Consider the following 57671-nt stretch of genomic DNA (forward strand, 5'->3'; position numbering starts at 1 on the left):
AATTGGCCAAACGATGGCCAGCATAATAACAAATGAAAACAGCATTGAAATAACAGCACGCACAGAAAAAATAAAAATAAAATATTTCTGCCCTGTAGTCTTTATGGAAAGCAAAATAACCCCTCTGAACATTCAGTTACTTGATTCTTATGCCCTATCTTCCCTGTAAATATCCAGATTTACCTAGTGATATGCCTGGTTTAGAGATATCCATATTCTGCTCACAAAAATCGTGTGTTATATTATTAACTCAAAAATCTTTCTGACGTCGTTTTCCCTGCGCATGCTCTTTTTTTTAAAAAAGCCACCTACATTTAGGTGGCTTTTCAAATTTAATCCCGTTAGAGAACGGCTTAACCCGGTATCTGGCTCTCATGAAGCAATGATACCAACACAGGGCTTCCAGTTTAGCCGCAGTCAGGCTGTCACTTCAAGAACTCTATGGGTACACTCTTATTTTTATCCATAAAAGGGAGAAAAAAAAGAAACAGAGCGTAACAATTTGATTCAAACAAGTTCAACCCTGAATCCGCCATTGGTGTGTGGTTGCACCGCAAAGGCTCATTACTTTCCGTCAGCCCCTTAGCAATCCTTCAGCACCAGCCATGTCAGCAGATACAAACTCGACAAGTAGTGATCCTCACTGCGACCTAACAAATCCATGATATAGCCTGTATCATCCTGCGTTAAATCACGTACCGCCAGTAAGCCACCCGTCGTATTGCACGGCATCTTATTATTACTCAGCACATCAATCCACACAGGTATCTGTAAACGTTGGAGGGTATCCGTTGCAACACAGCGGGATCATACTGGATGGCGATGAACCGCTTTATTATCGAATTCGTTGACTGCCTGAACGATCACCTTTAATAGGATCGCAGTGACACAAAATCACTAACAAGCTCTGATATCAACCCACTTTACTTTGATAATATTCGGACAACGTCATACCGATGGTACGAGATTGCAGCCAACTGAACAGGCTCTCCAGATCACGATATAATTGCTCTATACTTTCATCCGTCTGGAATGTTGGACTTCCCTTTGGCATAAACTCTGAAGAATGCAGCATAAACTCGACATAGTCATTGCCGTTCACCAATGCTTTTTCTGCCACGTTAATCATCTGATCAACATTGCCCCCCGCAGGCCGTAGCCAGTGAACAGAAGGGCTGCGCTTTTTACCACGCGCACTATCGTAGACTGATTTAAGTTGATTCATAAGAGGCGAATGTTTGTACTGAATGCTCATGGGAACTTCCAGCAAAGACGAAGCCCCTGCTTTTGAAATATCCTTTTCATCAATGAAATAGGCGCGCTCGGGAAAATGCTGGTAATTTGTTCCGCCATGACCTTTCGGATCACCGGGTGAGAACTGCCAGTTAACTTTGGGTGTTACAGAACAATCAACGACGTAACCATATTCAATCAGCAGTGCCGCATAGTACTCATTAAAAGCCCAACGCCCGGCACGGTGACTCAACATCTTCGTCTGAAACGTCTCTTCCAGCAGTTGCGTCATAAACGCAACTTTGCTGTGAATTTGCTCCGCAGGATACTCAATCAGATAGGGCTTATACCGCCAATCATCTCCGGTCAGGTCAGATAATGGCGGGCTATTCCAGGCATGTAAATGCATGCCAATCTCGCCGCTCTCACGCGCTATCACATCGCGAGCAAACGCAATATAGACGGGATCGATCGCCATTTCATAGTTGGTCAACCAGGTCGGTTTGAACGCATATTTTTCACACAACTGCTGGAAACGGGGCAAAAACCGAGCATTTTCGGTCGTAATACGATCATGATTCTGCCAAAGGTTATCGCCTTCAGTATCGATGGTGATGAGAAACGCGGGCTTACCCATTTTCCTTCCTGCAGTGAAAATTATCTGCCCGTTATGTTACGTAGCGAACGCCAATTGCGCAAAGTTATTCTCTCCGTGATGAGCTTACAGCCTGCGATACTAGCCACGTCCCGATGACTGCTTTAGAATCAGCGGTTGGCTTACTCAACAGCGATCTCGTATGAAACATCAGGACCTGCCACTTCCTCCACACCAAGCTGCCCGCATTCTGGTGATCAAGTTTCGTCATCATGGCGATATGCTATTAACCACTCCGGTTATCCACTCGTTGAAAGCGGCCTGGCCCAATGCCGAGATCGATGTATTACTGTATGAAGAAACGCGTGCCATGCTGGCTTATCACCCGGATATCAACAAAATTTATGCCATTGATCGCGCGTGGAAGAAACAGGGGATTCGCTTTCAGCTGCGACAGGAATGTCACCTGATCAAAAAAATCAGGAAACAGCGTTATGATATTGTCGTAAATCTTGCCGATCAGTGGATTAGCGCGGTGATTACCCGATTGACGAAGGCTCCTGTACGGCTGGGTTTTGATTTTCCCAAACGTCGTGGTGTTCTCTGGCAGTACTGCCATACTCAGTTAGTTCCGACAAACACACATCATAATTTGCATACCGTCGAACAAAATTTGTCACTGCTGGAGCCTCTTCAACTGCCTAATATCGACAGCACTGTCGGCATGTATTATGCAGATAGCGACCGCCAGTCTGTGCTACAGCGCCTCACTGGTGTGACTAAATATATTGTCGTACAGCCTACTTCACGATGGTTTTTCAAATGCTGGAGTGAGAGCAATATGGCAGCCGTCATTCAGGCACTCCAGGATGAAGGGCATACCATTGTCCTGACCTCCGGCCCCGATCGCAAAGAACTGGCGATGGTCGACACCATCCTTGGTAACCTCTCATCACGTGGCAATGTTTTTTCCCTGGCTGGCCAGCTGACACTGAATCAGTTGGCGGCCCTGATTGACTCGGCGGAACTGTTTATCGGTGTAGACTCGGTTCCCATGCATATGGCTGCCTCATTACAAACCCCATGTATCGCTCTCTTTGGTCCATCAAAACTGACGTCCTGGCGGCCATGGCAGGTGAACGGAGAGGTGATTTGGGCTGGGGATTATGTCCTGCTGCCAGAACCGGATGCTGTCGATACCAAAACAGAAGAGCGTTATCTGGATGCTATTCCAGTGGAAACCGTGCTAAGCAGCGCAAGGAGATTACTGGCATGACACCGATTCGGCTGGCGATTGTGCGCCAGAAATATCGTCCCGATGGGGGTGCTGAACGCTTTATCTCACGTGCACTGGAAGCGCTGGATAATCAGGCGATGGATCTCAACGTCATCACGCGTCAGTGGCAAGGTCAGCACCAGAATAACTGGAAAATTCATCTGTGCGATCCGTTTAAATGGGGACGCATCAGCCGCGAGCGCGGATTTGCCGACGCGGCAAGAACCCTCTGGCAACGTGAGAAATTTGATATCGTTCAAAGTCACGAACGTATTGCGGGTTGTGATATTTATCGTGCCGGAGATGGTGTTCACCAACGATGGCTGGAACAACGTTCACTCGTTCTGCCCACCTGGCAGCAAAAACTGCTCATGAGCAATCGCTATCATCGTTATGTGATGAAGGCTGAACGAGAGATGTATCAGGCTCAAGAACTCAAAGCCGTCATCTGTAATGCTCAGATGGTGAAAGATGAAATTATCGAGCGTTTTGGCGTTGCCAGCGACAAAATCCATGTCATTTATAACGCTATCAATACGACTCAATTTACTCCCGTCGATGACGCCGAGCGTCATGAACTTCGCACCCGGCTTGCTCTACCACTCAATGCCTGCGTACTGATCTACGTCGGTTCAGGTTTCGAACGAAAAGGGCTGGCTGCAGCTATCAAAGCCATTGCAGGGACTGACCGTTATCTTGTCGTTGTCGGTCAGGATAAAGCCGAGAAGCAGTATCGCGCATTAGCCAACAAACTGGGCTGCGCTGAACGGGTTATCTTCACGGGTATGCAAACGGACACGCGGCCATGGTATCAGGCATGCGATGGCCTGCTATTGCCGACTCTGTATGACCCTTTCCCCAATGTTGTTCTTGAAGCAATGGCATGTGGTTTACCCGTGATCACAACCACCAGCTGTGGCGGTAGCGAATTTATTAAAGAAGGGGAAAATGGCTATGTCTGCGATGCACTGGATATTACCTCCCTGCGAGATGCGGTGATGGCATTGCCTGACCAGGCCATCGGCAGTGAAATGGCAAGACAGGCGCGTGAACGCGTGATGGGTTCTTCTCCCCAGCATTTATCTCAACAGCTCATCTCTCTTTATCAAAAAATATTGGATTAACCGATGCGTATCTTAATGATTATCGATGGATTACCCGGTGGTGGTGCGGAGAAAGTTGTCCTGACACTGTGCGAAGGTATGCAACAGATGGGCCATCAGATCAGCCTGTTTTCATTGCGTGATGTTTGTCATTACACACTGCCTGACGGAATCGACTACCAGGTGATAGAGAACCATAGCAGCGCCCCCTGGCATAAAATGACCGAACTCAGCCGCCGAGCTACCGCACTCGACCAGGCAGTCGCCAACAGAGAAAAACAGAACGGATTTTATGATCTCATTTTCTCTCATTTGCATAAAACCGACCGCATTGTTGCCCGTTGCAAGCGTCTGGCCGCTGAAAAACTATGGTTTTGCATCCACGGTATTCTTTCAAACTCGTATCTTGGGCACCGCAGTGGGTTAGATCATTGGCTAAAAAAGCGCAAAACAGCCAAGGTGTATCAGCAGAAAAACATCGTTGCGGTTTCAAAAGCTGTTGCAGAAGATTTGACGCAAAATCTGCTGGTTTCTCCGCGATGTTTGGCAGTGATTAATAATCCTTTTGATATCAGCACAATACTTACTCAATCCGCTCAACCTTTTTTGCGCACAGAAGAACCTTATGTGGTCCACGTCGGACGTTTCCACCCCCATAAACGTCATGATCGTTTGCTGAAGGCGTTTGCGAAATCAGGAATACCCGCAAAATTAGTCCTGGCAGGAACGGGAGATGAGCAGCAAATCACGGCAGTTAAACAGCAGGCACAGGAACTTGGCATAGCTGACCGTGTTATTTTCGCTGGTTTTCAGGCCAACCCTTACCCATTAATCAAACATGCGAAAGTATTAGTGCTCAGTTCCGACAGCGAAGGCTTCGGCAATGTGCTTGTTGAAGCGTTACTCTGTGGGACGCCGGTTGTTAGTACTCGATGCCCCGGAGGGCCCGCCGAAATACTGGAAAGAGTAGGTATGAATGATGCGCTGTCAGGGTTAACAAGTGATTCACTGGCCACTAAACTGGCACAAATCTATCACTCGCCACCGAAAATCGATCATCAGCAATTAATGGGTTACGATTTGCAGCACATTTGTCAGCAATATCTTGCACTTAAAAAACTGCCTACCTGATGACTCGCGAGTAACGGTAATACTATGTCTGCGGTGCCGCTGCCCATTACATACTCAGGCAGCACTAATCCAACCCATAACGCAAAAATCTGCTGAAATCTGTAGCATTATTTAACTAATTGAAATTAAAATAAATTGAAATTTCTCAGACAAGCGACTCTGTCTATGCCGTCATTATCCCCTCTGCTTAGTGTCATTGTTCCGTTACATAATGCGGGAGTGTTATTTGATCCATTTATGGCCTCCTTGCTCAGGCAGACCTTCCAGGATCTGGAAATCATTATTGTTGATGATGGTTCAACAGATGGTTCAGGTGAGCGAGCAGATCAATATGCCAGTCAGGCAACCAATATCCAGGTTATCCATCAGGAAAACGGCGGCGTTTCGCGTGCACGCAATGCCGGGCTGCAAAGGGCTCGGGGGAAGTATGTCGCATTCCCTGATGCTGACGATATACTCGACCCGAAACTTTACGACACCCTGGTGATGCTGGCACTCGCTGATGATCTTGATGCCGTACAATGCAACGCCCTGCGCGCCAACTCACCTACGGATGCAGGCCAAGTACTATTGCCCCTAAACCGTTTGCGCTCAACCTGCGTCATGGATGGTTGCACATGGCTAAATCGGGCATTAAAAACCCGCCGCTATTTACATGTCGTTTGGCTGGGGATCTACCGAGCCTCCTTAATCAAGGAGGCCGGACTGCAATTTGTCCCCGGACTGCATCACCAGGATATTCCCTGGACCACTGAATTTATGCTGAACGCGCGCCGCGTGCGCTACACAGAACAAACACTCTATCGGTATCTTATCCATCAACAATCCATCAGCAATCGCCGTCGAACCGGTCGGGCTGATGTGATATACCAACGCCATTATTTGAAAATTTGCCATCTGCTGGAAAAAATTAATCAGCGCTATCAGGACAAAGTCAAAATTTATCGGCCTCTACATTGGCAGATAACCCGGGAAGCGCTAAGTGTTTGTCATGCCATCCGGCGTGAACCAAACCAGGCCGCAAAACAGGCCATGATTGCCGACATCTGGCGTACACAGACTCATCTCCGCATGCTACGCAATGCACGCGGTATTAAGCAGTGGTACCAACTGCTCCTGTGGCTGACTCGCCTGCTGCTATGGCGCAAAAACCTCCGTAAAAGTTAAGCCTGCTAACGACAGCAGGCTCCCTACAATGAAGTAGTGTGAGCAGGCCTCACTTATCTGCTAACATGCCGCATTGTTTCTCTTTTTTCGGCTATCCCTGGGCATATGTCTCTGTTCAACTGAAAACAATGTGATGATTACCATTTATACCGCCTTGCTGTATCTCATTCAGCCTCTCATCTGGCTGCGCCTCTGGCTACGTGGTCGAAAGGCTCCTGCCTACCGTAAACGCTGGGCTGAACGTTATGGATTTTGCACGGGGAAAGTGAAGCCAGAGGGTATTCTGCTGCACTCCGTATCGGTCGGTGAGACACTGGCGGCGATCCCTCTGGTTCGTGCGTTGCGCCATCGCTACCCCGACCTGCCGATTGTCGTCACCACCATGACCCCGACGGGATCGGAGCGCGCCAGTTCGGCATTTGGCAAAGATGTTCATCACGTTTACCTGCCCTACGACCTACCCGGCGCAATGAATCGCTTCTTCGATACCGTTCGTCCGCGACTGGTGATCATTATGGAAACCGAACTATGGCCCAATATGATCACTCAACTGCATGCCCGTAAAATCCCTCTGGTCATCGCCAATGCGCGCCTGTCTGAACGTTCAGCAAAGGGTTATGCAAAGATCGGCAAATTCATGAAACGCCTGCTGCAACGCATCACACTGATTGCCGCGCAGAATCAGGAAGATGGCGAGCGTTTTATCGGTCTGGGCGTCAAGCGCTCACAGCTTTCAGTTACCGGTAGCCTGAAATTTGATATTTCTGTCACACCTGAGTTGGCGGCACGTGCTATCACCTTGCGCCGTCAGTGGGCACCCCGTCGTCCGGTCTGGATTGCGACCAGTACCCATGAAGGCGAAGAGAGCATCATTCTGGAAGCACACCGTAAGCTACTGGAACGTTTCCCCAGCCTGCTGCTGATTTTGGTGCCACGCCATCCGGAACGTTTCGATACCGCACGCGCACTGACCCAAAAAGCCGGGTTCAGCTATACCTTACGCAGCAGCGGTGAAATCCCCTCTGGCAGTACTCAGGTCGTCATTGGCGATACGATGGGCGAACTGATGCTGTTGTACGGTATTGCCGACCTCGCCTTTGTCGGTGGCAGTCTGGTTGAGCGTGGTGGCCACAATCCGCTGGAACCGGCTGCGCATGCCATTCCGGTGTTGATGGGGCCACATATCTTTAACTTTAAAGATATCTGTGCACGCCTGCAGCAGGCCGATGGCATGATCACCGTGACCGATGCCGACTCGCTGGATAAAGAGATTGGTACCCTGCTGACGGATGAAGATTACCGCCTTTACTACGGCCGTCATGCCGTTGATGTGCTCCACCAGAATCAGGGTGCATTACAACGTCTGCTACATTTACTTGAACCTCATCTGCCACAGCGGAATCATTAAATGCGTTCACGCCAGACACTGTCGGTAGTGATTATTGCCAAAGATGCGGCAGACCTGCTGCCAGAATGTCTTGAGTCAATCAGTTGGGCAGATGAGATCATCCTGCTCGACTCAGGTAGCAGCGATGGTACCCCGGACATTGCGAGCCGCCATGGCGCAAAGGTCTTTCACTCTGAGGAGTGGCATGGATATGGTAAACAGCGCCAGCTGGCACAGAGCTATGCCAGCCATCCGATGATTTTGATGATCGACAGCGATGAGCGCGTCACTCCTGAACTAAAACAAACCATTGAAAAGGTGCTGGAACAGCCGCCATCTTCCACAGTGTACAGCATTGCACGGCGCAACCTGTTCCTGGGGCGTTTTATGCGTCACAGTGGTTGGTATCCTGACCGAGTCACCCGCCTGTACCCCCGTCAATATCAATACAACGATAACCAGGTACATGAATCGCTGGAAACGGCGCAAACGAAAGCCACACCGTTACGCGGCGATCTGCTGCATCTGACCTGTCGGGACTTCTCTGCATTCCAGTGGAAACAATTCGCCTATGCGGAAGCCTGGGCGAAACAACGCCATCAGCAAGGCAAACGCTGCGGTATCGCGGCTATTTTTGGCCATACCATCGGCGCTTTTCTGAAGACACTGGTACTGCGTGCGGGTTTTCTTGATGGTAAACAGGGCTGGCTGCTGGCCGTGGTCAATGCACAATATACTTTCAATAAATACACGGCCCTCTGGGCTCTTAATCACGCATCCAGGAACGGCAGACTATGAGCACCAAAGCCATTTACCCCGGTACCTTTGATCCAATGACCAACGGGCACCTCGATATCGTGACCCGCGCCGCGCTGATGTTTGATCACATCATACTGGCGGTGGCGGCAAGCCCGAGTAAGAAGCCTATGTTCTCACTGGAGGAACGCGTCGCGCTGGCAAGCGAAGTGGTGGCACATCTGCCGAATGTTGAAGTGGTGGGATTCAGTGACTTGATGGCTAACTTTGCCAAAGCGCAGCAGGCCAATGTGCTGGTACGTGGCCTGCGGGCGGTGTCTGATTTTGAATACGAACTGCAACTGGCGCATATGAACCGTCACCTGATGCCCACGCTGGAAAGCGTATTTTTGATGCCTTCCGAAGCCTGGTCCTTTATCTCTTCATCCCTGATGAAAGAGGTGGCGCGCCACGGAGGGGAAGTCCAGGCGTTCCTGCCTGCCACGGTGTATGAGGCACTGAAAGCGAAACTCTGAGCAAGAGCGGCTTACTGCTGGCAGTGACGGCAGAAAAAGGTGCTGCGCTGCCCGTGCTTACTGCTCTCGATTGGCATGCCGCACTGTCGGCAAGGTTCACCCGCACGGCCATAAACCTGCAGTTCCTGCGCAAAATACCCGGGCTTACCGTCACTTTGTAGAAAGTCGCGTAAGGTAGTACCACCTTGCTCAATAGAACGCAGCAGGACCGCTTTGATGGTGGCAACCAGCAGCCCGGTGTCGGCTTCAGTTAAGTCCATTGCAGGACGATCGGGTAAGATCCCCGCCACAAACAGCGATTCACTTGCGTAGATATTTCCCACGCCCACCACCACTTTGTTATCCATCAACCAGGGTTTGACCGCTGTACGCTTACCCCGTGATTTTTCAAACAGATATGCGGCTGAAAAATCCTCGCTAAGCGGCTCTGGCCCCAGATGCGACAGCACAGAGCTGGCGGAAAGGTCAGGACACCACAACCAGGCACCAAAGCGGCGTGGATCGGTATAACGCAGAACCTTACCGTTGCTCATGACAAGATCAACATGATCGTGCTTTGCCGCAGGCAGGTCTTCCGGCAATACGCGCAGGCTGCCCGACATTCCAAGATGCACAATGATCCAGCCTGTTGGCAGTTCCAGCAGCAGATATTTAGCACGGCGCTGGACGCTCAGAACGGGCTGGTCACTCAGAGCATGGATTTCTTGCGAAACAGGCCAGCGAAGGCGTGCATTACGCACCACTGCATGCAGAATCGTTGCTCCAACAAGATGTGGCTCGATCCCGCGTCGACTGGTTTCGACCTCTGGTAACTCTGGCATTGCCTCGCCTCCGTAGCGCCTGGCCTATTTTTCACACTGCAGCGTACTATACAGAAAACCCCAGAAACAAAAAAACCCGGCCGGGGCCGGGTTTTTCATCCACTGAGATTAATTACTTAATCTTAGCTTCTTTATAGATCACGTGCTGGCGGACAACTGGATCGAATTTCTTCAGTTCCAATTTTTCCGGCTTAGTACGTTTGTTCTTCGTGGTGGTATAGAAGTGACCTGTACCAGCAGAAGAAACCAGCTTGATCTTCTCACGAATACCTTTAGCCATGTTTCAGTTCCTTACCTTAGTACTTCTCACCGCGGGCACGGAGATCGGCCAAGACCGTATCAATACCCTTTTTATCAATTACGCGCATGCCATTGGCAGATACGCGCAGTGTAACGAAGCGCTTTTCGCTCTCAATCCAAAAACGATGAGAGTGCAGGTTCGGCAGGAAACGGCGTTTCGTCGCGTTCATTGCGTGGGAACGGTTGTTACCCGTTACCGGACGCTTGCCAGTTACTTGGCAGACTCGTGACATGTCTATTCTCCAAAAATCAAATCAGCTCGAGCTTTAAAAATAAGGTTCTGGCCGCCTCGTCAGGCTTATAGCCCATCCAGGCGAGTTCTATGTGAACCCGCTGAGTAGGCTCAAACGCCAAACCCGAGATTCTCAAAGGTGGCGTAGTATACGCCCTGAAGCGCGACCGCTCAAGTCCCGAACAGATAAAGATCCCTAAGGATCGCGTACATTTGTCTTTTTTGTACAGGAAGCATCCGGTTTATGCACTGTAATTCCTGAACTAAATCGTAAAACGGTTAAATAACAGCCCACTCATTATAGCCATCCCCGCTCAGCAAAAGACACATACTCACCTCGCCCGATCACCATATGGTCAAGTACCCGGATATTCATCAGGGTACAGGCACGCACAATTTGCTGCGTTATATCACGATCGGCGCGGCTGGGTTCTGCCAGCCCGGATGGGTGATTATGCGCCAGAATGACCGCCGCTGCATTGCGTTTTAGCGCTTCGCGTATAATCTCACGGGGGTGCACTTCAACGCTGTTGAGCGTGCCACTGAACATTTCACTGGTATGAATGACCCGATGCTGATTATCAAAAAAGACCACCTGGAAAATCTCCCTTTCCCGGTGCGCCAGTGAGCTGTTAAGAAAATCCAGCATCTGTTCAGCACTGCTGACAACACGGTTTTCCAATGCCTGCTGGCAGGTAAAGCAGCGCCGGGCGAGTTCGGCCACCGCATTGAGTTGCGCATATTTTGCCATGCCGATACCGTGAATCGCCTGAAAATCTTCGGCGGGTGCCGTCATCAATTGGTGTAACGAGCCAAATACGTCAAGCAACCGCTGCGCCAGCGTCATCACGTGGACCCCACGCGTTCCGATGCGCAGGAAAATAGCCAGCAGTTCAACATCACTTAGCGTTTGTGCGCCACATTTCAACAATTTTTCACGCGGGGGTAACCCCATCCAGTTCTCATCCATCTGCCGTTTCTCCTTCCTGAAGATAAAAAAGCATGGCATTATATACAGTAGTATCCTATTGCGATGTGCTGACTTTACGCGCCAGCTCGCAAAAAATGTGTGGTGCTAACCCGCCCGCCGGAGTGTGATAAAATAATCAGATTACGGCGCGAGAGCACCGGGCAGGCTAAACAGAAGGCGAACAGCAACATGATGGGATTAACCGGAAAACGTATTGTTCTTGGCGTCAGTGGGGGTATCGCTGCCTATAAAACCCCTGAACTGGTACGCAGGTTACGCGACCGTGGCGCAGAAGTACGTGTCGTCATGACTCACGCAGCGAAAGCCTTTATCACCCCACTCAGTTTGCAGGCTGTATCTGGCTATCCGGTTTCCGACGATTTACTCGACCCGGCTGCTGAGGCCGCTATGGGTCATATTGAATTGGGGAAATGGGCAGATCTGGTCATCCTTGCCCCTGCAACTGCGGACCTGATCGCTCGTGTTGCCGCGGGTATGGCGAACGACCTGGTGACGACCCTTTGCCTCGCAACGGCAGCACCGGTGGCAATTGTCCCGGCAATGAACCAGCAGATGTACCGCGCACTGCCTACCCAGCATAATGTACAACTGCTGGCACAACGCGGAGTGCTGGTTTGGGGCCCTGACAGCGGCAGCCAGGCCTGTGGCGATATCGGCCCAGGGCGTATGCTCGACCCGCTGGCAATTGTTGACCTGGCGATAAACTGGGCTGCTCCCGTCAACGATCTGCAACATCTCAATATTATGATCACCGCCGGCCCGACCCGGGAAGCACTCGATCCGGTGCGTTTTATCAGCAATCACAGCTCAGGAAAGATGGGGTTTGCTATTGCGGCGGCGGCGGCGCAACGCGGTGCCAGCGTCACGCTGGTGGCGGGCCCGGTTACGTTGCCGACACCGGCAGGCGTTAATCGTATTGATGTCACTTCGGCGCTGGACATGCAGCAGGCAGTGATGGCGCAGGCAGCCGCTCAACAGATCTTTATTGGTTGTGCGGCAGTAGCCGACTACAGGGCGGCGGCAGTGGCGGAAGAAAAAATCAAAAAACAGGGCGAAGAAATCACCCTGCGAATGATAAAAAATCCCGATATTGTGGCAGGTGTTGCAGCGATGCCGCACGACAGACCGTATGTTGTAGGATTTGCCGCTGAAACCCAGAATGTGGAAGAATACGCACAACAAAAACGGACGCGCAAGAATCTGGACTTGATCTGCGCCAATGATGTAGCCAAAACCGGGCAGGGTTTCAACAGTGATACCAATGCTCTTCACCTTTTTTGGCAGGAGGGAGATAAAGCCTTACCGCTCTGCGATAAGACACTCCTTGGCCAACAGCTATTAGACGAGATTGTCAGCCTTTATGATGAAAAAAATCGACGTTAAGATTCTTGATGCGCGAGTCGGCACCGACTTCCCCCTGCCAACCTACGCCACGTCAGGTTCTGCCGGGCTTGATTTGCGTGCCTGCCTGGATGAAGCCTTTGTGCTTGAGCCTGGTGTAACAACGCTGGTGCCAACGGGTTTAGCGATTCATATTGCTGACCCACAGCTGGCTGCCGTGATCCTGCCGCGTTCCGGGCTGGGGCATAAGCATGGCGTCGTTCTGGGTAACCTGGTCGGTTTGATCGATTCCGATTATCAGGGTCAACTGATGGTTTCCGTCTGGAACCGTGGGCAAGACTCCTTTACTATCGAACCCGGCGAACGTATTGCGCAGATGGTTTTCGTGCCTGTCGTCCAGGCCGAGTTCAATCTGGTCAACGACTTTGACACCAGCGTGCGTGGTGAAGGTGGTTTCGGCCATTCTGGTCGCCAGTAATTCTCCACGGGCCGCACAACGATAATCTGAATTGACTCGCCGTGACCACGCGTTCACGGACGTTGTGTGGGCCTTTGCCCGTTTTATGGTGATGTTTTCAGGGGTCTTTTAAGACATGGTAGAAAAGAAGAGTGCGAAAAGGAATCGCCGCGAAGAAATTCTACAGGCGCTGGCGCAAATGCTGGAGTCTGGTGATGGCAGCCAGCGCATCACCACCGCCAAACTGGCGGCGAATGTAGGGGTTTCTGAAGCAGCGCTTTACCGGCATTTTCCCAGCAAAACCAAGATGTTTGACAGCCTGATCGAATTTATTGAAGACAGCCTGATTACGCGCATCAATCTGATTCTGAAAGATGAAAAAGAGACGCTTCCGCGCCTACGTATGATCACTCAGTTAATTCTGGGCTTTGGTGAGCGTAATCCGGGTTTAACGCGCATTCTGACCGGCCATGCGCTGATGTTCGAACAGGATCGCTTACAGGGGCGTATAAACCAGCTTTTTGAACGTATTGAGGTGCAGCTGCGCCAGGTGATGCGTGAGAAGAAAATGCGTGAAGGTGAAGGGTTTATTACCGATGAAACGCTGCTGGCCAGCCAGCTACTGGCATTTTGCGAGGGATTGCTGTCACGGTTTGTTCGTTCCGAATTCCGCTATCGCCCTACCGTCGACTTCGACGTACGCTGGCCACTACTGGCCGCACAACTCGTGTAATGTTGCGGGTCGACCAGAAAGAGGGTCGGCCCGCACAACGACATCCTGTCAGATACCAAACTCGCTGCGATAAGCACGTACAGCAATCAGATGATCGGCCATTTCTGGCTGTTCTTCCAAGTAAGCAATCAGTTCTTTTAGCGTGATGATCGAAATCACCTGACATCCATAATCACGTTCCACTTCCTGAATCGCTGAGATTTCGCCACGTCCGCGTTCCTGACGGTCGAGGGAAATCAATACGCCAGCCAGCGTCGCCTGATGCGCCGCGATAATTTCCATCGATTCGCGAATAGCCGTGCCTGCAGTGATCACATCATCCACCAGCATGATTTTACCCTGCAACGGGCTGCCCACCAGCGTGCCACCTTCGCCATGGGTTTTGGCTTCTTTGCGGTTAAAACAGTAAGGAACGTCACGGTCGTGATGATCGGCCAGAGCTACCACCGTCGTGGTCGCAATGGGGATGCCTTTATAGGCTGGGCCAAAGACCAGATCGAAATCGATACCCGAATCCACCAGTGCCTGGGCATAGAAACGGCCCAGCAGGGCAAGATCACGCCCGGTATTGAACAGACCGGCGTTAAAGAAATAAGGGCTTTTGCGCCCTGATTTCAGCGTGAACTCACCAAACTTCAGCACCTGCTTGTTGATGGCGAATTCGATAAATTGGCGCTGCCAGGCTTTCATGTCGTTTTCCTCAAATAGGGGGCATAAAAAAGGCGACTTCATCGTCGCCTGAAAAAATCAGTTGGCCAGCGCCGCTTTTTGCGCTGCAACCAGAGTATCGATACCGCCTCGTGCCAGCTCCAACAGCTTCAGCAGTTCGTCATGAGTGAACGGTTCACCTTCTGCGGTGCCCTGCACTTCAATCATGCGACCGTCTTCCGTCATCACCACATTCATGTCGGTTTCGGCGGCAGAGTCCTCAACGTACTCCAGATCGCACAGCGCTTCGCCCTTGACGATGCCAACAGAGATCGCGGCGACCATGCCTTTCATCGGGTTAGTCTTCAGCTTACCGATAGAGACGAGATGGTTCAGCGCATCAGCCAGTGCCACGCAAGCTCCGGTGATGGAGGCAGTACGGGTGCCACCGTCGGCCTGTAACACGTCACAGTCCAGGGTAATGGTGAATTCACCCAGCGCCTTCAGATCAATTGCCGCACGCAGCGAGCGGGCGATTAAACGCTGGATTTCCAGGGTACGACCGCCCTGCTTCCCTTTAGCCGCTTCACGCGCATTACGGCTGTGGGTGGCACGTGGCAGCATGCCGTATTCGGCGGTGACCCAACCCTGGCCCTGACCTTTCAGAAAACGTGGTACGCCTTCATCAATGGTGGCGGTACACAGAACTTTGGTATCACCGAATTCAACCAGCACAGAGCCTTCTGCATGTTTGGTGTAATGACGGGTCAGGGTGACGGGGCGCACCTGTTGTGCGCTACGGCCTGATGGACGCATAATTTCTCTCCGGCTAGCTAAACATAATTGGCTGCGCATTATACGGATTTCGCCATGGATTGCCTATCGCAGGCGAAACTGAACGCAATTGTTATGAAAATAACGACTATTTAAACGCTAAAACAGCCAGATAGCGCCCGGCTGGATGTAAATCAAACTGAAATATGGCTAAATGCCTCTCATCATCAATCATTCCTCATGCCGGACCTGCGTATGACCTCTGTTTTTCATTTTATTCTGGCCCTGGCCATTATCTGCTGCCTGGCGTTACTGTTCAGTAATGACCGGAAAAAAATTCGCCCACGCGTGCTGTTGCAACTGGTTGTCATTGAAGCTGCCCTCGCCTGGTTCTTCCTGCACGCTTCTGGTGGGCTGACCGTTGTTACCGTCTTTTCAGGCTTCTTTGAGGTTCTGCTGAAATACGCAGCGCAGGGAACCGATTTTGTCTTCGGCGGGATGAGTTCACAGGGGCTGGCGTTTATCTTCCTCGGCGTGCTCTGCCCAATTGTCTTTATCTCTGCCCTGATCGGGATTTTGCAGCACCTTAAAATTCTGCCGCTGTTGATCAGGGGCGTTGGCACCGTTCTCTCTAAAGTTAACGGTATGGGTAAGCTGGAGTCATTTAATGCCGTCAGCACGCTGATCCTCGGCCAGTCGGAAAACTTTATCGCCTATAAAGGTATCCTGGCAGAGATTTCACCACGTCGCCTCTACTCAATGGCAGCGGCCGCGATGTCCACCGTGTCGCTGTCGATTGTTGGCGCCTATATGTCGATGATTGAGCCACGCTATGTTGTGGCGGCGCTGATCCTCAACATGTTCAGTACCTTTATCATCCTGTCGATTATCAACCCGACACCGGTGGGCGATGAGCCGGAGATTCGTCTGGAAAAGCTGCACGAAGATCAGAGCTTCTTTGAAATGCTGGGTGAATACATTCTGGCTGGCTTTAAAGTGGCGATGATAATTCTGGCCATGCTGATTGGCTTTATCGCCTTAATTGCAGCGGTGAATGCCGTGTTCTCAGCCGTTTTCGGCATTAGCTTCCAGCAGATCCTCGGCTATGTGTTCTGGCCATTTGCGTGGCTGATTGGCATCCCGACCGCAGATGCTCTGCCGGCTGCCAGTATTATGGCGACAAAGCTGGTAACGAACGAGTTTGTGGCCATGATTGAGCTGAAGAAAATCGCCGCAGAATTGTCGCCGCGCGGACTGGGTATTCTGTCGGTGTTCCTGGTCTCCTTCGCGAACTTTGCCTCTATCGGCATCGTCGCCGGGGCGATAAAAGGGTTGAATGAGCAACAGGGGAATGTGGTTTCACGCTACGGCCTGAAGCTGATTTACGGCTCCACGCTGGTCAGCTTGCTCTCTGCAGCCTTTGCCGGGCTGGTGCTGTAATCTCTACACCCGGCGCATTCGCGCCGGGTGTTCTTGATTAAAAGACAGGTCAGAACGCCACACAGGCCGCCGCATCCACCCGCATCACTGAATCCTGGGCAAAGCGCTGTTTATAAATAGCACGCAGTGCCTCAATCCCCTGTTCACTGGCTTTATCCGGAGCATGGATCAGCAGCAGCGCCTTGCTGTTTTCCCGCGCCAGTTTTCCATCATTTCCCAGCCACTGCCCTTTTGCCGCAAAGACCGTCAACCCTGCTTTGAAGCGAGGTGTGACTTCTGAATCAACAAACGTCTGCCATTCTGCCTCGGTGATAACGGCACCCTGCGGGCGATTCAGACCGAAGTAGAGGGTAGTTTGCGTCAGGGCGTCGCCCACGGTACAGATCGGGGCGGTCATCTGGCTGGCTGGCCGTGACGGTGTCGTGCAGCCTGACAGCGCCAGTACCAGAAGGGAAAATGTGAATACGCGCGGCATCATAGTGGCTCCTGAAGTGAGTGATGTTTCTTATTTCGGCATCTTAAGCTTCTGGCAACAAAACGTCAGCCAAAACACGGCCATTTGACCGAATGCCTGTTAAGGCATCGTCAGCATCGCTATAATCGCTGCATCTTTTCCTAATAACGGTACGCAAAATGATCCGCAGCATGACAGCTTATGCCCGACGCGAAACGAAAGGCGAATGGGGCAGCGCAGCCTGGGAGCTGCGTTCCGTCAACCAGCGCTATCTTGAAACCTATATTCGTCTGCCAGAGCAGTTTCGTGGCCTGGAACCGGTAATTCGTGAACGCATTCGTAATCGTCTAACCCGTGGGAAAATCGAAGTTAACCTGCGTTTCGACGCTGACCCGCGTGCCCAAAGTTCGCTGGTACTGAATGAAAAACTGGCCATCCAGCTGGTGCAGGCTGCCAACTGGGTCAAAATGCAGAGCGACGAGGGTGAAATCAATCCGGTCGATATCCTGCGCTGGCCTGGCGTGATGTCAGCCGAAGAGCAGGATCTGGATGCGATTTCTGCCCAGTTGCTGAAGGCGCTGGATGCTGCCATCGACGAATTTATTATTGCGCGTGAAAGCGAAGGCACGGCTCTGAAAGCGCTGATTGAACAGCGTCTGGAAGGGGTGAGCGCGGAAGTGATCAAAGTCCGTACGCATATGCCAGAAGTACTCAAATGGCAACGTGAACGACTGGTTACCCGCCTGGAAGAGGCGCAGGTACAGCTGGAAAATAATCGCCTGGAGCAAGAGCTGGTGATGCTGGCGCAGCGTGTGGACGTCGCGGAAGAGCTGGACCGTCTGGAAGCCCATGTGAAAGAAACCTATAACATCCTGAAGAAGAAGGAAGCGGTCGGCCGCCGCCTCGACTTTATGATGCAGGAGTTCAACCGTGAGTCGAACACACTGGGATCAAAATCCATTAATGCTGATATCACCGCTTCTGCCATTGAGCTGAAAGTGCTGATTGAGCAGATGAGAGAACAGATTCAGAACATCGAGTAATGCGATGCTCACTGTGTAAAAAAGCCCTGTTTACAGGGCTTTTTTATGCTGTTTTCCCGCCGCCAGCAACAGCGGCTCACGATAGATCCAGTGAAAACTGAAATCCTGTTCGCTGTGCAGACTTATTTCCCCGATGATCACTATATCCATCTGGCCTTTAGACAGCGATTAAAGTTAAACATTGATTCCTTTCATAGCGATTTTACAGTGAATATTATTCAGAACCACAATATCTGACGCATCGAGTATCAGGTCAGCAGCCGCTGCGTTCTCTGCGAGATACTGTGCAGGTATCAAAATCCTCGGCCAAACAGCAATAGGAAGAACGTCTCCGACAAGGTAAACTATCCCCTTACTTTATTATGGATTTACTTAAGGATTATCATGGAAACGTTACCTCCTTGCCCAAAATGTCACTCAGAATATAGCTGGCAAGATGGCGTGATGCTCAACTGCCCGGAATGTGGCCACGTGTGGGCTGATGGCGCTGACGCCGCGACTGATGACACCCTGATTGTTAAAGATGCCAACGGCAACCTGCTGGCAGATGGCGATAGCGTCACGGTGATTAAAGACCTTAAAGTCAAAGGCAGTTCAACACCGCTGAAGATTGGCACCAAAGTAAAAAGCATTCGCCTGGTAGAAGGTGACCACAATATTGACTGCAAAATCGATGGCTTTGGCCCGATGAAATTGAAGTCTGAGTTTGTGAAAAAGAACTGATCCCAGCCAGTAGCCTCTGCGCTACTGGTTCCCTTTCCTCACCCGCCCGATTTGCCCTCAGGATTGAAACTGCTAGTATCACAAGGCACCCGCTTACGGTGTTAGGGGCGTACGGCGCTCAACGGACCGGTTCAATATTCCCCAGGAGGCAGAGTGAACAAGACGTTAGGCGTGTTTTTCCCGCTTTATACCACTACGCTGTTAATGCTGCTCGGTTCCGGGTTGCTGACGACCTATGTTTCCCTGCGTCTGACATCGGCCCATGTCTCCGGCGGTCTGATCGGGGCCATTATTGCAGCGAACTACATCGGCCTGGTGATCGGCGGCAAAGTGGGTCATTTTCTCATCGCCCGCGTCGGCCATATTCGTACCTATGTTTCCTGCGCCGGTATTATTACCGCGGCCGTGCTGTGCCACGGGCTAACCGGGTTTATCCCGGTCTGGGTCGGGCTGCGGTTGATCATCGGTCTGTGCATGATGTGCCAATATATGGTGCTGGAAAGCTGGCTTAACGACCAGTCAGAATCTGAACAGCGTGGCAAAGTCTTTGGCTGCTATATGGTGGCGACCTACCTCGGCATGTCGCTCGGGCAGGTGGTGCTGATGCTGCAAACCGATCTGGGTCTGAGCACGTTGCTGTTAATCGCCCTCTGTTTCTCACTCTGTCTGGTGCCAATTGCCTTGACCACGCGGACACACGCCCGCCAGCTTTCCCCAGCCCCGATGGAGTTGCGGTATTTTATCGGTGCTATCCCTAAAGTACTCGCAACCACCCTCGCTATTGGCATGCTGGTCGGCTCTTTTTATGGACTGGCACCGGTTTATGCCAGTCAGCAAGATCTGACAACAGGCCAAACCGGTCTGTTTATGGCCATCGCTATTTTTGCCGGGCTGGTCGCACAGTTTCCTCTCAGCTGGTTGTCTGATCGCTATAACCGCACCCTGCTGATGCGACTAAATGCCATTGTGCTGATTGTTGCAGCGCTACCCCTGGCAGTCCTGCCACACATCAGTTTCTCGCTGCTGCTGGGGCTGGGTTTTATCGTCAGTATGCTGCAGTTTTCGCTATATCCTCTGGCTGTCGCTCTGGCGAATGACCTGGTTGAGCCGGAAAGACGCGTCTCACTGGCAGCGTGCCTGCTGATGGCCTTTGGTGTCGGCGCCAGTATTGGTCCACTGGTCGTAGGCCTGCTAATGGAGCCTCTGGGGGGCAATACGCTTTATGCCTTCTTTGCGCTGTGTGGCCTGATCATTGTCGGCCTGAGCAGAACAGTGAAGGAAGACGAGGCACAATTTGTTGAGGATGCGCCCGTTCCACATATTGCGATGCCAGACAGCCTGATGAGTTCTCCGCTTTCTCCGGCACTGAATCCGGCATTTGATGAACAGATGATTGAGGAAACGATGCCCTCTTTTGATAGCGAATCGCTGACGGAAGAAGAAGCAACCTCGGCACAGGGAGCCGACCCCGATGAAGAAACCGGACTGAAAAAAGCCTGGGAAAAATTGTAAGTCGTCAGACAGGCTGCTGACGGGAAATAACGCTTCCCACATCGAGAGACCAGGCTTTGCCCTGGTCTCTCACGATTCGAGCGTGCTGTTCTCTTGCAGAACAGAAGGACTGAATGTCCGACAGATACCACTTGCCCCACATGGGTAATACTGCCCCAATGATGCCCCTCGTGATGACAGTTAATCACCTGGGGCATTTTCGTCTTGGTGTCGCTACCAAAAATAAGAACAACCGCATTAGAAATAATCGCTACAACTGAAAAAATGGAAATAACCTTCCAACTAAATACTATTTTTACCTTACGATACCAAAAAACTAGATTAACCCTTTTGCGTATGCATAGCGTATCAGCTCAATGTTAGAGGAGACACCCAGCCTACGCATCGCATTATACTTTTGAGTGGAAATTGTGCTGATGGTTCTGTTTTGGCGCACTGCAATTTCTGACAACGTGTATCCAGAAGAGAATAGTCTAATCACCTCTAACTCTTTAGGAGTAAGAGGGCTTCCTTTTTCCTTTCCTTTTACTAGATAATTCTTAACATGGCTACATGATGAAGAGAAGAAATACCCTTGCTGGGTCATGACGTGTTGGCAAGCCATTACCGTTTCCTCTACAGGGTCAGATTTACTAACGATTGACTTAACGCCATAATCGCATGCACTTCTCAGAATGGCTGTATTACTTTGTGAGGTAAGCAGGACAACCTTCACATCAGGAAACCGCCCTTTTAGAGCACGAAGCTTGGCAAACCCATCCATCGTCGAACGGTCTGAACTCAATGAAAAATCAGTAATAACTATGTCCGTTTGTTTAGAAGCCAGACCTGACAATAAGTTTTTCCCACATATTGTTTCGTTTGAAACAACGAACAAATCGCTATTTTCGAACAGCATCTTTATCGAATATATGATATGTGGGTGGTCATCAGAGATTGCTATTGTGTGCCGGTTAGACATACTCCCTCCATGTAGATTATCATCACAGCCCTGAATAAACATTCCGTTCATTAACAATTTCACAAAACATCTTAAATGCGCTCAGTACGGAATGGCAAGCAATTTGCACCAGATAAAAGCAAAGCATTGACTTACCTGTAATAAAAAAAACATAAATTAATGATGATAATTATAACCAGCTGGATATTTATAAATAAAATCTGAACACTTTAGAACAAAAAAATCATAAAATATAACTGTAAAACCAAACACAGAGAGACTTATTTATCAAACAATAATAATCAATAAAATCAGACAGACTCCATTCTGAAAACATCCATTTACACTCATTCCTATTTCATCTCCACGCATTTATTGTTTTGCTACGGCATTCATCGTTAGTGGCCCCCCGTTGAGCCGCCTCATACGACAAGGCTTCCCCTGTGAAAATTTCAGTCGCCGTTTTGACGCTAACCCCTTAGGATTGCCGCCAGGTTTTAAGGAGATGGCAATGTTACTCACGGTCCTTTATATCATCGGTATTACAGCGGAAGCCATGACAGGCGCACTGGCGGCTGGCCGTCGCAAGATGGATATGTTCGGTGTGATCATCATCGCGTCTGTCACCGCGATTGGCGGGGGTTCAGTCCGCGATATGCTGCTAGGACATTACCCACTCGGTTGGGTGAAACATCCTGAATACATCATGATTGTTGCTGCCGCCGCCGTCATCACTACGCTGGCAGCCCCCCTCATGCCCCACCTTCGTAAGGTTTTTCTTGTCCTTGATGCATTAGGCCTGGTGGTCTTTTCCATCATTGGTGCGCAGGTAGCGCTGGATATGGGGCACGCTGGAATTATTGCAGCCATCAGCGCAGTTGTGACGGGTGTGTTTGGCGGTGTTCTCCGCGATATGTTCTGCAACCAGATCCCCCTGGTTTTCCAGAAAGAGCTTTATGCTGGCATCGCCTTCGCCTCGGGCTGGGTCTACATTCTTTTGCTAAAAACCGCGCTGCCCACGGAAACTGTCATTATCATTACGCTGCTAGCCGGATTCATCGCTCGTTTGTTGGCGCTTCGTTTCAAACTGGGCTTGCCTGTATTCAATTACCCGCACGATGACCATTAATCTGATGATACAGCCAGGGCGGCCGGCTCCTCCAACCAATGGATAAGCTGCCGCACCTCCTGATGTTGCAGGAAATTGATAATCTTTTGCGCCAGCCCGTCACCAATACCGGGTAACGTCTGCCACTCCTCTACCGTGCGTGACAATAGCTGCGACCAGCTATCATCCACCAGTGCATTCATGGCCTTCTCAGGGATCGGAACACCTAATGCCCTGACCCAACGCTTGAAAGGCCGCTGTCGACTTAAGCGAAATTGCTGCCAGAAAAGATGTGATCTCGCCTCTCCGATTCCAGGAACAACCTTTAACTGTTCCTGCGACAGTGCCAGCCATGAAAACAAGTGTGTCAGATAGCCCGACTGAAGCAACTGCTGCCAGTTCTGGCGCCCTATACCCGTCAGGTTAAGCGCAGACTTACTGCTCAGCCACTCCAGCCGTGCCAGGAACTGCTGCCGACATTCTGGTGTCAGATGAAGGCAACTAAGATGACTGAAAGATGCCGCATCGGGAAACTGAGGATAATCTCGCTGCGCCACCCGCCACAGTACCTCATTCAGACGCGGGATCCCCTGGCCCGCAAGATCAATACTGACGTGGTCTCCGGCGATCACATTCCATTTCCGCCAGCGTGACACTGAGCCAACATTCACCCGACTGATGCGTTTGTCATCCAGCTGTACTGGTTGCAGAATAAGCACCACATTCGTTTTTCCCGTACGGCCAACAGAAAACGCCACGGAACGGACTTCGCTGGTCGCTTGCGGTGGGGGATATTTCCAGGCCACCGCCCAGTTCCCCTGGCCAGGGATCCAGTTCCATCCCTGTTCCGATGGGAGGCTATGTACCACAACACCATCGGTAACAAAGGACAACGGCTGATGGAACCAGCGCTCACGCCAGCTTTCGACTTCGTCTGCGCCAGTCACTCTGTGCGTCCATTCACTGACATCGGGAAAACCCGCCTGACGCAGAGCCAACAGGCGCTGTGTTAAGTTTTCCGGTCCGTCTGGCCATGCCCAGACAAACAGACCGATATGCGGCAGCACTTCGGCAGGTGTTTTCGCCATTAATGCACCGGCAACAATTGAACGGGCATTTTTTCCCCCATCAGTAGCCTGCTGGTGATCGGTCATCTTGAGATACAATTCGCCCTGAAAAATCTGCTGCCTGGACAACAACGGAATCGTAAGGGGAATATCGCTAATCAACGCAGCTTTTGTCGTCCAGTCTTCGCCTGACAGGCCGTTACCACGACTGATCATCTTTACCAGTTTTCCCTGACGATAGATCAGCGTAACAGCCACTCCATCAATCTTCGGTTGTACCCAGAGCTCTCGCCTGTTCATCATCCAGTGGGCTACATCATCCTTACGGGACAGTTTTCGGACCCCGACATGGGCGACAGGATGTGACACCTTGCCATCGGTCTTCAGCACTGGCGGGTGAGGCTCGAGAGTGGGATGAAAACAACGTTGCCACTGCTGTAACTTACTGCGCAGAGCATCATAGTGCTCATCGGTCACCACGCTTTTCCCCTGACGATGGTAGAGGTCATCCCACTGAATGAGTTGGGCTTCAAGACCCGCGATCTCCTCCTCAGCGCGTGTGGGCGCCCAAACCGGACACATTGCCGAAACCCCGAGGCTAAAAAGCCAGACCAGTAAAATGAGATAGTGCATCCCTGCTTCTCCTGCGCATTCAATGAATACCCGGCAGTAAAACGCAGCAAAGGGGAACTGGCGAGGGGGAAAGCAGAATGATGGAAGCTGGCTTCAGGGGTTTCTGCTGCAGGGCACATCACACGACAAAAAACTTGAGAAACATTGTCCATTTCGACAGAAAAAGGCGTATTACAGGGCCTAAACGCTGCATCACGCGCTGCACCTGTGTATACTGTGCAGGAAGTAGACTCCGCTTTATTGGCATATCAAGAATAATCATGGCTCAAGGTACACTTTTTATTGTTTCCGCCCCCAGCGGCGCGGGTAAATCCAGTCTGATTCAGGCGTTGTTGAAAACGCAACCGCTGTACGATACTCAGGTATCTGTTTCCCACACCACACGTGGGGTACGGCCGGGTGAAAATCACGGTGAGCACTATTACTTCGTCAATCACGACGAATTCCGCACCATGATCAGCGAAGATGCGTTCCTCGAACATGCTGAAGTGTTCGGCAATTACTATGGAACATCGCGTAAAGCGATTGAACAAGTGTTGTCGACTGGCGTTGATGTGTTTCTTGATATTGACTGGCAGGGTGCAAAACAGATTCGCGAGAAAATGCCGGCAGCCCGCAGCATTTTTGTGCTGCCACCGTCGAAAGACGAACTGGACCGCCGCCTGCGTGGCCGCGGCCAGGACAGCGAAGAAGTGATTACCAAGCGTATGGCGCAGGCTGTTGCCGAAATGAGCCATTACGCAGAGTACGATTACCTGATCGTGAATGATGATTTCGATCTGGCATTGTCCGATTTGAAAAACATTATTCGCGCAGAGCGTCTGCGTATGGCTCGTCAAAAAGCCCGTCATGATGCTTTAATCAGCAAACTATTGGCAGACTGAGGACAACTCAGTATGATGCCCAGTCATTTCGTCACCACCCGTGGAGTATCACACTTATGGCACGCGTAACCGTACAGGACGCAGTAGAAAAAATTGGTAACCGTTTTGACCTGGTTCTGGTAGCAGCACGTCGCGCACGTCAGATGCAGATTGGTGGTAAAGACCCACTGGTTCCTGAAGAGAACGACAAATCTACCGTTATCGCGCTGCGCGAAATCGAAGAAGGCCTGATCACGAATCAGATCCTCGACGTTCGCGATCGCCAGGAGCAGCAAGAGCAGGAAGCCGCTGAATTGCAGGCTGTTACCGCTATCGCTGAAGGTCGTCGTTAATTCGCTTTGAAGGCCCGCCTTGTATCTGTTTGAAAGCCTCAATCAGCTGATTGAAAAATACTTGCCTGAGGAGCAAATTAAGCGCCTCAAGCAAGCTTATCTTGTCGCACGTGATGCTCACGAGGGACAGACACGCTCCAGCGGTGAGCCTTATATCACCCACCCGGTCGCCGTAGCCTGCATCCTCGCTGAAATGAAGCTCGACCATGAAACACTGATGGCCGCACTTCTGCACGATGTTATCGAAGACACCCCCGCCACTTACCAGGATATGGAACAGCTGTTCGGTCAGACCGTTGCTGAACTGGTAGAAGGGGTTTCTAAGCTCGATAAACTGAAGTTCCGCGACAAAAAAGAAGCGCAGGCTGAAAACTTCCGCAAGATGATCATGGCGATGGTGCAAGATATCCGCGTCATTTTGATCAAGCTGGCCGACCGCACGCATAATATGCGCACCCTGGGTGCGCTGCGTCCGGATAAAAAACGCCGTATTGCGCAAGAAACACTCGAAATTTATAGCCCACTGGCACACCGCCTGGGTATACACCACCTGAAAACCGAGCTGGAAGAACTGGGCTTCGAAGCCCTGTATCCGAACCGCTATCGCGTGATTAAAGAGGTGGTGAAAGCCGCACGTGGCAACCGTAAAGAGATGATTCAGAAAATCCTCTCTGAAATTGACGGCCGCCTCGAAGAAGCGGGAATTACCCGCCGCGTCAGCGGTCGCGAAAAGCATCTCTATTCTATCTACTGCAAAATGCACCTGAAAGAGCAACGGTTCCATTCGATTATGGATATCTACGCTTTCCGGGTGATCGTGCGTGATGTGGATACCTGCTACCGCGTGCTGGGCCAGATGCACAGTTTATATAAACCGCGCCCAGGCCGGGTAAAAGACTACATCGCCATTCCTAAAGCCAACGGCTATCAATCCCTGCACACCTCAATGATCGGTCCTCACGGCGTCCCGGTTGAAGTGCAGATCCGTACTGAAGATATGGATCAGATGGCAGAGATGGGGGTCGCGGCGCACTGGGCTTATAAAGAACAGGGCGAAAGCAGCACTACCGCGCAAATCCGCGCACAGCGTTGGTTGCAGAGCCTGCTGGAACTGCAACAAAGTGCCGGTAGCTCCTTTGAATTTATCGAGAGCGTGAAATCCGATCTGTTCCCGGATGAGATTTACGTTTTCACCCCAGAAGGGCGTATTGTCGAATTGCCGGCGGGTGCCACACCGGTTGACTTTGCCTACGCCGTTCACACCGACATTGGCCATGCCTGCGTCGGTGCACGCGTAGACCGCCAGCCTTACCCCCTGTCGCAGTCGCTGACCAGCGGCCAGACCGTGGAAATCATTACTGCACCAGGCGCCCGTCCGAACGCCGCCTGGCTGAACTTTGTCGTCAGCTCCAAAGCGCGCGCCAAAATCCGTCAGTTGCTGAAAAACCTTAAGCGTGATGACTCCGTCAGCCTCGGCCGTCGTCTGCTTAATCATGCGCTGGGTGGCAGCCGTAAACTGGCAGAGATCCCTGAAGCTAACGTCCAGCATGAGCTGGAGCGCATGAAGATGGCGTCACTTGACGACCTGCTGGCTGAAATCGGTCTGGGTAACGCAATGAGTGTGGTCGTGGCGAAAAACCTGCAACAGAGCGACCAAAATGCTCCGGCCACCAGCACATCAACAACCAGCGGTACGCGTAGCAAGCTGCCGATCAAAGGGGCTGACGGTGTTTTGATCACGTTTGCCAAGTGCTGCCGTCCGATCCCCGGCGACCCGATTGTTGCTCACGTCAGTCCAGGCAAAGGTTTGGTCGTGCACCATGAATCCTGCCGTAATATCCGTGGCTATCAGAAAGAGCCCGAAAAATACATGGCGGTCGAGTGGGACAAGGTCACCGAGCAGGAGTTTGTGGCTGAAATTAAAGTGGATATGTTTAACCACCAGGGCGCACTGGCCAATCTGACTGCGGCGATCAATACCGCCGCTTCCAATATTCAGAGCCTGAACACCGAAGAGAAAGATGGTCGTGTGTACAGCGCCTTTATCCGTCTGACGGCGCGCGATCGTGTTCATCTGGCGAATATCATGCGTAAAATTCGCGTGATGCCGGATGTGATCAAGGTGCACCGCAACCGCAATTAAGGGAATGACGGAGCAAACCTCCGTCTTTTCCTGCTCCCCGATCGCCGGTCTGACGGATTGACTTATTTTTAGGGAGTCTACTTCGCATGAATGCTCAACGTTATGCCCGCATCCGCGCAATGCTTGCCGCCCGTCAGCACGATCTGACAGTGTGTATGGAGCAGGTGCATAAACCTCATAACGTTTCGGCGGTAATCCGTACTGCTGATGCCGTTGGCGTACATGAAGTCCACGCGGTGTGGCCGGGTAGCCGTATGCGCACCATGGTCTCTTCCGCTGCGGGGAGCAACAGCTGGGTGCAGGTTAAAACCCACCGCACCATCGCAGACGCCGTCACCCATCTGAAAGACCAGAACATGCAGATTCTGGCAACCAACCTTTCCGATAAAGCCGTCGATTTTCGTGAAATCGACTATACCCGCCCGACCTGCATTCTGATGGGTCAGGAAAAAACAGGCATCACTCAGGAAGCACTCGATCTCGCCGATCAGGACATCATCATTCCGATGATTGGGATGGTGCAGTCACTGAATGTGTCCGTTGCCTCTGCATTGATCCTCTATGAAGCCCAGCGCCAGCGGCAAAACGCCGGGATGTATCTGCGCGCAGAGAGCACGCTGGAATTCAGTGAACAGCAGCGGCTGCTGTTTGAAGGTGGCTATCCTGTGCTGGCCCGCGTGGCAAAGCATAAAGGGCTGCCCTATCCGGAAATCAACGATCGGGGTGAGGTCGTTGCCGACCCGGAATGGTGGGCTACCATGCAGTCCCGGGCGCGTAAATAATGCAGGGCCGCCTGCTGGATGCAGTGCCGCTTAACACGCTATCAGGCGTGGGTGCCAGCCAGACGGCGAAACTGGCCAAACTGGGCCTGCTGACCGTGCAGGACTTGCTATTACACCTGCCAATGCGCTATGAAGATCGCACCCAACTGTATGCGATTAACGACCTGCTGCCGGGGATTTATGCCACGGTCGAAGGTGAAGTCCTGCATAGCGATATCTCATTTGGCCGCCGTCGAATGCTGACCTGCCAGATCAGCGATGGCAGCGGTGTGCTTACCCTGCGCTTTTTTAACTTCAATGCAGGAATGAAAAACAGTCTCGCGACCGGGCGGCGCGTCACCGCTTACGGTGAGATCAAACGGGGTCAACGCGGCGCCGAAATCATCCATCCCGAATATAAGGTGCAGGGCGATCAGAGTATCACTGAGCTTCAGGAAACGCTGACACCGGTTTACTCCACCACCGAAGGTATACGGCAGGCAACGCTACGTAACCTGACCGATCAGGCATTAACTCTGCTGGACACCTGTGCGATTGCTGAGCTGCTGCCGCCAGAACTGAGCCGGGGGTTAATCAGCCTGCCCAATGCGTTACGTACCCTGCACCGTCCGCCGCCCGATATGGCGCTGACCGATCTCGACAGCGGTACCCATCCGGCCCAGCGACGTTTGATTATGGAAGAACTGCTGGCGCATAACCTCAGCATGCTGGCGGTGCGTGCCGGAGCGCAGCGTTATCATGCGCTGCCGATGGAAGCCCGCCACAATCTGAGTGAAAAACTGCTGGCGGCGCTGCCTTTCAAACCCACCAATGCACAGGCACGCGTGGTACGCGAGATCGAAACTGACCTTGCCCACGATTATCCAATGATGCGCCTGGTACAGGGCGATGTTGGCTCAGGTAAAACGCTGGTCGCCGCACTGGCTGCGTTGAATGTGATTGCTTACGGCAAGCAGGTGGCGCTGATGGCACCGACCGAGCTATTAGCTGAACAGCACGCGAATAATTTCCGTCAGTGGTTTGCGCCACTGGGGCTGGAAGTGGGTTGGCTGGCAGGAAAGCAGAAAGGAAAGGCGCGCATCGCACAACAGGAAGCCATTGCCAGCGGTCAGGTGTCAATGGTTGTCGGTACCCACGCCATCTTCCAGGAACAGGTACAGTTTAACGGCCTTGCGCTGGTGATTATCGATGAACAACATCGCTTTGGCGTCCACCAGCGTCTGGCGCTGTGGGAAAAAGGTGAGGAGCAGGGCTTCCATCCGCATCAGTTGATTATGACAGCCACCCCCATCCCCCGAACGCTGGCGATGACCGCCTATGCCGATCTGGATACCTCTACCATTGACGAACTGCCGCCAGGCAGAACGCCGGTGACAACGGTCGCCATCCCGGACACGCGCCGTGCCGATATCATTGCGCGGGTGAAAGGCGCCTGCGGCAGCGAAGGTCGCCAGGCCTACTGGGTCTGTACGCTGATTGAAGAATCTGAGTTGCTGGAAGCGCAGGCGGCCGAGGCCACCTGGGAAGAACTGAAGCTGGCCTTACCTGAGCTGAACATCGGGCTGGTGCATGGCCGTATGAAGTCACAGGAAAAACAGGCCGTCATGCTGGCGTTTAAACAGGGTGAGATCCACCTGCTGATTGCGACTACCGTGATTGAGGTTGGGGTGGACGTTCCCAATGCCAGCCTGATGATTATTGAAAATCCTGAACGCCTGGGTCTTGCACAGCTTCACCAGTTACGCGGGCGCGTAGGCCGTGGTGCTGTCGCCTCTCATTGTGTACTGCTGTACAAAGCCCCATTAAGCAAAACCGCTCAAAAGCGCTTACAGGTGTTACGCGACAGCAACGATGGGTTTGTCATTGCCCAGTGCGATCTCGAAATTCGCGGCCCCGGTGAGCTCCTCGGGACGCGTCAAACCGGTAACGCCGAGTTTAAAGTGGCCGACCTGCTGCGTGACCAGGCGATGATCCCCGAGGTACAGCGCGTGGCACGCCATATTCACCAGCACTATCCGGAGCAGGCGGTCGCCCTGATTGAACGCTGGCTACCGGAAACCGAACGCTATACCAACGCCTGATCATGAATGTTTTCGATTCCTGTTCGCTGCGTTGGCAAACGATTGCTTTTACGCAAAAGAAGATTAAAATCGCCACTTTATTGCCCCGGGAAGCCTGAAGATGTCCGTTGAAACCCAAGATGCTGCCGCCGACCGTAGCCCTGTTGCTACCGGCAAAAGCGAACTGATTTACCGCCTTGAAGATCGTCCGCCGTTACCGCAAACCCTGTTTGCAGCCTGTCAGCATCTGCTGGCGATGTTTGTTGCCGTGATTACGCCGGCACTGCTGATTTGCCAGGCACTAGGCCTGCCTGCACAAGATACGCAGCATATTATCAGTATGTCCCTCTTTGCTTCCGGCGTGGCATCCATCCTGCAAATAAAAACCTGGGGACCGGTGGGTTCCGGTCTGTTGTCGATTCAGGGCACCAGCTTCAACTTTGTTACACCACTGATTATGGGTGGTCTGGCATTGAAAAACGGCGGCACTGACGTCCCAACGATGATGGCCGCCCTGTTCGGCACGCTGATGCTAGCCTCCTGCACCGAGATGGCACTGTCACGCGTACTGCATCTGGCGCGTCGTGTTATTACTCCGCTGGTTTCCGGTATTGTCGTGATGATTATCGGCCTGTCGTTGATCCAGGTCGGTCTGACCTCCATCGGTGGGGGGTTTGCCGCGATGAACGATCACACCTTTGGCGCACCGAAAAATCTGCTGCTGGCAGGTGCTGTGCTGGCGGTGATTATTCTGCTGAATCGCCAGCGTAACGCTTATCTGCGCGTCGCATCACTGGTGATTGCGATGGCAGTCGGTTATCTGCTGGCCTGGGCGATGGGCATGCTGCCGGAAAACACGACCCCGGCAAATACCGCGCTGATCGCCATTCCTACTCCGTTTTATTATGGGTTGGGCATCGACTGGAACTTGCTGATCCCACTGATGCTGGTATTTATGGTGACTTCGCTGGAAACCATCGGTGATATCACCGCCACTTCTGATGTCTCCGAACAACCGGTCAGCGGCCCGCTGTATATGAAGCGTCTGAAAGGCGGCGTGTTGGCCAACGGCCTTAACTCGTTTGTTTCGGCATTGTTTAATACATTCCCCAATTCGTGCTTCGGGCAGAATAACGGCGTGATCCAGTTAACTGGCGTGGCCAGCCGCTATGTCGGCTTTGTCGTGTCGTTAATGCTGATCGTACTCGGTCTGTTCCCGGCGGTCAGTGGCTTTGTGCAGCATATTCCTGAGCCCGTCCTCGGCGGTGCCACCATCGTGATGTTCGGGACCATTGCCGCTTCAGGCGTGCGCATTGTGTCACGCGAGCCGCTGAACCGCCGTGCAATTATGATTATCGCGCTGTCGTTAGCTGTCGGTCTGGGCGTTTCTCAGCAGCCGCTGATTTTACAATTTGCCCCTGACTGGCTGAAAACGCTGCTCTCTTCCGGTATTGCCGCAGGCGGTATCACTGCCATCATTCTGAATCTGGTTTTCCCGCAGGAAAAATAAACCTTTCTCTGTCCCGGCTTCGGGCGGTTTAATTCCGCCCGAAGCCGGGACAGGTTGAGATACGGCGATAAATCAGGCATAACAATCCATTACCAGAATTCATAGGGATGGATGTGATGAAGTTCTTCGGCAAAGTATTACTCACCCTGCTGCTCCTGCTGCTGCTGGTGATAGTCACCGTCTATGTGTTGCTGCAAACCCAGTGGGGCGCAGGCTGGATTGGCCGTCAGGTCAGTGCCGACAGTGACTATCAGCTATCGCTCAGTAAGATGGAGCATGACTTTTCCGATCCCAGCCATCTGCTGTTAAACAATGTCTCCTTCGGCCGTAAAGGCCAGCCCGCAACACTGGTGGCTAAACGCGTCAATCTCGGGCTTGGGCTTATCCAGTTCAGTAACCCACTCCATTTCGCCAGCATTCGTCTTGAGCAGGGAACACTCAACCTCAGCGAAAAGAGCGCGCCGCTTTCATTACAAGCTGACCGCCTGCAACTGAGCCAGATGGCGTTAAACCGTAACCAGGGTGAATGGCCGTTACAGGCACAACGGGTTGACGGCGGTGTGATGCCGTGGAAACCGGAAGCCGGTAAGGTGCTCGGCAACGAGGCCAGCTTCCAGATGAGTGCAGGTTCGCTAACGTTGCAGGGCATTCCCGCCGCCAACGTGTTGATTCAGGGCAGTCTGAAAGGACAACAGCTTATCTTCAGTAATCTTGGCGCCGATGTGGCACTGGGATCCGTCACCGCCAGCGCGCAGCGCGATGTGAAAGGCGTCTGGCAGGTATCCAATCTACGTCTGAACAGCATCCGTCTTCAGAGTAATAAAAACCTTAGCGATTTCATGCAGCCCCTGCGCGCACTGCCGGCGGTGCATTTTGACCGTGTTGACGTGACCGATGCGCGCCTTGAAGGGCAAGACTGGGCTGTCACCGATCTCGACCTGACCCTAAAAGATCTGAGCGTCAGTCACGGCGACTGGGAAAGTGATAACGGCTCACTGTCGATGAATGCCAGCAGTTTTGTGAATGGCAGCATGCAGTTGAACGATCCGATTGCCAATATGGACTTCACCGCGCAGGGCGTGGCGCTCACGCAGTTCAGCTCTCGCTGGGTCAACGGCCTGGTGCGGGCGCAGGGAAACTGGACGCGCAGCGACAAAAAACTGACGCTGGATGAGCTGGTCATCGCCGGGCTGGAATATACCCTGCCGCTGAACTGGCGTGATCACTGGATGCAACCTCTGCCCTCCTGGCTTGCGAGCGTTGAGGTGACCAAATTCAGCGCTAACCGCAACCTGATTATCGATATCAATCCGGACTTCCCGTTCCAGATGACGTCACTGGACGGTACGGGCAACCATCTGCTGATGGCTCGTCAACATCAGTGGGGAATCTGGTCAGGCGATCTGAGCGTCAATGCCGCCGAAGCCACGTTTAACCGTGTCGACCTGCGCCATCCCTCGCTGGCGCTCAACGCCGGGGATAATAGCATCAACGTGACGGAGATGAGTGCTTTCAGCCATGAAGGTATGCTGGAGGGCCTGGCCACGGTCAGCCAGCAACCGCAACGTACGCTATCGTTGACCCTGAGTGGCCGTCAGATGCCCGTGAATGTGTTACATGACTGGGGCTGGCCACAGGTGCCACTGCAGGGTAACGGCAATCTCCAGCTGAAATTACAGGGCAGTCTGTCGGCGGCACAATCACTGAAATCGTCTGCTAATGGTGCGCTGACAGTGACGGCAGACGAGAAATCGGTGCAACAGACCATGCAGGCAGGCCAGGTCGCTGGCGCGCAGTAATTCTCGTTCGGGGCAATATCTGCCCCGTCCGGGCTTCGCAACCTCACGCGGGTAAGGTATAGTCCGCTTTTTTACGGGGGAACTATGCTGACTAACTCATCCATTCGTCTTAACAAATACATTGGCGAGAGCGGTATCTGTTCTCGCCGCGATGCCGATCGTTACATCGAACAGGGAAATGTTTTTATTAACGGCAAGCGTGCCTCGGTGGGCGATCAGGTCTTTGCCGGCGATGTGGTGAAAGTGAACGGTCAGCTTATTGAACCGCGTAACGAAGACGATCTGGTGCTGATTGCACTGAACAAGCCTGTCGGTATCGTTAGCACTACGGAAGATGGAGAGCGCGACAACATCGTTGATTTCGTTAACCACAGCAAGCGCGTCTTCCCTATTGGCCGCCTGGACAAAGACTCTCAGGGATTGATCTTACTGACCAACCACGGCGATCTGGTCAATAAGATCCTCCGGGCCGGTAACGACCACGAAAAAGAGTACATCGTGACCGTCAACAAACCGGTTACCGAAGAGTTTATTCGCGGTCTGGGCGCAGGCGTGCCGATGCTCGGTACGGTCACCAAAAAATGTAAAGTGAAGAAAGAAGCTCCGTTTGTCTTTCGCATCACACTGGTACAGGGACTAAACCGTCAGATTCGCCGTATGGCCGAGCACTTTGGCTACGAGGTTACCAAGCTGGAACGTGTTCGTATTATGAACATCAGCCTGAAAGGCGTGCCGCCGGGAGAATGGCGCGATTTGACTGACGATGAACTGATCGCGTTATTTAAGCTGATTGAGGATTCGTCCTCCGAAGATAAATCTGCGAAGAAAGCTCCGGCAAAAAAAACGACCGCGAAAAAGCCGGTATCAGGCGGGGCGAAATCCGCCGATAAAGCCCCTTCCAGTCCGGCGGGTCGCAAACGTTTTGACCAGCCAGGCCGTAAGAAAAAGGGCCGCTAAGGCCATTTTCTCATTAACCGCCGCACCCGCCCTGCTCTAACGGGCCGTCCGGGTCGGCGGGCAATACGATATATACCCCTTCAAACACCGCACCCGACTCATCGTTACCAAACAGTTCCACCTCCAGCTGCACACGCGCCTTACGGCCACGCGCCAGACGGTCAAGGTCGCCAGACAGTGATCCGAGGTCAGCGATTGCGCCCGGCTTACCGCTGATAGGCTTACTGTAACGAATATGGGCATCGGCCAGGATGATCGTCCCACCAAGGTGACGTTCACGCAACAACAGCCAGATAAGCCCCCACCCGGTGAGCGTCGCCAGTGAAAACAGGCTTCCGGCAAACAATGTGTGGTGAGGATTCTGGTTGCCGGTTTCCGGCATCGTGGTGATAAATTTCTGACCGGTATACTGCAGAATGCGCACGCCCATTTTTTCACTGAGCGGAATGTGCTGATACCAGGCCTGCTGCAACTGCCCACACCAGTCCGCACGGTGCAGAATATCATCCAGTGTCACCACGGGTTTAATCATCAGGAAATGGCGTACCGGCGTGGTTTGTGGCGCCGTGATTTCGCCCTGATTGAGGTAGCCAAGCTTAGAGAAGAAATCGACCGCATCTTCACGGGCGCTACACACCACGCGCTTGACCCCTTCCTGACGGGCAACAGACTCCAGCGTCATCGCCACCAGTGTTCCCAGGCCTTTCCCCTGGACAGACGGATGAACGGCGAGGAAGCGGATGGCGGCTTCGTTATCGGCATTGATATACAACCGGCCGATAGCCACCGGATTGCCCTGTTCGTCCACGACCATCTGATGATGCGCCAAGGCATCCCAGGCATCACGTTCTGAGCCCATCGGCTGGTGTAATGGCTTACGCAGCATCTCCCAGCGGAACTGGTAATAGGTATCTAACTCTTCTGCAGTTTCTGGCACGCGGAGGTGATACATAAAATGGTTCTCTCTTTCAGGTCCCGCCAGGCCATTCCTTTGCCGCTCGGCTAGCTGCTTCAAACCTGCAGCCAGAAGGTCACGGGGCCATCATTAATCAACGCCACTTTCATATCAGCGGCGAAACGCCCGGTTTCCGTGGCTATTCCTTTATCACGACAGCAGGCAGCGAAATACTCATACAGTTTTTCAGCATCAGCGGGCGCAGCACCACCAGAAAAACTCGGACGCATCCCTTTTTTGGTGTCAGCCGCCAGTGTGAACTGCGACACGACCAGAACACTTCCCCCCGCCTGTTGCACGTTGAGATTCATCTTGTCGTTTTCGTCGCCGAAGATACGGTAACCAAGGACTTTATCGACTAACTTTTTCGCGTGCTCAGGCGTATCGCCTTTCTCCACACCCAGTAAAATCAGTAGCCCAGGCCCGATTTCCCCGATGGTTTCCCCCGCCACTGTCACGCTGGCGGATAACGCCCGTTGAATTAAGGCAATCATGATTCTTCGTTCTCTCTTTCTTGTTCTTCTTGTTTAAGCTGGCGGTAATCCCCCAGCGTGGCGGTAATTTCTGCCCCTAATAAAACAATACACCAGGTCCAGTAAACCCATAAAAAAAGAATGGGAATAACAGCAAGCACGCCGTAAATCAGCTGGTACGAGGGAAACATCGTAACATACAGCGCAAAGCCCTTTTTACCCAGTTCGAAGAGTAACCCGGCAACAACCGCACCGATTAGCGCATCGCGCCCTGCCACCTGGGTGGTCGGGACAATGCTGTACAGCAGCCAGAACGACAGGCAGGAGAGCAGCAGCGGGAATATCCGTAACCCGACATCCACCAGCATGCTCACGCCGCTGACCGTCGCCCAGTGTAACGACAGCAGATAGGAGCTGATCGCCAGGCTGGCACCCGCCAACAGCGGCCCGAGGGTCAGAATCATCCAGTAAACGGCAAACGAGTAGACCAGTGGCCGCTTACGTTTACTGCGCCAGATGGTGTTAAGCGCCGAGTCTATCGAATACATTAACAAGAGCGCAGTGAACACCAGACCACCGACGCCAACAGCGGTCATTTTGCTGACGTTAGCCACAAACTGTTCCAGATAGTTTTGGATCGTGGCGCCAGCCGCTGGCACAAAGTTGTTAAAGACGAAGTTTTTCAGCTGAATACTGGCATCAGAAAACATCGGGAAAGCGGCAAACAGGGCAAAGACCACGGCAATCAGTGGCACCAGCGACAGTAACGAGACATAGGCCAGGTGCCCGGCCAGCATGGTCATGCCATCTTCATCAATGCGTTGCCACAGCAGCTTCACCCATGCCCAAAAGGCCCGTAGTCGGTGCCGATAATGATTGAGAAAGCGCATTTATTGGCGATCGGCAAAGAAAGCCGGTAACACGCTGGCATCGGTAATCAGCAGGCTGTGAATACCGAGCTTGCGCGCCGCTTCAATGTTATCGGGGTTATCATCAAAGAAGATCGCTTCTTCAGCGGAGAACTCTTCTTCATTGAGCAGGTGTTGATAGATCGCCGGGTCAGGTTTACGCAATCCCATTTCCTGCGACAGATAGACTTTGTCGGCGGCAGCATTCACCTCCGGATATTGTGACGGCCAGAACTGACAGTGCAGACGGTTAGTGTTTGACAGGATAACCACGCGCTCACCCTGCTGACGCAATTTATGCATGATGGCAATGACTTCCGGGCGCACGCCGACGAACACCGCCTGCCAACCGGCAGCAAACTGTTCATAGCTTAATGACAGCCCCAGCTCATCAGACATTTTTTGTGCGAACGCTTCGTCACTTATTTCACCACGCTCGTGCTGGTGAAAACTCTCCCCCATTTGAAAACGACTTTGCAGCGTCGAGAGTGGTACGCGGCTCAGATCGCTCCAGACACCGAGAACCCGGTTGAAATCAATATCAACAATGACGTTACCTAAATCAAAGATATACAGCATGGCCATCTCCTTTTGTTCCGGTGAGTTATTCACTCTAGCGGTAAATGGAGAGACTGAACAGGTGAGGATTTTGAAAACTGCGGAGAAGATTCAGAAGGAAGCTCAGGACCGGAGAAAACTCCGGCCCTGAGAAAAGCGGTATTACGCTTCTTTCGGACCGCGGCTTGCGCGCTTACGGTCGTTTTCAGTCAGGTGACGTTTACGGATACGTACAGACTGTGGAGTCACTTCGACCAGTTCGTCATCATCAATGAACTCAAGCGCCTGCTCGAGGGTCATTTTCTGAGGTGGAACCAGAGTGGTGGCTTCATCAGTACCGGAAGCACGCATGTTGGTCAGCTTCTTACCGGTCAGGCAGTTCACAGTCAGGTCGTTAGAACGTGAGTGAATACCGATGATCTGGCCTTCATACACTTCAGCACCGTGGCCGAGGAACAGCTTACCGCGATCCTGCAGGCTGAACAGGGCGAACGCGACTGCTTTACCCTGGCCGTTAGAGATCAGCACGCCGTTCTGACGCTGGCCAACTTCGCCTTGACGCACATCGTCGTAGTGGCTGAAGGTGGAGTACAGCAGACCGGTACCGGAAGTCATGGTCATGAATTCGTTACGGAAACCGATCAGACCACGGCTTGGGATCTCATAGTCGAGACGCACACGGCCTTTGCCATCCGGATCCATGTTTTTCATGTCACCTTTACGCTCACCCATCGCCTGCATCACAGAACCCTGATGCTGTTCTTCGATGTCGAGGGTCACGTTTTCGAATGGCTCCTGCTTGCGGCCTTCGAATTCACGGAAGATAACTTTTGGACGGGATACCGCCAGCTCAAAACCTTCACGACGCATGTTTTCGATCAGAACTGACAGGTGAAGTTCACCACGACCTGATACGCGGAAGGCGTCAGCATCTGGGGTTTCTTCAACACGCAGTGCCACGTTGTGCACCAGTTCTTTGTTCAGACGGTCAAGGATCTGACGTGAAGTCACATACTTACCTTCTTTACCGCAGAACGGAGAGGTGTTAACGCAGAAGAACATGGTAACCGTTGGTTCATCAACGCTCAGGGCTGGCAGCGCTTCCACATTCTGAGTATCACAGATGGTGTCAGAGATGTTCAGTTCGCCCAGACCGGTGATAGCGATGATGTCGCCGGCTTCCGCTTCAGTCGCTTCGATACGCTCCAGGCCCATATGGGTCAGAACTTTACCGACTTTAGCGTTACGGGTTTTGCCTTCGCTGTTGATCACAGTGATCTGCTGGTTAGGACGCACTTTACCGCGCTTGATACGGCCGATACCGATAACACCCAGGTAGTTGTTGTAGTCCAGCTGGGAGATTTGCATCTGCAGCGGGGCTTCCAGCTCAACCTGTGGTGGAGAGACGTGCTTAACAATCGCCTCATACAGCGGGGTCATGTCTTCCGCCATATCGTTGTGATCCAGGCCTGCAATACCGTTCAGGGCTGAAGCATAGATAATCGGGAAGTCGAGCTGCTCGTCGGTCGCATCCAGGTTAACGAACAGGTCAAACACCTGATCAACAACCCAGTCAGGACGCGCGCCAGGGCGGTCGACTTTGTTAATTACCACGATCGGCTTCAGACCATTAGCAAACGCTTTTTTGGTCACGAAACGGGTTTGCGGCATCGGGCCATCCATTGCATCCACAACCAGCAGCACCGAGTCGACCATTGACATCACACGCTCTACCTCACCGCCGAAGTCGGCGTGTCCTGGGGTATCCACGATGTTGATGCGGTAGTCATTCCATTTAATGGCGGTGTTTTTTGCGAGGATGGTAATCCCACGCTCTTTCTCCAAATCGTTGGAGTCCATTACGCGTTCGGTTGCTTCGGTACGGGCATCAAAGGTCCCGGACTGCTGCAGCAACTTATCAACCAGGGTAGTTTTACCATGGTCAACGTGGGCAATAATGGCGATGTTACGCAAATTTTCGATCACAGCTTTGCCTCAGGCATTAGAAATAGCGCGCTATTGTACACGGATTAATCGAAGGACTGAACAGGATCACATATTTCATATAAAGATAACTGTCCGGATTGCATTTACAGCCATTTTCAGTGCAAACATTGCACTTGGACGAAAATTTGCACCAAAAGAGTGCCCATTTATCATTCAATGGCACCAAAATGGTGCGCGACTTCCATCGTGGTGCAGTCCTCGTCTCACGAGAGGGCGCATCATAGCGCTTTTTTCGTTAAATAAAAAAGTTGGCATAGATTTCGCAAATACTCATTAAGCGAAAAACGCCAGTTTCCACAACGGTTGTAAGCTTGTGAGAGATCTTTATTATCGGAGTTAGCGCGGCGAATAGCAAAGCGCACCGGTGAAGTTCTCTAAACACGACGCCAATGACAAAATCCAGGAGAGTTAAGTATGTCCGCTGAACACGTTCTGTCGATGATGAACGAGCACGAAGTCAAATTTGTTGACCTGCGTTTTACCGATACCAAAGGTAAAGAGCAGCACGTGACTATCCCTGCTCATCAGGTTAACGCTGACTTCTTCGAAGAAGGCAAAATGTTTGACGGCTCCTCGATTGGTGGCTGGAAAGGTATCAACGAATCCGACATGGTTCTGATGCCAGACTCAACCACCGCAGTCATTGACCCGTTCTTTGCTGATTCTACACTGATCATCCGTTGTGACATCCTCGAGCCAGGCACCATGCAGGGCTACGACCGCGACCCGCGTTCCATCGCGAAACGCGCTGAAGATTTCCTGCGCTCTTCCGGCATTGCAGACACCGTTCTGTTTGGGCCAGAGCCAGAGTTCTTCCTGTTCGATGATATCCGTTTCGGCAGCAGCACTTCAGGTTCACACGTTGCTATCGACGACATCGAAGCTTACTGGAACTCCGGTAAAGAATATGAAGGCGGTAACAAAGGCCACCGTCCAGGTCTGAAAGGCGGCTACTTCCCAGTGCCACCCGTCGACTCAGCGCAGGATATCCGTTCTGCAATGTGTCTGACCATGGAACAGATGGGCCTGGTCGTTGAAGCTCACCACCACGAAGTGGCAACGGCGGGTCAGAACGAAGTGGCAACCCGCTTCAATACCATGACCAAAAAAGCTGACGAAATTCAGATCTACAAATATGTTGTGCACAACGTCGCTCACGCTTACGGCAAAACCGCGACCTTCATGCCAAAACCGATGTTCGGTGATAACGGTTCTGGAATGCACTGCCATATGTCTCTGTCAAAAGGCGGCACTAACCTGTTCGCGGGTGACAAATACGGCGGCCTGTCTGAAATGGCGCTGTTCTACATCGGTGGTGTAATCAAACACGCTAAAGCAATCAATGCTCTGGCGAACCCGACCACTAACTCCTATAAGCGTCTGGTCCCAGGCTACGAAGCGCCAGTTATGCTGGCTTACTCTGCCCGTAACCGTTCTGCTTCTATCCGTATCCCAGTGGTTGCCAGCCCGAAAGCACGCCGTATTGAAGCGCGCTTCCCTGACCCTGCTGCAAACCCATACCTGTGCTTCGCTGCACTGCTGATGGCTGGCCTGGACGGCATCATCAACAAGATCCACCCTGGCGATGCAATGGACAAAAACCTGTACGACCTGCCACCGGAAGAAGAAGCTGAGATTCCAAAAGTTGCAGGTTCTCTGGACGAAGCCCTGGCTGCACTGAACGAAGACCGCGAGTTCCTGACCCGTGGTGGCGTGTTCACTGACGATGCTATCGAAGCTTATATCGAACTGCGTAAAGCAGAAATGGACCGCGTTCGTATGACTCCGCATCCGGTTGAGTTCGAACTGTACTACAGCGTTTAATTTAGAAGTAAGCCCGACGAATTTCATGTTGCAGCAAGGCGGCAATCGAAGGAGGCCCGATGAGCTTAGTCCGCTAAGTGATTCGGGTGACTGAGAGAAGCCAACACAGCTGCGGCGTGAAAGACGTCTGGGATTTTGTTGCCGTGGAAACTTTCAGCCCATCTCAGGATGGGCTTTTTTCACCACGAATTCCCGGTAATGTCAGACGATTTTCGCGTTTTATGGCTATAATGCACTAAATTGGTGCATAACTACTTCAGGAGAATGCTGTATGGCAACTGGCCCGCTGCCCGATGCTGGGCAGATTCTCAATTCACTGATCAACAGTATCTTACTGGTTGATGGTGCGTTGGTGGTTCATTACGCCAACCCTGCCGCGCAGCAACTGCTGGCGCAAAGTTCCCGCAAGCTGTTTGGTACGCCACTGCCGGAACTGATGGGTTATTTTTCCCTGAATATTGAGGTCATGCTCGAAAGTCTGGATGCCGGACAAGGTTTTACCGACAGCGAAGTGACCCTGGTGGTCGACAGCCGTGCGCACATTATGTCGCTCACCGCACAACGTCTGCCCGAAGGATTGATTCTGCTGGAAATGGCGCCCATGGATAATCAGCGCCGGCTGAGTCAGGAACAGCTACAACATGCGCAGCAGGTAGCAGCACGTGATTTAGTGCGTGGACTGGCACACGAAATTAAAAACCCGCTTGGTGGGCTACGCGGTGCAGCACAACTGCTGGCCAGAGCCCTGCCCGACCCGGCGTTAACGGAATACACCAAAGTCATCATTGAACAGGCCGATCGCCTGCGCAATCTGGTCGACCGTCTGCTTGGCCCGCAACAGCCCGGTATGCATGTCACACAAAGCATCCATCAGGTGGCTGAACGTGTGGTGAATCTGGTCTCGATGGAGCTGCCCGATAATGTGGTGCTTGTCCGCGATTATGACCCGAGCCTGCCTGAACTGCCGCACGACCCGGACCAGATAGAACAAGTCCTTTTGAATGTAGTACGCAACGCCCTGCAGGCGTTGGGTGAAGAAGGCGGCACGATTACTTTACGTACCCGAACGGCGTTCCAGTTAACGCTGCACGGAACACGCTATCGCCTGGTGGCACGCATCGATATTGAAGATGACGGCCCCGGCATTCCGGCACAGCTGCAGGATACGCTGTTTTACCCGATGGTAAGCGGCCGCGAAGGCGGTACCGGGCTGGGGTTATCGATTGCCCGCAGCCTGATCGATCAGCATTCGGGAAAAATAGAGTTCCACAGCTGGCCTGGACACACTGAATTCTCGGTTTACCTGCCTATTCGCCAGTGAGGTTTCTATGCAACGAGGGATAGTTTGGATCGTCGATGACGATAGCTCCATCCGCTGGGTGCTTGAACGCGCGCTGACCGGAGCTGGTTTAAACTGCGCAACGTTTGACAGCGCAAACGAGGTACTGGAAGCCCTTGCGACCAAAACCCCAGACGTTTTACTGTCAGATATTCGTATGCCCGGTATGGACGGCCTGGCGCTGTTAAAGCAGATCAAACAGCGGCACCCTATGCTGCCGGTGATCATTATGACAGCGCACTCAGACCTGGATGCTGCCGTCAGCGCTTATCAACAGGGCGCGTTTGATTACCTGCCGAAGCCTTTCGATATTGATGAAGCCGTTGCACTGGTTGAGCGCGCCATCAGTCACTATCAAGAGCAGCAGCAGCCGCGCAATCAGCCCGTCAGCGGGCCTACCACCGATATCATCGGTGAAGCACCAGCAATGCAGGATGTTTTTCGTATTATCGGCCGCCTGTCGCGCTCGTCGATCAGTGTGCTGATTAACGGTGAATCCGGTACGGGTAAAGAGCTGGTTGCTCATGCACTGCATCGCCACAGTCCGCGTGCGAAAGCACCATTTATCGCGCTGAATATGGCGGCGATCCCTAAAGACCTGATCGAATCAGAACTTTTTGGTCATGAGAAAGGGGCGTTTACCGGTGCCAATCAAATTCGACAAGGTCGTTTTGAACAGGCCGATGGCGGTACGCTGTTCCTCGATGAAATTGGCGATATGCCACTGGATGTTCAGACCCGTCTGCTGCGAGTGCTGGCCGATGGTCAGTTCTATCGTGTCGGGGGCTATGCGCCGGTCAAGGTGGATGTGCGTATTATTGCTGCGACCCACCAGAATCTGGAGCTGCGCGTGCATGAGGGGAAATTCCGTGAGGATTTATTCCACCGCCTGAACGTGATCCGTGTGCATCTGCCTCCCCTGCGTGAGCGTCGCGAAGATATTCCGCGTCTGGCGCGTTACTTCTTACAGGTCGCCGCCAGAGAATTGGGGGTGGAAGCCAAGATCCTGCATCCTGAAACGGAAACCGCGCTCACGCGGTTGCACTGGTCTGGCAACGTTCGCCAGCTGGAGAATACCTGTCGCTGGCTGACGGTGATGGCCGCCGGGCAGGAAGTCCTGATCCAGGATCTACCGCCAGAGCTGTTTGAAACATCGACGCCAGAAAACCCGGTTCAGTCATTGCCGGACAGCTGGGCGACGTTGCTGGCACAGTGGGCGGACCGCGCACTGCGCTCCGGTCATCAAAACCTGCTGTCGGAAGCGCAACCCGAGATGGAGCGTACGCTGCTGACTACCGCCCTGCGTCATACGCAGGGTCATAAACAGGAAGCGGCTCGTCTGCTGGGCTGGGGACGCAATACGCTAACGCGTAAGCTGAAAGAGCTGGGAATGGAATAACAGACGAGGGCGGATAAAGAGCGGACCGAAAAAGAAGGTCCGCCCCTACACGTTCCAGCTGTAGGGGCCGATCATTTTTTCCGATCGGGCCTTTGGGCGACCATTTTTTTCGGTCGCCCCGACCATCAGATCACCCGTGAAAATTGTCCCCCAGATGCTTTCTGACGCAGGTAACGGTCGAAGCACATGCAGATATTCCTTATCAGTAAACGGCCCTTAGCGGTGACGACAAGGCGGCTGTCGTGGCATTCCACCAGCCCGTCCACCATCAATGGCGTCAGCAGAGCCAGATCGTCGGCAAAATACTCACGGAAGTGAATTCCCCATTGCGTACTGATGGCGTCAAATGACAGCGAGAAGTTGCAGATCAGACTTTTAATCACATCCCGCCGCAGACAATCATCTTCACTCAATTGCAAGCCGCGCCACAGGGCGGTTTTTCCTGCCCGTATTTCTGCGTAATAGTGTTTCAGCTCTTTGTGGTTTTGCGCGTAGCTGTCCCCGATCATACTAATCGCTGAAACGCCCATTCCCAGCAGGTCACTGTCACCCTGCGTCGTGTATCCCTGGAAGTTGCGGTGCAGTTTCCCCCCACGCTGAGCAATAGCCAGTTCGTCATTGTGCCGGGCAAAGTGGTCCATGCCGATAAACTGATACCCTTGCGCGGTGAGCGTCGTGATGGTTTGCCGCAAAATCTCCAGCTTTTCCAGGGCGCCGGGCAGCTCCTCATCCTTGATTTTACGCTGAGCGGGGAACAGTGCGGGCATATGAGCATAGTTAAAGACACTCAGACGATCCGGGTTCAGCTCAGCCACTTTTTGCAAAGTGAAAGCAAAACTCTCTGGGGTCTGTGCTGGCAGGCCATAAATCAGATCAATATTCGTGGAGGCAAAACCCAGCTCACGCGCCCGTGCCATCAGGGAAAAGATCATCGCTTCATCCTGTACGCGATTCACCTTCTCCTGCACCTGCTTATTAAAATCCTGCACGCCCATGCTCAGGCGGTTAAAACCTTCGGCTCGCAGATGATCAAGCACGGTGAGCTCAATTTCCCGCGGGTCGACTTCAATTGAGATCTCAGCACCCTCCGTAAAGTGAAAGTGCTGGCGCAGACAGGTCATCAGTCGGCTGATTTGCGCTTTATTGAGGAAAGTGGGAGTGCCGCCCCCCCAGTGCATCTGACTGACGGTGCGATGCTGGAACAGCGGTGCACGCAGGGCGATTTCCTGCACCAGTACATCCAGATAGTCATCCGCTTTATGCTGCTGACGCGTGACCTGCTTATTACAACCGCAGAAGTAACATAGCTTGTGGCAAAAGGGGATGTGCAGATAGAGCGACAGCGGCCGTTCAGGGTAACGCTGCGTTGCATGAAGAAAAGCCGGCTCGTCGTAATCCTGATGGAATTCCAGTGCGGTCGGATAAGAGGTATAGCGGGGACCGGCGGTATTGTACTTCTGAATGAGCGGGAGATCCCACTCTGTGGTCTGCATCTGCATGGCGGCTTCCCTTATCGTCGTCGCATTGACCGCCGCGTGACAGGAAGCTGCTGGCTGACGATCTTGCTGCGCAGCCGGGTTTTCAGCCGCGATAGCCGCTGTAGTTTAACGAATAACCACCCCAGCCAGCACAGCAGAATCAGCGCAATAATTGATCCAGGCCAAATCATCACCAAAAACCCTACAAAGAAAAGGCAGCGCTAAATTGCGCTGCCTCATGTTACGTCAGAGAGACGAGAGGATCACTGGCCGCCTTTGAGCAGGCGATACATATCTTCTTCTGCCTGCTCATCTTCTGCGTCATCGTCCAGGGCAATCCCTAACTGCTCCATCAGCACGTCGATACGATCCAGTGACTGATCCAGCCACGCCTGCTCTTCAGCTGACAGTGCATCGCCATTTTCCAGACGATCGAGCAACGCATCCAGACGCTCGTCATTTTCCAACTGCGCCAGTTCTTCTTCTGGTGACAGACGAGCCTTCTTCTCTACAACGGGTTTTGCCACTTTTGCCGGCTTCGGCTTGCTGGCAACCACATCCGGGCCCAGGGCAATCGGTTTTTTACTGCCGATACGTGGGTCTTTGGCCGGTTTGCCGTTAGCGCCTTTCTTGCTCTCGGCGACCGGGTTAGCCCGACTGCCGGAAGTATTGCCGCTGTGCTTTTTATCACGCTTGCGGTCTCGCGCTTCCTGATTAATCTCATCACGCGTTTTACGTTTCACTTTGGCTCCCGGTTTTTTATCCTGGGGCGTGCGTGCAGGTTGCTTCATGGTTTCTGCTCTCAGACGTTTATCTTCAGTATAGAATTGCCGCGAAATCTAGCAGAAAGCAGACAAAGAAAAAAGGCGGCAGGTCACCCTGTCGCCTTTTTTCGCACCTTCCGCAGAAGGACTGACAATGTCAGCATCCTTATTAGCAGCCAGCATCCCTGTTTTCCTTTGCCTTTACTCAATCCTGTGAGCGTTCCTGAATCCTTGTCGCGCACACCTGTGCACATTTCCTTCCCTGCCCGAGATCGTCCTGATGCTCCCTGAGCACTTCATCCTGAAGTGAAATATCCTGTTTCTGGATACAAATGTAGACTAACCAGTCCGGCAAACAAGGTGACATAAGTAATTTTTACTCTGTTTTTTTTGGCCATTTCACAACCCTATGAAAATTAGTAAAAAATCCATTTTTTTAATTTCAAAATACAGAGAGTGCTCGCAGGGTGAATGGTCAATGTCTCACAGCACTCGATCATGCAGTGTCTTACCGGGCGCTTTACCGCTATACAGGGTATAATCAGCACAATTGTCCTTTCTTACCTGGAGTATCTATTTTGTCTGGCTGGAATTATCACGTAACCCATTTTGTCACCAGCGCCCCCGATATCCGCCACCTGCCTGCCGATACTGGCATTGAGGTTGCTTTTGCCGGGCGTTCTAACGCGGGTAAATCCAGCGCACTGAATACGCTGACTAACCAGAAAGGCCTGGCTCGTACCAGTAAAACCCCTGGTCGTACCCAATTGATCAACCTTTTCCAGGTTGCTGAAGGCTACCGTCTGGTCGACCTGCCAGGCTACGGTTACGCGCAGGTCCCGGAAGAGATGAAGCTCAAATGGCAACGTGCGCTGGCGGAATACCTGCGCGATCGTCATTGTCTGAAGGGACTGGTAGTGCTGATGGATATTCGCCATCCGCTGAAAGATCTCGATCGTCAGATGGTGATGTGGGCCGTACAGAGCGGGATTGAAGTACTGATTTTGCTGACTAAGGCCGACAAACTGGCATCCGGGGCGCGTAAGGCCCAGCTGAACGCGGTTCGTGAAGAGGCAAAAACCTTCCTCGGCACTGTCGATGTTGAAGCGTTTTCATCACTCAAGAAAATTGGTGTGGATAAACTGAGCCAGAAGCTGGACAGCTGGTATCGTGATATTCCTCCGGCAACCGAAGACGATATTCCTGCCGAATAACCCGCCTGCCCCCTACGTTTCGCCCAATAAAAAACGCCCCAGTCATTACTGACTGGGGCGGCTAAAATATTCAGCCAAATCCGATTACGTGAAGTAAAAGGTCTGAAAGATAGAACATCTTACCTCTGTACCCTACATCTGAAACTTTACATCATTTTTTGAGCGCTCAAAAGGGTTTTTTGTAGTTAATTTTCAGAAAACGACATGCATTATCCAACTCAAGTCACATAATGCAGTCGATCATGTAGCTTAATTACTAAAAAAGTGTTGCGGCAGAGATGGTTAGATGATGTCACTGGCGAAAAGGGATAACGCGAGTAGCTGAACCGTTTAAAGCGACAATGTTAGCAGGGACAATCCTGCGAGCTGATTTCGGGAGAGTCATCAGCCCACAGGACAGAGAAAAATGAACTTAGTGAGCCTGATCCCAGTTGTCACCCACACCAATATCAACGCGCAGCGGCACATCCAGTTTCATGCTGCCTTCCATCAACTGACGGATTTTCGCTGATGCGCTATCGACTGCATCGGCACGCACTTCAAACACCAGTTCATCGTGTACCTGCATGATCATTTTCACGTCACCGTTTGTCTGAGGCTTCAGCCATTCATCCACGGCAATCATTGCCCGTTTGATGATATCCGCTGCGGTCCCCTGCATTGGTGCATTAATCGCAGCACGCTCTGCCGCTTTACGACGCATCGCATTGCTCGCTTTAATCTCTGGGAGATAGAGTCGGCGGCCATCCAGCGTCGAGACATAGCCTTTCTCTGCCGCCAGTTCGCGGGTACTCTCCATATACTGCAGTACACCCGGGTAACGTTCAAAGTAGAGGTCCATGTACTTCTTCGCTTCACCGGCACCAATATTGAGCTGACGTGACAGACCAAAAGCACTCATGCCGTAAATAAGGCCAAAGTTGATCGCTTTAGCGCTACGGCGCTGCTCGCCGCTGACTTTATCCAGCGCAACGCCGAAGACTTCAGAGGCTGTCGCACGGTGAATATCCTGCTCGCTGGCAAAGGCGGTCAGCAGCCCTTTATCCTGTGACAGATGCGCCATGATGCGTAGCTCAATCTGTGAGTAGTCAGCCGCGACAATGCGACAGCCTTTCGGCGCGATAAATGCCTGACGAATACGTCGCCCTTCATCATTACGCACCGGGATGTTTTGTAGGTTCGGATCGCTGGAAGAGAGACGCCCGGTAGCCGTGACTGTCTGGTGATAAGAAGTATGTACTCGTCCGCTGTGTGGATTGATCATCAACGGAAGCTTATCGGTATAGGTGGATTTCAGCTTAGAGAGACCACGATGTTCCAGAATCACCTTCGGCAGCGGATAGTCCAGCGCCAGCTCAGCTAAGACTTCTTCGCTGGTCGACGGTGCACCACCCGGCGTTTTCTTGGTGGGCTTGATGCCCTGCTTTTCAAACAGGATGGTTTGTAATTGCTTCGGCGAAGAGAGATTGAACGGTTCACCTGCCAGCTCGTGTGCCTTCAGCTCCAGCTCTGCCAGGCGGCTGCCCAGCTCCTGCGAGTGCACCGCCAGAATATTCTGGTCAATAAGCACACCGTTGCGCTCAATACGGGAGATGACCGGCACCAGCGGCATCTCAACCTGTTCAAAGACCTCTTTTGGCCCCTGCTCTTTCTGCAACTCTGGCCACATTTTCAGATGCAGCCGTAGCGTGACGTCGGCATCTTCCGCCGCGTAATGCGCCGCCTGCTCCAGCGCGATCTGGTTAAACGTCAGCTGATTCTTACCTTTGCCGGCAATCTCTTCAAAGCTTACGGTTTTATGGCCCAGCCAGCGTGATGCCAGGGTATCCATATCATGGCGCCCGACAACGCTACTCAGCGCATAAGATTCCAGCATGGTATCGAACTGAATACCTTGTAATTCAATGTCATAGTTTGCCAGCACGCCACGGTCGTACTTCAGATTCTGTCCGACTTTAAGCGCTTTGGGGTTTTCGAGCAGCGGTTTAAGCCGTGCCAGTACGGATTGACGATCTAACTGATCCGGTGCATCAAGGTAGTCATGTGCAACGGGCAGGTAAGCGGCTTCACCTGGGGCGATGGCAAAAGACAGGCCGATGATGTTAGCACTGAGCGTATCCAGCGAATCGGTTTCCAGGTCGAAGGCAAACAACTCGCTTTGCTGAAGCTTCGTCAGCCAGCTATCGAAGGTCGCTTCATCCAGAATGGTGACATAACCTTCGGAAGAGAGCACGCTAGCGACTTCTGCGGCATCCGGTTCCACGGTTGCATCCATTTTGCCTTTTGCGGCAGTGGGTCGACTCTTATTCCCTTGCAGCCAGGTACCTTCTTCCAGATCAACAATCCAGCGCTTAAATTCGTAGTGTTTAAATAACCCCAGCAGTTCTTCAACTGCCGGTTCTTCAACGGTCAGCTGATCGCAGGTCAATTCCAGTTCCACGTCGGTCTTAATCGTTGCCAACTGATAGGAGAGGAGGGCCATCTCCTTATTCTGTTCCAGTTTCGCGGCCATGGTTTTAGCCCCGCGGAAAGTCAGTGTTGCCACTTTATCCAGGTTGGCGTAAATATCCTTCACTCCGCCTAATCCCTGTAACAGTGCCTGAGCCGTTTTTTCACCGACACCCGCTACGCCCGGAATGTTATCGGAGGAGTCGCCCATCAGTGCCAGGAAATCAATCATCAACGAGGGAGGGATACCGTATTTCTCAACCACTTCATCCGGGCCAAGAATCGCATTATTCATCGTGTTGATTAAGGTGATATTTGGCGTTACCAGCTGAGCCATATCTTTATCACCGGTGCTGATCAGCACCGGTTTACCGATTTTCTCTGCGGCCAGCGCCAGCGTACCGATGACATCATCAGCCTCCACACCTGAGATGGCCAGCAGCGGCAGCCCCATCGCTTTGACCATGGTATGCAGTGGTTCAATTTGCGCACGCAGATCGTCGGGCATCGGGGGACGGTGAGATTTGTACGCTTCAAATAATTCGTCGCGGAAGGTTTTACCCTTGGCATCAAATACCACTGCTACATGACTTGGCTTATATTGCAGCAGCAGGCTGCGCAGCATATTTAATACGCCGTACATTGCACCGGTAGGTTCGCCTGCGCTGTTGGTCAGCGGAGGGAACGCATGATAAGCACGGTACAGGTAGGAAGATCCATCTACCAGAATCAGCGGGTTTTCTGCAATTTTAGCCATAAGTCGTCACGTTCTTCTTTGGTTTTTGATTGGCGTTAAGGATGCCACAGCTCGCTATGAAAGATGAAATCTCAACGGCGAATAATCCACGGACAATTGTCATTTTGCGTTACGCTTCGCATTGACACGTTGTGGATAAGTTTGTGTGTAAATTTACTAACAGCAGCTAACCCGTGGAAATTCATTTAAAAATAAAATTAAATTTTGTTTATAATCATTTAGTTATTCATTAACTCCAGGATTAACTTTATGTTTTCCGGAATAAAGCTGATGTGGATATAAGTTGGTACGCTCAGAGAAAGAGACGATATCTACAACTGATGAAAGGGCATTTTTACGATAATTATCTCGTCAGGCGAGAAAGAAAACGCCGGCATTGCCGGCGTTAAGGGAAGTCTGTGCAGGCTTACTTCTGGGAAGTCAGGAATTTCACCACGTTGGCATACTGCTGAACATAGTTTTCCTGTGAACTGGTATCCAGGCCACCGTTGTTCACCATGTATTTGCCGTTGACGAACATCGCTGGCACACCACGCAGATCCAGATCTGCTGCAGCTTTCTCTTGCTGAGCAACCAGTGATTTCACCACGAAGCTGTTCCAAGCGGCATCGTACTCTTCAGGCTTGATACCCGCAGCTTTAACGAAGACCGCTTTCAGGCTGGCAGGATCAGTGATGGTTTGCGTCTGCTGAATACCGTCGAAAATGGGTGCCGTTACTTTGTCTTCCACACCCAGAGCCATCGCTACTGCCCAGGCCTGCGTTACGGTTTTACCCATTTCGCCACCCAGGAATTCAACATGATACTTGGTGACTTTCACATTCTCTGGCAGGCCTTTCTTCACGGCATCACTCACATGCCATACATGCTCAAACTGGTAGCAGTGTGGGCAATAGAATGAGAAGAATTCGAGAACCTGTGGTTCGCCAGTCGCCGGTTTATCCAGCGTGACGTATTGCTGACCATCGGTAAATTGTGCGGCAGAAGCGCTGAATGCCAGAACCATACCGACGAGCGCAAATAAAATCTTTTTCATCGTCAAACTCTCTCCTGATTACATCTCAATAGGCGAACCAAAGGGTGATCACACCTGGAAAACAGGTGCAAGCTGTAGCGGAGGCTCTTGCAGCAGCTTGTTCTGTTCGTTAAAAGTGGAAATCTGTCTGCGCCAGAAATCCTCATCCGTCATCCACGGAAAACTGGCCGGGAAAGCCGGGTCGTTCCAGCGGCGGACAACCCATGCAAGATAATAAACCATCCGCATAGCACGTAAAGGTTCAATCAGTGACAATTCATGAGTATCAAATTCACAGAATTCACCGTACGCCTCTAGCAAAATGTCCCATTGCAGACGCTGCTCCTGGCGATCGCCATTGATAAGCATCCACAGATCTTGTACCGCAGGGCCATTACGCGCGTCATCCAGGTCAACAAACAGTGGGCCATCACGCCACAATATATTGCCCGGATGGCAGTCGCCGTGTAAGCGCAAAGGCTGCCACTGAGTATGCCAGCAGTTTTGTAAAGTTGTGCGCAGACGCCCGATACTGGCCAGTAAATCAGTTTTTAGCTTTGCGGGGACCAGCGTGCTGTCGGTGAGAATCTGTAACGGTTCATCAATGTATTCCTGTAATCCGATAGTCGGCCGCGACTCAAAGGTTTTCCGGCGGCCCACCTGATGGATTCGCCCGAGGAAACGCCCTACCCATTCCAGGTGATCGTAATTATCGGTTTCGTACTGGCGCCCGCCGAGGCTGGGAAAAACAGCAAACCAGAACCCCTGGTGCTGGTGCAGCATTGAGCCCTTCAGTTCCAGAGGGGCTGCCAGTGGGATCTCATCAGCAAACAGCTCAGAAGCGAACTGATGTTCTTCTTCTATCTGCGCCTGCGACCAACGCTGCGGGCGATAGAACTTCGCCACGTAGCGCCGTTTGTCGTCATCGGAGAACTGGTAGACGCGGTTTTCATAGCTGTTTAGCGCCGTCAGGCCGGATTCCACGCGCAGACCGGTCTCCCACAACGCATCCAGGATGGTATCAGGCGTCAGGGTGTGGAAGTTAAAAGCAGGTTCTTTCATCCGGCATGCTCGCTGATAATCGATAAATAATAGCCTGCAAGAGTACCATTAAATGGCAGCGGCAGCGGGTCAACCGCCTGATTTAATCCTTAATCACGCCCCGAGCACGCAGTAATGCTGTTTTGAAATCATCCTCATAGTCTTTCTTCAGCCCTGGAATTTCAGCATCTTTATCACTGCCCCGCATCTTGAGATGATAGATCAGTACATCATCCGTTAATTCACTAAAAGGCTGCTTAAAGCCGGCTTCATCGGCTAATTTCTGTAAAAACTCAAGTAAATTCAGATCAGGATCGTCCTGCCAGGCAGGCTGCAGCAAGCTGATTAATTCGTTAAGGCGATGGCATTTCATGCAGTTGTCCCTGTATAAAGAACCCAACATTAAGCATAGGGTATAAAATTAATGAATCGAATTTCCGCCCCTGAACGCGAAACCGTGACCGGCGTCATCCTTGCAGGTGGCCGTGGCAGCCGTATGGGGGGCGAAGATAAAGGGCTCATGCTGTGGCAGAACAAACCACTCTACCAACATGTTTTGCAGCGTTTTCAGCCCCAGGTCACTACTGTATGGATTAATGCCAATCGAAATATTGAGGTATATCAACAGAGCGGGTTGCCTGTGATATCCGATACGCTGGCAGCTTTCCCGGGACCACTAGCAGGAATGCTGGCAGCACTGCAACAGACAGAAACTGAGTGGGTAGTATTCACTTCCTGTGATACGCCATTGCTCCCGGATAATCTGGTTCAGAACTTGTGGCAGCATAAAGGAACAGCATCTGCGGTCTGGGCACGCACAGAAGAGCGAGATCACCCCACGCAAGCATTGCTGCACCGCAGTATTGCGGGTTCACTGCAACGCTATCTGGCGGACGGTGACCGTAAGTTGATGCTATTTCTTCAGCAGGCAGGGGGGCACAGTGTTTTGTTTGAGCGAGCAGAGGCTGCATTTCGCAATGTTAACTATCCGGAAGATCTCATTTAGGCTTTTATAGCAGGTAATCCCCTGACAAAACGGAGATTTTTCGTGTCAGATCGACGATTATCGCCAGATTCAAAGCACAAAAAAACCCCGGCCTTTCGGTCGGGGTTCTTTCTTCGTTTGATGCCTGGCAGTTCCCTACTCTCGCATGGGGAGACCCCACACTACCATCGGCGCTACGGCGTTTCACTTCTGAGTTCGGCATGGGGTCAGGTGGGACCACCGCGCTAAAGCCGCCAGGCAAATTCTTTGTGCTCTGTCCTGTGTCTTTTGTGCTCTGACTGCGTTGCCTGCGCTCGTAAGCTCAGTCACATACTTATGTATGCTCCTTCCCTCACTTCACTGGCCGCCTTGTCACAGCGCAAAATCCTTCGGACTTAATTCCGGTAACAAGCTGAAAATCTCTTTTGCGTCTCTCTAACGCCACCAGAACGCTTCTGGCGTTGTAAGGTTAAGCCTCACGGGTCATTAGTACCGGTTAGCTCAACGCATCGCTGCGCTTACACACCCGGCCTATCAACGTCGTAGTCTTCAACGTCCCTTCAGGGGTCTCAAGGACCCAGGGAGAATTCATCTCGAGGCAAGTTTCGCGCTTAGATGCTTTCAGCGCTTATCTTTTCCGCACTTAGCTACCGGGCAATGCCATTGGCATGACAACCCGAACACCAGTGGTGCGTTCACTCCGGTCCTCTCGTACTAGGAGCAACCCCTCTCAATTCTCCAGCGCCCACGGCAGATAGGGACCGAACTGTCTCACGACGTTCTAAACCCAGCTCGCGTACCACTTTAAACGGCGAACAGCCGTACCCTTGGGACCTACTTCAGCCCCAGGATGTGATGAGCCGACATCGAGGTGCCAAACACCGCCGTCGATATGAACTCTTGGGCGGTATCAGCCTGTTATCCCCGGAGTACCTTTTATCCGTTGAGCGATGGCCCTTCCATTCAGAACCACCGGATCACTATGACCTGCTTTCGCACCTGCTCGAGCCGTCACTCTCGCAGTCAAGCTAGCTTATGCCATTGCACTAACCTCACGATGTCCGACCGTGATTAGCTAACCTTCGTGCTCCTCCGTTACTCTTTAGGAGGAGACCGCCCCAGTCAAACTACCCACCAGACACTGTCCCCACGCCGGATCACGGCGCCAGGTTAGAACATCAAACGTTAAAGGGTGGTATTTCAAGGTTGGCTCCACGCAGACTGGCGTCCACGCTTCAAAGCCTCCCACCTATCCTACACATCAAGGCTCAATGTTCAGTGTCAAGCTGTAGTAAAGGTTCACGGGGTCTTTCCGTCTTGCCGCGGGTACACTGCATCTTCACAGCGAGTTCAATTTCACTGAGTCTCGGGTGGAGACAGCCTGGCCATCATTACGCCATTCGTGCAGGTCGGAACTTACCCGACAAGGAATTTCGCTACCTTAGGACCGTTATAGTTACGGCCGCCGTTTACCGGGGCTTCGATCAAGAGCTTCTCCTTGCGGATAACCCCATCAATTAACCTTCCGGCACCGGGCAGGCGTCACACCGTATACGTCCACTTTCGTGTTTGCACAGTGCTGTGTTTTTAATAAACAGTTGCAGCCAGCTGGTATCTTCGACTGCCTTCAGCTCCAGGAGCAAGTCCCTTCACCTACCGACAGCGTGCCTTCTCCCGAAGTTACGGCACCATTTTGCCTAGTTCCTTCACCCGAGTTCTCTCAAGCGCCTTGGTATTCTCTACCTGACCACCTGTGTCGGTTTGGGGTACGATTCAATGTTACCTGATGCTTAGAGGCTTTTCCTGGAAGCAGGGCATTTGTTACTTCAGCACCGTAGTGCCTCGTCATCACGCCTCAGCCTTAAAGAGTTCCGGATTTGCCTGGAACTCAAGCCTACACGCTTAAACCGGGACAACCGTCGCCCGGCTAACATAGCCTTCTCCGTCCCCCCTTCGCAGTAACACCGAGTACAGGAATATTAACCTGTTTCCCATCGACTACGCCTTTCGGCCTCGCCTTAGGGGTCGACTCACCCTGCCCCGATTAACGTTGGACAGGAACCCTTGGTCTTCCGGCGAGCGGGCTTTTCACCCGCTTTATCGTTACTTATGTCAGCATTCGCACTTCTGATACCTCCAGCAAACCTCACAGTTCACCTTCGACGGCTTACAGAACGCTCCCCTACCCAACAATACTTGCGTATCGCTGCCGCAGCTTCGGTGCATGGTTTAGCCCCGTTACATCTTCCGCGCAGGCCGACTCGACCAGTGAGCTATTACGCTTTCTTTAAATGATGGCTGCTTCTAAGCCAACATCCTGGCTGTCTGTGCCTTCCCACATCGTTTCCCACTTAACCATGACTTTGGGACCTTAGCTGGCGGTCTGGGTTGTTTCCCTCTTCACGACGGACGTTAGCACCCGCCGTGTGTCTCCCGTGATAACATTCTTCGGTATTCGCAGTTTGCATCGGGTTGGTAAGCCGGGATGGCCCCCTAGCCGAAACAGTGCTCTACCCCCGAAGATGAGTTCACGAGGCGCTACCTAAATAGCTTTCGGGGAGAACCAGCTATCTCCCGGTTTGATTGGCCTTTCACCCCCAGCCACAAGTCATCCGCTAATTTTTCAACATTAGTCGGTTCGGTCCTCCAGTTAGTGTTACCCAACCTTCAACCTGCCCATGGCTAGATCACCGGGTTTCGGGTCTATACCCTGCAACTTAACGCCCAGTTAAGACTCGGTTTCCCTGCGGCTCCCCTATACGGTTAACCTTGCTACAGAATATAAGTCGCTGACCCATTATACAAAAGGTACGCAGTCACCTAACAAGTAGGCTCCCACTGCTTGTACGTACACGGTTTCAGGTTCTGTTTCACTCCCCTCGCCGGGGTTCTTTTCGCCTTTCCCTCACGGTACTGGTTCACTATCGGTCAGTCAGGAGTATTTAGCCTTGGAGGATGGTCCCCCCATATTCAGACAGGATGTCACGTGTCCCGCCCTACTCATCGAACTCACAGTAGGTGCATTTTTGTGTACGGGAGTATCACCCTGTACCCTGCGACTTTCCAGACGCTTCCACTAATGCACAAACTGATTCAGGTTCTGGGCTGTTCCCCGTTCGCTCGCCGCTACTGGGGGAATCTCGGTTGATTTCTTTTCCTCGGGGTACTTAGATGTTTCAGTTCCCCCGGTTCGCCTCATGCCACTATGTATTCATGACATGATAGTGTGTCGAAACACACTGGGTTTCCCCATTCGGGTATCGTCGGTTGTTGCGGTTCATATCACCTTACCGACGCTTATCGCAGATTAGCACGCCCTTCATCGCCTCTGACTGCCTAGGCATCCACCGTGTACGCTTAGTCGCTTAACCTCACAACCCACAAGCGTCCCGAAGAACACATTGCTGTTGTAAGCATTTGAGAGACTCGAACATATCGTTAATTTCATTCTTATTACGGAGAATGAAAACGACATGTCGTTTCAATTTTCAGCTTGTTCCGGATTGTTAAAGAGCAAATATCTCAAACGTGACTCGCCTTACGGCATAATCAGTTTTGAGATACTGGGTGATAACGACTTTCACTTCGTTACCGGTATGGCGTCCCCAAGGGGATTCGAACCCCTGTTACAGCCGTGAAAGGGCAGTGTCCTGGGCCTC

Annotated in this window: 52 protein-coding genes, 1 tRNA gene and 2 rRNA genes (2 of these 55 running past the window's edge); 28 read left to right on the top strand and 27 right to left on the bottom strand. The window is 52.2% G+C overall.

The window, feature by feature from the left end:
* The 3 genes from LJN55_RS22845 to LJN55_RS22855 all read right to left on the bottom strand — a co-directional run.
* Positions 1 to 114: the beginning of an O-antigen ligase family protein gene (locus tag LJN55_RS22845; RefSeq protein ID WP_227535388.1), read on the bottom strand. The gene continues 1293 nt to the left of window position 1, outside the view; only the first 114 of its 1407 coding nucleotides appear in the window; the start codon lies at positions 112 to 114; its stop codon lies off the left edge, out of view.
* A 468-nt stretch (positions 115 to 582) separates the two neighbouring features.
* Positions 583 to 750, bottom strand: coding sequence for a hypothetical protein (locus LJN55_RS22850; protein WP_265105987.1), 168 nt, complete (start codon positions 748 to 750; stop codon positions 583 to 585).
* Between the two features lie 163 nt (positions 751 to 913).
* A complete protein-coding gene (locus tag LJN55_RS22855) occupies positions 914 to 1870 on the bottom strand; it encodes a polysaccharide deacetylase family protein (RefSeq protein WP_227535389.1) in 957 nt (318 codons plus the stop codon).
* A 160-nt stretch (positions 1871 to 2030) separates the two neighbouring features.
* Between LJN55_RS22855 and rfaQ the strand changes: the two genes are divergently transcribed.
* The 7 genes from rfaQ (at position 2031) to coaD (ending at position 9163) form a co-directional block, all read left to right on the top strand.
* Complete coding sequence (gene rfaQ / locus LJN55_RS22860; protein ID WP_227535390.1) at positions 2031 to 3104, top strand: putative lipopolysaccharide heptosyltransferase III; 1074 nt, start codon at positions 2031 to 2033, stop codon at positions 3102 to 3104.
* Complete coding sequence (locus LJN55_RS22865; RefSeq protein WP_227535391.1) at positions 3101 to 4228, top strand: glycosyltransferase family 4 protein; 1128 nt, start codon at positions 3101 to 3103, stop codon at positions 4226 to 4228. The genes rfaQ and LJN55_RS22865 overlap by 4 nt, the downstream gene beginning before the upstream one ends.
* A gap of 3 nt (positions 4229 to 4231) precedes the next feature.
* Positions 4232 to 5338, top strand: coding sequence for a glycosyltransferase (locus tag LJN55_RS22870; protein WP_227535392.1), 1107 nt, complete (start codon positions 4232 to 4234; stop codon positions 5336 to 5338).
* A gap of 165 nt (positions 5339 to 5503) precedes the next feature.
* Positions 5504 to 6505, top strand: a complete 1002-nt coding sequence (locus LJN55_RS22875; protein ID WP_227535394.1) for a glycosyltransferase — start codon at positions 5504 to 5506, stop codon at positions 6503 to 6505.
* Positions 6506 to 6638: 133 nt separating this feature from the next.
* On the top strand, positions 6639 to 7913 hold the full coding sequence (waaA, locus tag LJN55_RS22880) for a lipid IV(A) 3-deoxy-D-manno-octulosonic acid transferase (protein WP_133846492.1): 1275 nt from the start codon (positions 6639 to 6641) through the stop codon (positions 7911 to 7913).
* The gene (locus tag LJN55_RS22885) at positions 7914 to 8690 is read left to right on the top strand and encodes a glycosyltransferase family 2 protein (protein ID WP_133846444.1); all 777 of its coding nucleotides are present in this window, start codon (positions 7914 to 7916) and stop codon (positions 8688 to 8690) included.
* A complete protein-coding gene (gene coaD, locus LJN55_RS22890) occupies positions 8687 to 9163 on the top strand; it encodes a pantetheine-phosphate adenylyltransferase (RefSeq protein WP_227535395.1) in 477 nt (158 codons plus the stop codon). Before LJN55_RS22885 ends, coaD begins: the two co-directional genes overlap by 4 nt.
* Positions 9164 to 9174: 11 nt before the next feature.
* On the opposite strand, the gene mutM is transcribed toward coaD, so the two are convergent.
* The 4 genes from mutM to radC form a co-directional block, all read right to left on the bottom strand.
* Positions 9175 to 9984: a bifunctional DNA-formamidopyrimidine glycosylase/DNA-(apurinic or apyrimidinic site) lyase gene (gene mutM, locus LJN55_RS22895; protein ID WP_227535397.1), complete on the bottom strand. Its 810-nt coding sequence runs from the start codon at positions 9982 to 9984 to the stop codon at positions 9175 to 9177.
* 112 nt (positions 9985 to 10096) lie between these two features.
* Positions 10097 to 10264 (bottom strand): 50S ribosomal protein L33, encoded by a 168-nt coding sequence (rpmG, locus tag LJN55_RS22900; RefSeq protein WP_001051798.1) that lies wholly within the window; start codon positions 10262 to 10264, stop codon positions 10097 to 10099.
* Between the two features lie 16 nt (positions 10265 to 10280).
* Positions 10281 to 10517 carry a 50S ribosomal protein L28 gene (rpmB, locus tag LJN55_RS22905; protein ID WP_062746922.1) on the bottom strand — a complete coding sequence of 79 codons (237 nt, stop codon included), beginning with the start codon at positions 10515 to 10517 and terminating at the stop codon, positions 10281 to 10283.
* Positions 10518 to 10814: 297 nt separating this feature from the next.
* Positions 10815 to 11486, bottom strand: a complete 672-nt coding sequence (gene radC / locus LJN55_RS22910; RefSeq protein ID WP_133846447.1) for a RadC family protein — start codon at positions 11484 to 11486, stop codon at positions 10815 to 10817.
* A 189-nt stretch (positions 11487 to 11675) separates the two neighbouring features.
* Between radC and coaBC the strand changes: the two genes are divergently transcribed.
* The 3 genes from coaBC (at position 11676) to slmA (ending at position 14038) form a co-directional block, all read left to right on the top strand.
* Positions 11676 to 12890 carry a bifunctional phosphopantothenoylcysteine decarboxylase/phosphopantothenate--cysteine ligase CoaBC gene (gene coaBC, locus LJN55_RS22915; protein ID WP_133846448.1) on the top strand — a complete coding sequence of 405 codons (1215 nt, stop codon included), beginning with the start codon at positions 11676 to 11678 and terminating at the stop codon, positions 12888 to 12890.
* Positions 12868 to 13326, top strand: a complete 459-nt coding sequence (gene dut / locus LJN55_RS22920) for a dUTP diphosphatase (RefSeq protein ID WP_133846449.1) — start codon at positions 12868 to 12870, stop codon at positions 13324 to 13326. The genes coaBC and dut overlap by 23 nt, the downstream gene beginning before the upstream one ends.
* A 115-nt stretch (positions 13327 to 13441) precedes the next feature.
* A complete protein-coding gene (slmA, locus tag LJN55_RS22925) occupies positions 13442 to 14038 on the top strand; it encodes a nucleoid occlusion factor SlmA (protein ID WP_133846450.1) in 597 nt (198 codons plus the stop codon).
* Positions 14039 to 14086: 48 nt separating this feature from the next.
* Here the strand turns inward: slmA and pyrE are convergent, their stop codons facing one another.
* Positions 14087 to 14728, bottom strand: a complete 642-nt coding sequence (pyrE, locus tag LJN55_RS22930; protein WP_133846451.1) for an orotate phosphoribosyltransferase — start codon at positions 14726 to 14728, stop codon at positions 14087 to 14089.
* 57 nt (positions 14729 to 14785) lie between these two features.
* Positions 14786 to 15502: a ribonuclease PH gene (gene rph / locus LJN55_RS22935; RefSeq protein WP_133846452.1), complete on the bottom strand. Its 717-nt coding sequence runs from the start codon at positions 15500 to 15502 to the stop codon at positions 14786 to 14788.
* Between the two features lie 213 nt (positions 15503 to 15715).
* Here rph and LJN55_RS22940 point away from each other — a divergent pair, with 213 nt between their 5' ends.
* The gene (locus LJN55_RS22940; protein WP_133846453.1) at positions 15716 to 16900 is read left to right on the top strand and encodes a NupC/NupG family nucleoside CNT transporter; all 1185 of its coding nucleotides are present in this window, start codon (positions 15716 to 15718) and stop codon (positions 16898 to 16900) included.
* A gap of 49 nt (positions 16901 to 16949) precedes the next feature.
* Here the strand turns inward: LJN55_RS22940 and LJN55_RS22945 are convergent, their stop codons facing one another.
* Entirely contained in the window at positions 16950 to 17378 is a 429-nt protein-coding gene (locus LJN55_RS22945) for a DUF3574 domain-containing protein (RefSeq protein WP_133846454.1), read from the bottom strand.
* A 155-nt stretch (positions 17379 to 17533) separates the two neighbouring features.
* Here LJN55_RS22945 and LJN55_RS22950 point away from each other — a divergent pair, with 155 nt between their 5' ends.
* The 3 genes from LJN55_RS22950 (at position 17534) to LJN55_RS22960 (ending at position 20632) form a co-directional block, all read left to right on the top strand.
* The gene (locus tag LJN55_RS22950) at positions 17534 to 18397 is read left to right on the top strand and encodes a YicC/YloC family endoribonuclease (protein ID WP_133846455.1); all 864 of its coding nucleotides are present in this window, start codon (positions 17534 to 17536) and stop codon (positions 18395 to 18397) included.
* Between the two features lie 384 nt (positions 18398 to 18781).
* Positions 18782 to 19120 carry a zinc ribbon domain-containing protein YjdM gene (locus LJN55_RS22955; protein ID WP_133846456.1) on the top strand — a complete coding sequence of 113 codons (339 nt, stop codon included), beginning with the start codon at positions 18782 to 18784 and terminating at the stop codon, positions 19118 to 19120.
* Between the two features lie 153 nt (positions 19121 to 19273).
* The gene (locus LJN55_RS22960; protein ID WP_133846457.1) at positions 19274 to 20632 is read left to right on the top strand and encodes an MFS transporter; all 1359 of its coding nucleotides are present in this window, start codon (positions 19274 to 19276) and stop codon (positions 20630 to 20632) included.
* A gap of 316 nt (positions 20633 to 20948) precedes the next feature.
* On the opposite strand, the gene LJN55_RS22965 is transcribed toward LJN55_RS22960, so the two are convergent.
* Entirely contained in the window at positions 20949 to 21593 is a 645-nt protein-coding gene (locus LJN55_RS22965; RefSeq protein WP_133846458.1) for a response regulator transcription factor, read from the bottom strand.
* Between the two features lie 490 nt (positions 21594 to 22083).
* On the opposite strand from LJN55_RS22965, the gene LJN55_RS22970 reads away from it, so the two are divergent.
* Positions 22084 to 22701 carry a trimeric intracellular cation channel family protein gene (locus LJN55_RS22970; RefSeq protein ID WP_133846459.1) on the top strand — a complete coding sequence of 206 codons (618 nt, stop codon included), beginning with the start codon at positions 22084 to 22086 and terminating at the stop codon, positions 22699 to 22701.
* Here the strand turns inward: LJN55_RS22970 and ligB are convergent.
* Positions 22698 to 24380, bottom strand: a complete 1683-nt coding sequence (gene ligB, locus LJN55_RS22975) for an NAD-dependent DNA ligase LigB (RefSeq protein WP_320443510.1) — start codon at positions 24378 to 24380, stop codon at positions 22698 to 22700. The genes LJN55_RS22970 and ligB overlap by 4 nt on opposite strands.
* 260 nt (positions 24381 to 24640) lie before the next feature.
* Between ligB and gmk the strand changes: the two genes are divergently transcribed.
* From gmk to rluF, 8 genes are all read left to right on the top strand, one after another.
* On the top strand, positions 24641 to 25264 hold the full coding sequence (gmk, locus tag LJN55_RS22980; RefSeq protein WP_133846461.1) for a guanylate kinase: 624 nt from the start codon (positions 24641 to 24643) through the stop codon (positions 25262 to 25264).
* Positions 25265 to 25320: 56 nt separating this feature from the next.
* Complete coding sequence (gene rpoZ / locus LJN55_RS22985) at positions 25321 to 25596, top strand: DNA-directed RNA polymerase subunit omega (protein WP_133846462.1); 276 nt, start codon at positions 25321 to 25323, stop codon at positions 25594 to 25596.
* A 19-nt stretch (positions 25597 to 25615) separates the two neighbouring features.
* Positions 25616 to 27739: a bifunctional GTP diphosphokinase/guanosine-3',5'-bis pyrophosphate 3'-pyrophosphohydrolase gene (gene spoT, locus LJN55_RS22990; RefSeq protein ID WP_133846463.1), complete on the top strand. Its 2124-nt coding sequence runs from the start codon at positions 25616 to 25618 to the stop codon at positions 27737 to 27739.
* Positions 27740 to 27825: 86 nt separating this feature from the next.
* On the top strand, positions 27826 to 28521 hold the full coding sequence (gene trmH / locus LJN55_RS22995; protein ID WP_133846464.1) for a tRNA (guanosine(18)-2'-O)-methyltransferase TrmH: 696 nt from the start codon (positions 27826 to 27828) through the stop codon (positions 28519 to 28521).
* A complete protein-coding gene (recG, locus tag LJN55_RS23000) occupies positions 28521 to 30602 on the top strand; it encodes an ATP-dependent DNA helicase RecG (RefSeq protein WP_227535399.1) in 2082 nt (693 codons plus the stop codon). Before trmH ends, recG begins: the two co-directional genes overlap by 1 nt.
* A gap of 100 nt (positions 30603 to 30702) precedes the next feature.
* Positions 30703 to 32091 carry a nucleobase:cation symporter-2 family protein gene (locus tag LJN55_RS23005; RefSeq protein ID WP_159338303.1) on the top strand — a complete coding sequence of 463 codons (1389 nt, stop codon included), beginning with the start codon at positions 30703 to 30705 and terminating at the stop codon, positions 32089 to 32091.
* 116 nt (positions 32092 to 32207) lie between these two features.
* The gene (locus tag LJN55_RS23010; RefSeq protein WP_227536430.1) at positions 32208 to 33890 is read left to right on the top strand and encodes an AsmA family protein; all 1683 of its coding nucleotides are present in this window, start codon (positions 32208 to 32210) and stop codon (positions 33888 to 33890) included.
* Between the two features lie 84 nt (positions 33891 to 33974).
* On the top strand, positions 33975 to 34847 hold the full coding sequence (gene rluF / locus LJN55_RS23015; RefSeq protein WP_133846468.1) for a 23S rRNA pseudouridine(2604) synthase RluF: 873 nt from the start codon (positions 33975 to 33977) through the stop codon (positions 34845 to 34847).
* 13 nt (positions 34848 to 34860) lie between these two features.
* On the opposite strand, the gene fabY is transcribed toward rluF, so the two are convergent.
* The 5 genes from fabY to typA all read right to left on the bottom strand — a co-directional run bounded on the left by fabY (position 34861) and on the right by typA (position 39727).
* Entirely contained in the window at positions 34861 to 35799 is a 939-nt protein-coding gene (fabY, locus tag LJN55_RS23020; protein ID WP_133846469.1) for a fatty acid biosynthesis protein FabY, read from the bottom strand.
* Positions 35800 to 35858: 59 nt separating this feature from the next.
* Positions 35859 to 36296, bottom strand: coding sequence for a D-aminoacyl-tRNA deacylase (gene dtd / locus LJN55_RS23025; RefSeq protein WP_133846470.1), 438 nt, complete (start codon positions 36294 to 36296; stop codon positions 35859 to 35861).
* On the bottom strand, positions 36293 to 37165 hold the full coding sequence (locus LJN55_RS23030; RefSeq protein ID WP_133846471.1) for a virulence factor BrkB family protein: 873 nt from the start codon (positions 37163 to 37165) through the stop codon (positions 36293 to 36295). The genes dtd and LJN55_RS23030 overlap by 4 nt, the downstream gene beginning before the upstream one ends.
* Entirely contained in the window at positions 37166 to 37762 is a 597-nt protein-coding gene (yihX, locus tag LJN55_RS23035) for a glucose-1-phosphatase (protein WP_133846472.1), read from the bottom strand. It lies immediately after the preceding gene.
* A 141-nt stretch (positions 37763 to 37903) separates the two neighbouring features.
* On the bottom strand, positions 37904 to 39727 hold the full coding sequence (typA, locus tag LJN55_RS23040; RefSeq protein ID WP_133846473.1) for a ribosome-dependent GTPase TypA: 1824 nt from the start codon (positions 39725 to 39727) through the stop codon (positions 37904 to 37906).
* A gap of 435 nt (positions 39728 to 40162) precedes the next feature.
* Between typA and glnA the strand changes: the two genes are divergently transcribed.
* The 3 genes from glnA to glnG all read left to right on the top strand — a co-directional run bounded on the left by glnA (position 40163) and on the right by glnG (position 44310).
* Positions 40163 to 41572: a glutamate--ammonia ligase gene (glnA, locus tag LJN55_RS23045; RefSeq protein WP_133846474.1), complete on the top strand. Its 1410-nt coding sequence runs from the start codon at positions 40163 to 40165 to the stop codon at positions 41570 to 41572.
* A gap of 271 nt (positions 41573 to 41843) precedes the next feature.
* Positions 41844 to 42893, top strand: coding sequence for a nitrogen regulation protein NR(II) (gene glnL / locus LJN55_RS23050; protein ID WP_133846475.1), 1050 nt, complete (start codon positions 41844 to 41846; stop codon positions 42891 to 42893).
* Between the two features lie 7 nt (positions 42894 to 42900).
* On the top strand, positions 42901 to 44310 hold the full coding sequence (gene glnG / locus LJN55_RS23055; protein ID WP_133846476.1) for a nitrogen regulation protein NR(I): 1410 nt from the start codon (positions 42901 to 42903) through the stop codon (positions 44308 to 44310).
* Between the two features lie 125 nt (positions 44311 to 44435).
* Here the strand turns inward: glnG and hemN are convergent, their stop codons facing one another.
* Together hemN and yihI are read right to left on the bottom strand one after the other, a co-directional pair.
* On the bottom strand, positions 44436 to 45809 hold the full coding sequence (gene hemN / locus LJN55_RS23060; RefSeq protein WP_227535400.1) for an oxygen-independent coproporphyrinogen III oxidase: 1374 nt from the start codon (positions 45807 to 45809) through the stop codon (positions 44436 to 44438).
* 242 nt (positions 45810 to 46051) lie between these two features.
* Positions 46052 to 46579, bottom strand: coding sequence for a Der GTPase-activating protein YihI (gene yihI / locus LJN55_RS23065; protein ID WP_171149626.1), 528 nt, complete (start codon positions 46577 to 46579; stop codon positions 46052 to 46054).
* A 551-nt stretch (positions 46580 to 47130) separates the two neighbouring features.
* Here yihI and yihA point away from each other — a divergent pair.
* Entirely contained in the window at positions 47131 to 47766 is a 636-nt protein-coding gene (gene yihA / locus LJN55_RS23070; RefSeq protein WP_133846480.1) for a ribosome biogenesis GTP-binding protein YihA/YsxC, read from the top strand.
* Between the two features lie 70 nt (positions 47767 to 47836).
* Here yihA and LJN55_RS24125 read toward each other — a convergent pair whose 3' ends face one another.
* From LJN55_RS24125 to LJN55_RS23090, 5 genes are all read right to left on the bottom strand, one after another.
* Positions 47837 to 47884 (bottom strand): spot 42 RNA, inhibition of DNA synthesis, encoded by a 48-nt coding sequence (locus tag LJN55_RS24125; RefSeq protein WP_071892919.1) that lies wholly within the window; start codon positions 47882 to 47884, stop codon positions 47837 to 47839.
* Positions 47885 to 48178: 294 nt separating this feature from the next.
* Positions 48179 to 50971 carry a DNA polymerase I gene (polA, locus tag LJN55_RS23075; protein ID WP_227535401.1) on the bottom strand — a complete coding sequence of 931 codons (2793 nt, stop codon included), beginning with the start codon at positions 50969 to 50971 and terminating at the stop codon, positions 48179 to 48181.
* Between the two features lie 406 nt (positions 50972 to 51377).
* Complete coding sequence (gene dsbA, locus LJN55_RS23080) at positions 51378 to 52007, bottom strand: thiol:disulfide interchange protein DsbA (RefSeq protein ID WP_133846482.1); 630 nt, start codon at positions 52005 to 52007, stop codon at positions 51378 to 51380.
* Positions 52008 to 52055: 48 nt separating this feature from the next.
* Complete coding sequence (locus LJN55_RS23085; protein WP_227535402.1) at positions 52056 to 53048, bottom strand: serine/threonine protein kinase; 993 nt, start codon at positions 53046 to 53048, stop codon at positions 52056 to 52058.
* Between the two features lie 82 nt (positions 53049 to 53130).
* A complete protein-coding gene (locus tag LJN55_RS23090) occupies positions 53131 to 53400 on the bottom strand; it encodes a YihD family protein (RefSeq protein WP_159338298.1) in 270 nt (89 codons plus the stop codon).
* Between the two features lie 51 nt (positions 53401 to 53451).
* On the opposite strand from LJN55_RS23090, the gene mobA reads away from it, so the two are divergent.
* The gene (gene mobA / locus LJN55_RS23095) at positions 53452 to 54033 is read left to right on the top strand and encodes a molybdenum cofactor guanylyltransferase MobA (RefSeq protein ID WP_159338297.1); all 582 of its coding nucleotides are present in this window, start codon (positions 53452 to 53454) and stop codon (positions 54031 to 54033) included.
* Positions 54034 to 54155: 122 nt separating this feature from the next.
* Here mobA and rrf read toward each other — a convergent pair.
* The 3 genes from rrf to LJN55_RS23110 all read right to left on the bottom strand — a co-directional run.
* Positions 54156 to 54271, bottom strand: a 5S ribosomal RNA gene (gene rrf / locus LJN55_RS23100).
* A gap of 206 nt (positions 54272 to 54477) precedes the next feature.
* Positions 54478 to 57383 (bottom strand): 23S ribosomal RNA (locus tag LJN55_RS23105).
* Between the two features lie 226 nt (positions 57384 to 57609).
* Positions 57610 to 57671, bottom strand: a tRNA-Glu gene (locus tag LJN55_RS23110) (it continues 14 nt past the right edge of the window).

It is taken from the genome of Erwinia rhapontici (assembly GCF_020683125.1).
Taxonomy (GTDB): domain Bacteria; phylum Pseudomonadota; class Gammaproteobacteria; order Enterobacterales; family Enterobacteriaceae; genus Erwinia; species Erwinia rhapontici.

What these genes read in the sequence shown, in the direction of transcription:
- LJN55_RS22885 (WP_133846444.1), top strand. Translation starts at nt 7,914, where the DNA reads ATGCGTTCACGCCAGACACTGTCGGTAGTGATTATTGCCAAAGATGCG.
- LJN55_RS23090 (WP_159338298.1), bottom strand. Translation starts at nt 53,400, where the DNA reads ATGAAATGCCATCGCCTTAACGAATTAATCAGCTTGCTGCAGCCTGCC.
- LJN55_RS22865 (WP_227535391.1), top strand. Translation starts at nt 3,101, where the DNA reads ATGACACCGATTCGGCTGGCGATTGTGCGCCAGAAATATCGTCCCGAT.
- ligB (WP_320443510.1), bottom strand. Translation starts at nt 24,380, where the DNA reads ATGCACTATCTCATTTTACTGGTCTGGCTTTTTAGCCTCGGGGTTTCG.
- slmA (WP_133846450.1), top strand. Translation starts at nt 13,442, where the DNA reads ATGGTAGAAAAGAAGAGTGCGAAAAGGAATCGCCGCGAAGAAATTCTA.
- coaBC (WP_133846448.1), top strand. Translation starts at nt 11,676, where the DNA reads ATGATGGGATTAACCGGAAAACGTATTGTTCTTGGCGTCAGTGGGGGT.
- LJN55_RS22970 (WP_133846459.1), top strand. Translation starts at nt 22,084, where the DNA reads ATGTTACTCACGGTCCTTTATATCATCGGTATTACAGCGGAAGCCATG.
- polA (WP_227535401.1), bottom strand. Translation starts at nt 50,971, where the DNA reads ATGGCTAAAATTGCAGAAAACCCGCTGATTCTGGTAGATGGATCTTCC.
- glnA (WP_133846474.1), top strand. Translation starts at nt 40,163, where the DNA reads ATGTCCGCTGAACACGTTCTGTCGATGATGAACGAGCACGAAGTCAAA.
- LJN55_RS22950 (WP_133846455.1), top strand. Translation starts at nt 17,534, where the DNA reads ATGATCCGCAGCATGACAGCTTATGCCCGACGCGAAACGAAAGGCGAA.
- coaD (WP_227535395.1), top strand. Translation starts at nt 8,687, where the DNA reads ATGAGCACCAAAGCCATTTACCCCGGTACCTTTGATCCAATGACCAAC.
- pyrE (WP_133846451.1), bottom strand. Translation starts at nt 14,728, where the DNA reads ATGAAAGCCTGGCAGCGCCAATTTATCGAATTCGCCATCAACAAGCAG.
- recG (WP_227535399.1), top strand. Translation starts at nt 28,521, where the DNA reads ATGCAGGGCCGCCTGCTGGATGCAGTGCCGCTTAACACGCTATCAGGC.
- LJN55_RS23085 (WP_227535402.1), bottom strand. Translation starts at nt 53,048, where the DNA reads ATGAAAGAACCTGCTTTTAACTTCCACACCCTGACGCCTGATACCATC.
- rph (WP_133846452.1), bottom strand. Translation starts at nt 15,502, where the DNA reads ATGCGTCCATCAGGCCGTAGCGCACAACAGGTGCGCCCCGTCACCCTG.
- rluF (WP_133846468.1), top strand. Translation starts at nt 33,975, where the DNA reads ATGCTGACTAACTCATCCATTCGTCTTAACAAATACATTGGCGAGAGC.
- glnG (WP_133846476.1), top strand. Translation starts at nt 42,901, where the DNA reads ATGCAACGAGGGATAGTTTGGATCGTCGATGACGATAGCTCCATCCGC.
- LJN55_RS23010 (WP_227536430.1), top strand. Translation starts at nt 32,208, where the DNA reads ATGAAGTTCTTCGGCAAAGTATTACTCACCCTGCTGCTCCTGCTGCTG.
- mutM (WP_227535397.1), bottom strand. Translation starts at nt 9,984, where the DNA reads ATGCCAGAGTTACCAGAGGTCGAAACCAGTCGACGCGGGATCGAGCCA.
- LJN55_RS22955 (WP_133846456.1), top strand. Translation starts at nt 18,782, where the DNA reads ATGGAAACGTTACCTCCTTGCCCAAAATGTCACTCAGAATATAGCTGG.
- LJN55_RS22875 (WP_227535394.1), top strand. Translation starts at nt 5,504, where the DNA reads ATGCCGTCATTATCCCCTCTGCTTAGTGTCATTGTTCCGTTACATAAT.
- rfaQ (WP_227535390.1), top strand. Translation starts at nt 2,031, where the DNA reads ATGAAACATCAGGACCTGCCACTTCCTCCACACCAAGCTGCCCGCATT.
- LJN55_RS22940 (WP_133846453.1), top strand. Translation starts at nt 15,716, where the DNA reads ATGACCTCTGTTTTTCATTTTATTCTGGCCCTGGCCATTATCTGCTGC.
- radC (WP_133846447.1), bottom strand. Translation starts at nt 11,486, where the DNA reads ATGGATGAGAACTGGATGGGGTTACCCCCGCGTGAAAAATTGTTGAAA.
- dtd (WP_133846470.1), bottom strand. Translation starts at nt 36,296, where the DNA reads ATGATTGCCTTAATTCAACGGGCGTTATCCGCCAGCGTGACAGTGGCG.
- fabY (WP_133846469.1), bottom strand. Translation starts at nt 35,799, where the DNA reads ATGTATCACCTCCGCGTGCCAGAAACTGCAGAAGAGTTAGATACCTAT.
- rpmG (WP_001051798.1), bottom strand. Translation starts at nt 10,264, where the DNA reads ATGGCTAAAGGTATTCGTGAGAAGATCAAGCTGGTTTCTTCTGCTGGT.
- LJN55_RS22965 (WP_133846458.1), bottom strand. Translation starts at nt 21,593, where the DNA reads ATGTCTAACCGGCACACAATAGCAATCTCTGATGACCACCCACATATC.
- yihX (WP_133846472.1), bottom strand. Translation starts at nt 37,762, where the DNA reads ATGCTGTATATCTTTGATTTAGGTAACGTCATTGTTGATATTGATTTC.
- yihI (WP_171149626.1), bottom strand. Translation starts at nt 46,579, where the DNA reads ATGAAGCAACCTGCACGCACGCCCCAGGATAAAAAACCGGGAGCCAAA.
- LJN55_RS22945 (WP_133846454.1), bottom strand. Translation starts at nt 17,378, where the DNA reads ATGATGCCGCGCGTATTCACATTTTCCCTTCTGGTACTGGCGCTGTCA.
- LJN55_RS22870 (WP_227535392.1), top strand. Translation starts at nt 4,232, where the DNA reads ATGCGTATCTTAATGATTATCGATGGATTACCCGGTGGTGGTGCGGAG.
- gmk (WP_133846461.1), top strand. Translation starts at nt 24,641, where the DNA reads ATGGCTCAAGGTACACTTTTTATTGTTTCCGCCCCCAGCGGCGCGGGT.
- rpmB (WP_062746922.1), bottom strand. Translation starts at nt 10,517, where the DNA reads ATGTCACGAGTCTGCCAAGTAACTGGCAAGCGTCCGGTAACGGGTAAC.
- LJN55_RS23005 (WP_159338303.1), top strand. Translation starts at nt 30,703, where the DNA reads ATGTCCGTTGAAACCCAAGATGCTGCCGCCGACCGTAGCCCTGTTGCT.
- waaA (WP_133846492.1), top strand. Translation starts at nt 6,639, where the DNA reads ATGATTACCATTTATACCGCCTTGCTGTATCTCATTCAGCCTCTCATC.
- rpoZ (WP_133846462.1), top strand. Translation starts at nt 25,321, where the DNA reads ATGGCACGCGTAACCGTACAGGACGCAGTAGAAAAAATTGGTAACCGT.
- LJN55_RS23030 (WP_133846471.1), bottom strand. Translation starts at nt 37,165, where the DNA reads ATGCGCTTTCTCAATCATTATCGGCACCGACTACGGGCCTTTTGGGCA.
- dut (WP_133846449.1), top strand. Translation starts at nt 12,868, where the DNA reads ATGATGAAAAAAATCGACGTTAAGATTCTTGATGCGCGAGTCGGCACC.
- glnL (WP_133846475.1), top strand. Translation starts at nt 41,844, where the DNA reads ATGGCAACTGGCCCGCTGCCCGATGCTGGGCAGATTCTCAATTCACTG.
- LJN55_RS22855 (WP_227535389.1), bottom strand. Translation starts at nt 1,870, where the DNA reads ATGGGTAAGCCCGCGTTTCTCATCACCATCGATACTGAAGGCGATAAC.
- mobA (WP_159338297.1), top strand. Translation starts at nt 53,452, where the DNA reads ATGAATCGAATTTCCGCCCCTGAACGCGAAACCGTGACCGGCGTCATC.
- hemN (WP_227535400.1), bottom strand. Translation starts at nt 45,809, where the DNA reads ATGCAGATGCAGACCACAGAGTGGGATCTCCCGCTCATTCAGAAGTAC.
- trmH (WP_133846464.1), top strand. Translation starts at nt 27,826, where the DNA reads ATGAATGCTCAACGTTATGCCCGCATCCGCGCAATGCTTGCCGCCCGT.
- dsbA (WP_133846482.1), bottom strand. Translation starts at nt 52,007, where the DNA reads ATGAAAAAGATTTTATTTGCGCTCGTCGGTATGGTTCTGGCATTCAGC.